Raw genomic sequence first — 51,525 nt, 5'->3', positions numbered from 1 at the left:
CCGGTCGCCGTTGGCGGCACATGGCAGCCGACTACCTGCATGACTACCCTGACTACCCAAACGCCCCCGGTTCGACCCTGCGATCGAATCCGGGGGCGTTTTCCCAGGTCATAGCCTTGAGCGGGCGACGAGAATCGAACTCGCGTCATTGGTTTGGAAGACCAAGGCTTTACCATTAAGCTACGCCCGCATGGTCCGGTGGTGACCGGGCCGGGAGTGATTCTAGCGCGGGGGATTCGCGCGTCGCAAGGCGGTGGGGGTTCAGGCGGTGGCCGCGAGGATGTCTCGGAGGATCTTCGGGGTGGCGTAGGTGTGGACCTGCCAGCCTCGGGCGGCGGCGGCCGCGGTGTTGCGGCGGTTGTCGTCGATGAACAGAAGCTGGTGGGGTCGGGCGTCGAGGGCCCGTTCGAGGTGTTCTTCGACGGCCTCGTATGCGGCCGGGTCGGGTTTGCGGGCCCGCAGGCGGCAGGCGAAGTAGCGGTGGAGAAACCAGGCGGCGGTCTCGGGGAAGCGCTGGTCGAAGTAGTCGGCGAAGAGCGGGCCGTTGTTGGAGAAGATCGCCAGGGGGATGTCGGGCTCGGTGAGGGCGTCGAGGACCGCCTGGTCGACGGTGAAGGCCGAGGTCCACAGGCGGCTGAGTTCTTCGGTGCCGCCGTCGAAGCCGGTCAGGTCGGCGACGCGGTCGCGGATCTGGTCGGGGGTGAATTCTCCGGCTTCGCAGCGGGTCTCGAATGCCTCGTCGGCCTCGGTCGGCGGAGTGAAGAGTAGGCGGTTGAGCTCGTCCCGGCCGAGGCCCGTTCGTTCCGACAGGAGTTCGAAACGATGCTCGGGGTCGAAGGTGAAGAGGACCGAGCCGATGTCGGCGATGATGACTCGGATGCCGTTCGGCAAGGTGACCACCCGCCTTGTTGGGGAGCGGACCTACTGGGGTCCGGTAAGTGCAGTGGTGTCAGAGCATAACGTGTGCGGGCTCACTCGGGTCGAAGGACGCTTTGGAGGCCGCCCTTGATGTGCGCCAGGAAGGCCGGGTCCGCGTAGGCGCTCTCGGAGTGGCCCAGGGCGGTGTAGAAGCAGCGGCCGGCCTCCAGGCGGCGGTGCCAGGCCAGCGGGTGCGGCGCGCCCATCGCCAGGTCGGCCGTGTCGTAGGAGTCCTCGTCGACCTCGAGCAGGACGTCGAAGCCCTCGGGCCGGCGGTCGAAGGAGTACCACTCGTCGTTCCAGCGCCACTCCTTCGGCAGGTGCGCGGTAGCAGGGTGATCGGCGTCCTTGACCTCGATGCGGCCGTCGGTGCACCCGGGCGGGTGGCCGATGAAGCGGGCGCCGATCAGTTCGCGGAAGTAGGGCCACGACACCTCGGCGTTGGAGGCGTTGTGGATGCCGCACCAGCCGCCTCCACCGGTGACGTAGTCGGCCAGCGCGGCGCGGCCCAGCTCGTCCAGGATGTCTCCGGAGGTCGAGAGCCACACCACGGCCCGGAAGTCGATCAGCTGGTCGGGGGAGTAGACGTCGGCGTCCTCGGTGTGCTCGGTGTGGAGCCCCAGCTCGGAGGCGATCGCCTCCACCGCTTCGACGCCCGCTGGAATGGAGGCGTGCCGGAATCCGGTGGTCTTGGTGAACACGAGGACGGCGGCGGGGTTCGACATGGCTCGCTCCGGCTCCTAGATAGCGGTTTCTCGGCGTAGTCTATGGGATCTCGGCTCGGTCCGCCTCCCCCTGCCCGACTCGTTCGCGCAACGTGACGGACGGCGATATCGGCCACACCCGCGCGGGCGCGTTGCCCGCGGCGGCCTAGACTCGGTGGCAGCGGGGGTGGAATCTGCGCTGTTTCCGCGCGCTGTGAGCCGCCGCGTCGACGTCGAAAGCAACCGAAGTAAGAAGTCTTTAGGAGTACGCCTGTGAAGAGCACTGTCGAGACCCTGAGCCCGACCAGGGTGCGGCTGTCGGTCGAGGTGCCGTTCGAGGAGCTGGCGCCGTTCATCAATGAGGCGTACAAGTCGGTCGGGCAGCAGATCCGTGTCCCCGGTTTCCGCCCCGGGAAGGCCCCGCGCCCGGTCATCGACCAGCGCGTCGGCCGCGACGCCGTCTACGCCCAGGCCATGGACCCTGCCGTGCAGTCGAAGCTGAACGAGGCGGTCCGGGAGAACGACGTGGACGTGCTCGGCCGCCCCGACCTGACCGACGTCAAGCCGATCGAGGAGGGCAAGCCCTTCGAGTTCACCGTCGAGACCGATGTGACTCCCGAATACGAGCTGCCCGACTTCGCGTCGCTGAAGGTCACCGTCGAGGCCGACGACGTGTCCGAAGAGGACGTCGATGCCGACCTGGAGTCCCAGCGGCTGCGCTTCTCCTCCCTCAAGGTCGTCGAGCGGCCCGCCGCCGAGGGCGACTTCGTGGTCCTCGACCTCAAGGCGACCCAGGACGGCGAGGAGGTCGAGGGCGGTTCGGTGACCGGCATGAGCCACGAGGTCGGCTCCGGCCAGTTGCTGGACGGCCTCGACGAGGCCCTGGTGGGCATGAGCGCCGGCGACGAGAAGCGGATCCAGTCGACCCTCGCCGGAGAGCAGGAGGGCCAGACCGCCGACGTCGAGGTCACCGTCTCCCAGGTCAAGGAGCGCGAGCTGCCCGAGCTGGACGACGAGTTCGCCGAGATGTCCAGCCCCTACGACACGATCGAGGAGCTGCGGAACTCCACCCGCGAGCGCCTGGCCCAGCAGGCATCGGAGGGCAAGGCCTCCGATGCCCGCGCCAAGACCCTCGAAGCGCTGCTCGAGGCCGTCGACTTGCCGCTGCCGGAGAAGACCGTCGAGGACGAGATCGCGCACACCCGCAGCCACCTCGAGGAGCAGGTCTCGCAGATGGCCGGGAGCTTCGACGAGTACCTGGCCGCGATCGAGAAGACCGCCGAGGAGTTCGACGCCGACCTCCGCAAGGACGTCGAGTCGAACCTGCGACAGTCGATCATCCTGGGCCGCATCGCCTCCGAGAAGGAACTCGAAGTCACCGGCGACCTGATGACCGGCGAGGTGGTCCGCCAGGCCCAGCAGCGCGGCGTCCCGCAGGACCAGTTCCAGCAGTTCGTCGACCAGCTGCGCCAGAACGGCGGCCTCCAGCAGATCGCCGGCCAGCTGCGTCAGCAGCTCGCTCTCGAAGAGGTCGTCAAGGAGGCCTCGATCGTCGACGGCAAGGGCCGTGAGCTGACCGAGGAAGAGCTCTTCCCCGGCCGCAAGCAGGCCGAGGCCGAAGCCGCCGAGCAGCCCGAGGGCGAAGAGGAGTAAGCCGCCCTCACCGACTCGAAGGGGCCCGTCGCGCATGCGCGACGGGCCCCTTCGCCATTGTGTCCGTTCGTCGCCGCGACCGCGGAGAGGAATGGGGAAAATCTTGCTACTGGCGGGTAGAGATCCAATTCACAATCGTCTATAGTCTGCGTCTAACCTCTTCAATGACGCAGATTGACCGCACGGGAGTGCCCCTATGATCCCCCGTTCCCGCCCCATTCGCAGAATGATCGCCGCCTCGAGCGCGCTCGCCGTCTCGATCGGCGCCGCAGTCCTGTCATGGCCGCCCGGCACAGCGGCGCAGGAAGACGACGAAGGCAGCGAGGAGCTGCAATTCGACTACGCGATCGACGGAGTCTCCTGGTACTGGAGCCGCCAGATCGACGAGACCCTCGAACTCGGCGAGGTGATCCAGCCGCTCGAACTGCCCAATCCCCAGTCGACGACCACCATGCCCGTGGCCGTCGAGTTCGGCGAGGCCTCGAAAGTCGCCGCGCTGCAGTTCAACCTGGCCGAACGCGGCGTTCCCGAAGGCTCGCAGATCACCGAGTTCACCCTCACCGTCTCCGAGGGCGACGACGCCGGTGACACGCCCGGATTCAACCCGCTCGAGCACCTCATTCAGGCCTGCCCCATCACCGAGGCGTGGAGCTCCGGCGAGGCCGAGATGTGGGACGTCCGACCGCCGGCCGGCGAGAATTGCGCCAAGGGAGAAAGAAGCGAACCCGACCCCGAGGAGATCGCCGCCGCGGAAGACGCCGAAGACGTCGAGGTCCCCCTTCCGGAATGGACATTCGATCTGTCCGAAATAGCCGCGGACTGGGCCGTGGACCATTTCGAGAATTACGGCGTCATGTTCATGCCCGTCATGGACGATGCCACTCCGGTCGATATCTGGCAGGTCAATTTGAAACTGCCGCTGCGCGACAACACCGAGACTCCCGTCGACGAGTACGAGGCCTCCATCGATCGACTCACCGGAAGCTTCTCCTACACCCCGCCGGACGAGGAGCCCCCGGCCGAGGACGGCGCCGACTCCGGCGGCGACAGCGGCTCGACCGGCGGATCCAGCGGCGGCTCCGGCGGCGGAGGCGGGGGAGGCTCCGACGGCGGAGGCGACCCCGCGTCCGAAGATCGGACCGAGGAGGTCGAACCGGCCGCCTTCGAGCCGATCGAGCCCCGCATGCCCTGGTACGTGTGGACCCTCATCCCCGCCGGCCTCGCCGGAGCCCTGGTCCTGCACCGCATGATGGGCGGCGCGCCCGCCGCGGCCTCCGGCGGCGGCGCGATCGACCGCATCCGGTCCCACAACCTGTCCGAACGCGGCTGGGCCCTGCCGGTCCCGGCCGGTCTCTGGCAGCGCCTGACCGGTCGCGCGAGCGGGACGGAGAGCGAGTGATGCGACTCCCGTCCAAACGCGTCCGCGCGATAGCGGCGATCGCGGCGGCCGCGGCCCTGATCCTGCCGGCCTGCGGCCAATACGAAGGCGTCCACGACGACTTCGTCGCCCAAGGGGGCTCCAACCCCGGCCTCGGCGACGACTCCACCGGCGGCTCCGGCGACGACGGAGGCACCGGTGACGGCGGCGGAGGCGGCGACGACTCCACCGGCGGCGGTGGCGGGGGAGGAGGCGACGACGGCTCCGGCGACGGCAACTCGACGGTCGGCAACGGCGACACCACCGGCGTCACCGACGAGGCCATCACCATCGGCATCCACGCGCCCCTGACCGGCGCGGCCCCGCTCCGCCAGGACTCCTTCCAGACCGGCAAGGACCTCTACTGGCAGTACGGCGACGACGGCGGCCCGGTCGAGATCCACGGCCGCACCGTCGAGACCGTCTTCGCCGACGACCAGTACCGGCCCTCCACGGCCCGCCAGGTCTGCCAGACCATGGCCGAGGAACAGGAGGCGTTCGCGCTCGTGGGCGCCGGCGGCACCGACCAGATCCAGGCCTGCGCCCAGTACGCGGCCGGCGAGGGCGTGCCCTACCTGTCGACCGGCGTCACCGAGAACGGCATGGGCAGCCTGGACACCTACTACGCGGCCACCATGACCTACCGGCAGCAGGGACCGCTGCTGGCCGACTACGTCAGCGACGAAATGGGCGTCACCGACACCTCCCGGGTCGCCGCGGTGGTCACGAACACCCCCAACTTCGACGACGCGCTCTCCTCCTTCACCGACGCCTACGGCGACATCGACGTCTTCCGGCCCGACAAGAACGACCGCGGCTCGTCCTCGGCCGGGAACCTGTGCGCGGGCACCGTCAAGAACTACGACGTCGTCTACGTCCTGACCAGCCCCACCTTCTACCTGGAGATGGCCGCGGCCGCGGCCTGCCGCCCCACCTACGTCGGCGTCGGTGTCAGCATGGGCCTGGACCAGGTCGCCTCGACCGGCTGCTCGACCGGCGGCACCGAGGGCGCCCGCTTCTTCAACCCCACGCCGGCCTTCGCCGACGCCGGCGACTACGACCCGGAGTTCCTGGCCGCGGCCGACGCCGCCGGAATCGAGGTCGACGACGTGGTGTGGATGATGTGGGGCCAGTCCAAGGTCCTCCACCAGATGCTCGAGCAGTCGGGGGAGAACCTCGACAGAGGGGCCTTCATCAACACCGTCGGCGGGTCCTCGTACTTGACCGGGGTCTTCCCCGACCTGAACTACGACGGCACCCGCTTCGGCGGCACACAGGTGTCGGTGCTGCGCAACGTCTGCGACGGCGGCGGGCGCTACGTGACCGACCACGCGTTCGTGAGCGGCTTCTGACATGGGCGCCTTCGTCGCACTGGGCCTGTTCCAAGGCGCGGTCTACGGACTCCTGGCCGTCGGCATCGTCATGGTCTACAAGGCCAAACGCGCATTCAACTTCGCACAGGGCGAATTCGGCGGCATCGCCGCCTTCTGCGCCTACCTCCTCATCGTCGCCCTCGGCCTGCCCTACTGGGTCGGGGCCGTCGGCGGCCTGGCCGCCGCGGTCGCCATGGGACTGCTGGTCGAACGGGCGATCGTCCGCCCCCTGGAGTCCTCCTCGCGTACGATCCTGCTGGTCGCGCTCGTCGGCGTCGCGCTGTTCGCGATCGCGGTCACCGTCCTGCTCGCCGAGCCGGTCCCGCGCGTCCTGCCCCCGCTGGTCGAAGGCGGGGGTGTCGACATCCTCGGCGCCGGCATCCAGCCCCAGCAGCTGATCCTGCTGGCCGTGCTGGCCGTCCTGGCCGGGGCCCTGGCCTGGTTCTTCCGCACCGACCTCGGCCTGGCCGTCCTCGCCTCCTCGCAGGACACCCTCGCCGCCCGAGTGGTCGGCATCAGCCCAGAGGCGGTCTCCCGCCTGGTGTGGGGCATGGCCGCCCTCGTCGGCGGCGTCGCCGGGCTCCTGTACGCGCCGGTGGGGATCTTCACCCCCGGGTTCATGACCGCCACGATGCTCGTCCCGGCCTTCGCCGCCGCCGTCCTGGGCGGGATGACCAGCGTCCCCGGGGCCTTCATCGGCGGGATCAGCATCGGCATCGTCCAGAACGCCGGGATCTACCTGCTCGGACAGCAGTGGCAGGTCCCCGGCGCCTCCCAGCTGTCGGTGTTCGCGCTGCTGATGCTGGTCCTGCTCATCCGCCCCCAGGGCCTGCTCGGCAAGGAGGCCTGACCGATGTCCGCCACCACCCTCGTGCTCACGCGCGTCCGCGTCCGCACCCACCTCGGCCTGGTCGTCCGCGTCGCGCTCATCCTGGCCGCCCTCGCGCTCGTGGCGCTGCCGCTGGTCTTCGGCGGCGACGTGTGGGCCCAGCGCGTCAGCCGCGCCGCCATCTACGCCGTCATCGGCCTGTCGATCAACACCCTCACCGGCCATGCCGGGCAGATCTCGCTGGGCCACCAGGCGTTCGTCGGCATCGGCGCGTTCTCGTCGGCGTTCATGGCCTCCCGGCTCGGGGCGCCGTTCGGCTTCGGCCTGGCCGGGGCCGCGCTGGCCGGGACCGTCACGGCCCTGATCGTGGGGATGGTCGCCCTGCGCGTCAAGGGCCTCTATCTCGCCTTGGTGACCCTCGCGTTCGGCCTGACCGCCGAGACCACGATCTTCAACTGGCGCGAGTTCACCGGCGGCGGCGCCGGGGCCTTCGCCCCGCGCTCGGCCCTGGTCGAATCCGACCTCGCCTACGCACTGCTGTGCCTGGCGGTGCTCGTCGTCGTCCTATACACCGACTGGCGCCTGGTCTCGACCAAGGCCGGGCGGGCGCTGACGGCCGTCCGCAACGACGAGCGGATCGCCTCGACCCTCGGGGTCGACGTCACCGGCTACAAACTGGGCGCGTTCTGCTTCTCCGGCCTTGTCGCCGGGCTGGCCGGGGGCCTGTTCGCCCACTGGAACCAGGTCGTCCAGGCCCTGGACTTCGAGTTCCAGGTGGCCCTGCTGTGGGTGCTGATGGCCGTCGTCGGCGGCCTGCGCTCGCGGCTGGGCATCGTCATCGCCTCCTCGTTCTTCGCGCTGCTGCCGCTGGTCCTGCCGAACTTCCTGGCCGGGCTGCCCTGGCAGCCGCCGTTCCTCAACGAGGCGGTCTACCACGTCCTGCCGCCGTTCCTGGTGGTCCTCATGCTCCTGGTCGTCCTGCGGTTCTTCCCCGGAGGCATCGGCCAGCTGCTGGCACCGGTCACCCGATTCGTGAAGGGGGCAAAGCGGTGAAACGCGGACGCCAGATGCTGAGAGCCGACGGCCTGTCACTGCGCTTCGGCGGCCTCCAGGTCCTCGACGACCTGTCCCTGACCGTCGGCGAGGGCCGGATCGTGGGCCTCATCGGCCCCAACGGGGCGGGCAAGACCTCCTGCTTCAACTGCCTGACCGGGATCTACCAGCCCCAGGCCGGCCGCGTCTCCTTCGACGGCCGCGACGTCTCGCGCCTGCCGACCCACCGCCGGGCCGCAGCCGGGATGGCCCGCACCTGGCAGAACCTCGGCGTCATCGACAGCCTGACCGTCACCGAGAACGTCATGCTCGCCCAGCACCAGCGCACCGGCTACTCGGCCGTGGCCGGACTGCTCGGGCTCGGCGGGACCTGGCTGCGTGAGCGGGAACTGCGCCGCGACGCCGCCGAGATCATCGACTACTTCGGACTCGGCGAGGTGGCCGGCGTGCGGGCCTCAGAACTGCCCTACGGCGTCCGCAAGACCTGCGACATGGCGATGGCCCTGGCCAGCGACCCGAAGATGCTCCTGCTGGACGAGCCGGCCTCCGGGCTCAGCCCCGAAGAGGCCCACGACCTGGCCGGGACCCTGCGGGAACTGCGCGACCGGCTCCGGCTGACCATCCTCATGATCGAACACCACGTCCCCCTGGTCGCCGAGGTCTGCGACTACGTGTACGTGCTCAACTTCGGCAGGCTGCTCACCGAGGGCCGCCCCGCCGAGATCCAGCGCCACCCCGAGGTGATCGCCGCCTACCTCGGCGGCGCGGCCGCGACGGCCGAAGGAGGAGAAGATGGGACTGCTTGACGTCTCGAACCTGCGCGCCGGATACGGCTCGGTCCCGGTCCTGCACGGGGTGAGCATGTCCATCGAGGAGGGCTCCAACGCCGTCCTGCTGGGACTCAACGGCGCCGGGAAGACCACGACGCTGCTGGCCCTCGCCGGGCTGCTGCCGGTGAGCGACGGCGACGTCTATTACGACGGCGAGCCGCTGACCGGCTCGCCGGGGGCCCGGGTCCGCTCGGGGATCGTCCTGGTCCCGGAGGGACGGCACGTGTTCCCGGCGCTGACGGTCAGGCAGAACCTGCGCCTGGGGGCCTGGACGGTCAGGGGCGATTCGCGCCGCTTCCGCCAGAACCTCGGCGAGGTCTACTCGATCTTCCCGCGGCTCGGGGAGCGCTCCGACCAGCTCGCCGGGACGCTCTCGGGCGGGGAGCAGCAGATGCTGGCCATCGGGCGCGGCCTGATGGCCTCCCCGCGCCTGCTGCTGATCGACGAGGCCTCGCTGGGACTGTCTCCGAAGCTGACCGAGCAGGTGTTCGAGGCCGTCAAGGTCATCAACCAGCGTGGCGTCACGGTGCTGATGGTCGAGCAGAACGCGGGCGTGCTGGAGCAGGCCGACACCGCGTTCGTGATGCAGCAGGGCCGCATCACGGTCGCGGGGAAGGGCTCGGCGATGCTCGACGACGAGGCGGTGCGCGAGGCCTACTTGGGCTCGTGACCGGCAGCGGCCATCTCGCGCTGCTCGTCGGCCTCGTCGGGGGAGGAGTCCCGGCCGTCCTCGGACCATTCGATCCGGTCGGACTCCTCCAGGTCCTCCAGGGCCGACTTGAACAGCTCGGCGGTGCGCCGGGCGCCCCGCTCGGCGCTGTCGAGGACGGCGGCGTAGAGGATCAGCGTGGAGCCGACCAGGACCAGGGCGAGGCCGGCGGCGGCGCCGGAGACGAGGTAGGGCATCTGGCCGTCGACGTAGGCGATCTCCGCCATGCCCATCCAGCCGAAGGTGAGGACGGTGCCTCCGGCGAGCCAGAACAGTAGGCCGACGAGCCGCAGGCGGGCGGTGGGGGAACCGGACACAATTCACTCCATTGTGGTTTATTGAGAATGTCTCTCGCTGGCTACCGCGAGGTAACCAAATCTACCAATTTCCCGGTGTTCTGTGACAGAGGCCATAGTCAAATCGTTGTGAAAGGGTGACCCCGCGCGCAGCGACCGCCGCCCCGGCCGGATCCCGCCCGTCCCCGCGAGTCGGACGCGGGCGCGGCGGACACGGAGTGCGAGCCGCCTCGCCGGTCAGAACGCAGGATGGACCAGGCGGACATTCCCGGCTCCGCTGGCAGCGAACACAGCGCCCGGCCGCGTCCGAACGTCGGCGCGACGGGCTAAGGTCTGGTTGGTAACGCAAAGCTGAGTGCATATCGCCGAGACAGAATGTAGGTGCAAAAGATGGAGCATTCGAATCCATTCTCCTCGGAGCGGGAGAGGAACGTCTTCCTTCCCTCCGCCGGCCGCGCCGGTCAGACTGACGGCTCGCAGGCTCGCCGAAGCGGGGGCGCGAGCTCTCCGGGCCTGGACGACATGGTCTTCGACCGCCTGCTCCAAGAGCGGGTGATCTTCCTGGGGTCCGAGGTGAACTCCGAGATCGCCAACCGGTTGTGCGCGCAGCTCATCCTCCTCGAGGCCGAGGACCCCGACCGCGACATCAAGCTCTACATCAACTCGCCGGGCGGCTCGGTCTACGACGGCATGGCCATCTACGACACCATGCAGTACATCAAGAACGACGTCGCCACCGTGGCCATGGGCATGGCGGCGTCGATGGGCCAGCTGCTGCTGTGCGCCGGGACGACCGGGAAGCGCTACGCGCTCCCGCACGCCCGGATCATGATGCACCAGCCCTCCGGCGGCATCGGCGGCACCGCCTCCGACGTGGCGATCCTGGCCGAGCAGATGCTCTACACCAAGCAGATGTTCCAGGACCGCGTCGCGCACCACACGGGCCGCTCGATCGAGGAGATCGAGTCCGACTCCGACCGCGACCGCTGGTTCACCGCCGAGGAGGCCAAGGACTACGGCTTCATCGACCACGTCGTCCAGCGCGTCACCGACGTCCCGGCCGAGGCCCAGTAGGAACGAGGGGTAACACAGCAATGGAATTCAACGCCCACGCCGGCGAGGCCTACCAGCAGCAGGCCAGGTACATCGTGCCGTCGTTCACCGAGAAGACCTCGTACGGGGTCAAGGAGATGAACCCGTACAACAAGATGTTCGAGGACCGGATCATCTTCCTCGGGTCCCCGGTCGACGACACCTCGGCGAACGACATCATGAGCCAGTTGATCGTGCTCGAGGGCAACGACCCGGACCGCGACATCGTCATGTACATCAACTCGCCCGGCGGATCGCTCACGGCGCTGATGGCCATCTACGACACGATGCAGTACGTGCGGCCCGACATCCAGACCGTGTGCATGGGCCAGGCCGCCTCGGCTGCCGCCGTCCTGCTCGCGGCCGGGACCCCGGGCAAGCGCACCGCGCTGCCGAACTCCCGGGTGATCATCCACCAGCCTGCCACCGAGGGCACCTTCGGCCAGGCCTCCGACATGGAGATCCAGGCCCGCGAGATCATGCGCATGCGCGAGCAGCTCGAGCGCGTGCTGGCCCGCCACACCGGCCAGACGATCGACAAGGTCCACAAGGACATCGAGCGCGACAAGATCCTCACCGCCGACGAGGCCGTCGAGTACGGCCTGGTCGACAACGTGCTGGCCTACCGCAAGAAGAACGCGCTGCCGGCCGAGGCGGCCGCCTGACGACAGTTCCATACAGGGGGCAGGCGCGGCGGGCCGAACGCGAACCCGCGGAGTGGTCGGTTCGCAGCGCCTCCCCTCTGGACCGGGCGCAGAGGGAACCTCGTCTCTGGACGATCGTCTTCCTTTTGTCGCCCCTGCGGGGTAACGTGGCGCTGGCGCTGAGGTCAAGGAGTCTGGCGCCGAGGCCGCAAATGCGAAATACTGGATTGACACACAGGTTCGTCCGAAAACCTCCGAGCACTACCGGACCTGCTTACGACTCGCAAGCCCGCCATGAAGGGAGACTGGGATGGCGCCACGCCTGGGAGACAGTGAGATCTTGAAGTGCTCCTTCTGCGCCAAGTCGCAGCGGCAGGTCCGCAAGCTCATCGCCGGGCCGGGCAACGTCTACATCTGCGACGAGTGCATCGACCTGTGCAACGAGATCATCGAAGAGGAGTTCGCCGAGGACGCCGAGCTGGCCTGGGAAGACCTGCCCAAGCCCATGGAGATCGTCGAGTTCCTCGACCAGTACGTGGTCGGCCAGGACGACGCCAAGCGCTCCCTGGCGGTGGCCGTCTACAACCACTACAAGCGCGTCCAGGTCGACAACCTGGGATCCCACCGCGCCGGAGTGGACCACATCGAGCTCCAGAAGTCGAACATCCTCCTGGTGGGGCCCACCGGCTCGGGCAAGACCCACCTGGCCCAGACGCTCGCCCGGATGCTGGACGTGCCGTTCGCGATCGCCGACGCCACGGCTCTGACCGAGGCCGGCTACGTCGGCGAGGACGTCGAGAACATCCTCCTCAAGCTCATCCAGGCCGCCGACTTCGACGTCAAGCGCGCCGAGACCGGCATCATCTACATCGACGAGATCGACAAGGCCGGGCGCAAGGCCGACAACCCCTCGATCACCCGCGACGTCTCCGGCGAGGGCGTGCAGCAGGCGCTGCTGAAGATCCTGGAGGGCACGACCGCCTCGGTCCCGCCCCAGGGCGGGCGCAAGCACCCCCACCAGGAGCACATCCAGATCGACACCACCAACATCCTCTTCGTCTGCGGCGGGGCCTTCGCCGGCATCGAGGACATCATCAAGCAGCGCGTCGGCAAACGCACGGTCGGCTTCACCGCGCCGCTGCACTCGGCCGAGGACGGCGCCGAGGACGAGCTCATCTCCCAGGTGATGCCCGACGACCTGCTCAAATACGGGATGATCCCGGAGATGGTCGGCCGCCTGCCGGTCCTGACCACCGTCACCCACCTCGACCAGGCATCTATGCTGCGCATCCTCACTGAGCCGAAGAACGCGCTGGTCAAGCAGTATCAGCGGCTGCTCGAACTCGACGGGGTCGAACTGGAGTTCGCCGACGACGCCCTGGAGCCGATCGTGGAGGCCGCCTCGCTGCGCGGCACCGGCGCGCGCGGGCTGCGGGCGATCCTCGAAGAGGTGCTGCAACCGGTCATGTTCGAGATCCCCTCGCGGGCCGACGAGGTCGCGAAGGTCTGCATCACCGCCGACGTGGTGCGCCGCAACGTCAACCCCACGCTCGTGCCCAGGACGAAGTCCACCCCCAGGAAGGCGCGGCCGCCCCGGCGCGAGAAATCGGCCTGAGGCTCAGTCCTCTTTGCGCTCGTCGTCCCGCAGCTGCCGGTCGAGGTCCCGCAGGAAGTCCGGGTCGTCGTCGGGCGCGGTCGGACCCTTGGGGCGCCTGGGACCGCCGCCCACGCCGCCTCCGCCGCCGGGCTTGCCCGGCCCGGTCGGGCCCTCCGGCCTGGACCTGCCGAGCCAGAACCACAGCAGCGCACCCGCGATCGGCAGGAACACGATGATGAGCACCCAGACGCCGCGCGAGAGCCGCCTGGGCGATCGTTCGCCGCCGAGGCAATCGGCCACGGCCGCGATCAGCAGCGCCAGGTGGATCAGGAATACGAAAACCAACGCGCGGACCATGTAACCATCATGCCTTGTCCGAGCCCGAAGGGCCAACAGCGGCTCGAGGTGTTACTGGGTGGTAACTTCATAGGATACGATTCGAGGCCGAGATTCGGTCCCAAGGAGGTTGTCGATGAACATCGTGGTTCTGGTCAAGCAGGTCCCGGACTCGGGACTCGCCAGACGGTTGGACGAGCAGCTGCGCGTCGACCGCAACGGCGCCAACAACGTCATGGGGGAGCTCGACGAGTACGCCGTCGAGGCCGCCCTCCAACTCAAGGAGGCCCACGGCGGCGAGGTCACCGTGGTGACCGTCGGCCCCGACCAGGCCAGCGATACCGTGCGCAAGACCCTGGCCATGGGCGCCGACAAGGCCGTCCACGTCGTCGACGACGCAATCGCCGGCTCCGACGCGCTCGCCACCTCGAAGATCCTCGCCGCCGCGCTCGGCCGCCTCGAGTACGACTTGATCGTGGCCGGAGCCGAGTCCACCGATTCCGGCATGGGCGTCATGCCCCACCTCCTGGCCGCCCGCCTGGGCGTGCCCGCCGCCACCGGCGTCCGCAAGATCGAGCTCGACGGCGACGGCATCAAAGTGGAGCATCAGCGCGACAACGGCTATGACGTGCTGACCGCGTCGCTGCCGGCGATCGTGTCGGTCTGGGACACCATCAACACCCCGCGCTACTCCTCGCTGAAGGGGATCATGGCCGCCAAGCGCAAGCCGGTCGAGACCCTCTCCCTGTCCGACCTCGGCATCGACCCGAGCGAGGTCGGCGCGGGCGCGGCCGCGACCGAGGTGCGGTCGGCCACCGACCGTCCCGAGCGCACCGCCGGGCAGATCGTCGCCGACGAAGGCGAGGGCGGCCGCGCGCTCGCCGAGTTCCTCGCCGTCGAGAAGTTCATCTAGGAGACTGACATGGCTGACATCCTCGTCTACGTACCGAACTCCGGCAAGAGCGCCGCCGAGACGCTGACCCTGGGCCGCTCGCTCGGGCAGGTCTCGGCGGTCGCCTTCGACGATTCCGCGGCGTCCCTCGCGGCCGAGTACGGCGCCGCAAAGGTCTACCGCGTGACCGCCGAAGGCGCCGACGACTACTTCGTCGATCCGAAGGCGAGCGTCCTGATCGACCTGGCCGGGCGCGTCGGACCCGACGCGTTCCTGCTGCCGGGCACCGACGAGGGCCGGGCCCTCGTCGCCCGGCTCGCGGTCGCGCTCGACTCGGGATTCCTGACCGACGTCTCCGGCCTGGACGCCGAGGGGACCGCCACTCAGGACATCTTCGCCGGAGCCACCGTCACGACCTCCAAGATCACCAAGGGCATCAACCTCGCCACCGTCAAGCCCGGCGCGGTGAATGCCGAACCGGCCCCGGCCGAGCCCGAGACCGAGGCCGTCGATGCCGCGGTGGCCGAGACCGACAAGCGCGTCAAGATCGCCGAGCGCGTCGACGAGCCTGCCGGGGACCGGCCCGGGCTGGCCGAGGCCGACGTGGTCGTCTCCGGCGGCCGCGGCGTGGGCTCGGCCGAGGACTTCGCGCTCATCGAGCGCGTGGCCGACGCCCTGGGCGGCGCGGTCGGCGCCTCCCGCGCGGCCACCGACGCCGGGTACTACCCGCACAAGTTCCAGGTCGGCCAGACCGGCACCACGGTCAGCCCGCAGCTGTACGTGGCCGCGGGCATCTCGGGCGCGATCCAGCACCGGGCCGGGATGCAGACCTCGCGGGTGATCGTGGCGGTCAACAAGGATGTTGACGCCCCGATCTTCGGCATGTCCGACTTCGGCGTCGTCGGCGATCTGTTCCAGGTGCTGCCGCAGGCGCTCGAGGAGATCGAGAAGCGCAAGTAGCGACGGAGCAACGAGTCGCCGGGGCTCGCGGGCACCGCCCGCGAGCCCCGACTGCGCGTATGCCGCCTTTCCGGCGCTCGCCTGCAAATCGGGCATCCCGATGGTCCCCCCCCCGTTTTCAACGCTGCCGGCGAGGCCCGACAAGGCGGGCGGGGCTTCACACGGTCGAAACAACGGTGCGTTACGCTTCGACGCAGCCTCTCGTTGCAGAAAACCTACAGACGATGTTGGAGGAATCCGCAATGGCCGCCCCAGCAGCCGCGCTCCCCGCGCCCCGCGTTCTCGCCGATCTCATCCCCGGCGCGGGTTCCCGCGCCGCCACCGTCGCACGCGAGGCCGTCCTCGTGCTCGGCGGCGCCGCCCTGACCGGCGCCTCGGCGCAGGTCGCGATCACCATCCCGCAGATCACCCCGGTCCCGTTCGTGCTGACGACGTTCACCGTGCTGCTGCTCGGCGCCGCCTACGGCCCGGCGCGCGCGGGGGCGACCATGGCCGTCTACCTGGTCGCCGGGATGGCCGGCGTCCCCTGGTTCACCGAAGGCGGCTCCGGCTACGGATTCCCCAGCTTCGGATACATCATCGGCTTCCTCGTCGCCGCGGTCCTGGTCGGCTGGCTCGCCAAGCGCGGCGCCGACCGGACCTTCCTGAACACCGTCGGGCTCATGGTCATGGCCAACCTGGTCATGTACGCCTTCGGCGCGCCGTACCTGGCCTGGTCGCTCGGGCTCGACACCGCGACCACGATCGAGCAGGGCATCAGCCCGTTCATGATCGGCGACTTCATCAAACTCTTCGCCGCCGCCGCGGTCCTGCCCGGCGCGTGGTGGGCGGTCAACAAGTTCCGCAGCCAGCACTAGAAGCGGCCACAGCGAAAACGGGCGCCGCCGGTCTTCCGGCGGCGCCCCCTTGCTCGCGTCTCAATGCTCCCAGCCGATCCCCAGCGCTCCCGGCCTCGGCACCGCCTCGGCCAGCGCCACGGTGCGGCCCGGGCCCATCTGGAGGTCGCCGGTCTCGCGCTTGTCCCGCGTCAGCGACGACTGCGCGAACCGGTACACCCGCCTGGGCACCGCATCGGGGGAGAAGCGGATCTGGAGCGAGTAGTGGTCCACCGGGTACCTGAAGGCATTGCCGTGCCCGTCCGAGGAGCCGCCGTTGCCCTGCACGACCGCCTCGAACAGGTGCGTCGCGCCCTGGGGGAGCGGATGGTCGAACACGATCTCGGCCAGGGCGACCGGCGCCTCGCCGTGGCGCAGCACGTTCGGAACCGTGCAGTCGCGCACCGGCTTGAACTCGATGTCGCCGATGTCGCAGCCCGGGTCTCCCCGATACAGCAGGATGTACCGGTCGACGTCGTCCCGCCGCGCCCGCACCAGCATCGACAGCTCCATCACCGTCTCCTGCCACTGCGAGTCGACGTGCACGATCACCTGCTGGCTGAGGATGTCCAGGGTGTGCTCGCGCGAGGCCGGGACCCGGTCGCACAGCTCGCGCACCGCGTCGCCGCCTAGCACCGCGTCCGGCCGCGGCAGTTGCCCGCGGATCGAGCGCGGACCCCGCGCCCGTTTGGGGCCCAGCAGCGCCCGCAGCGAGCCCGGAGGCAGGTCGAGCAGGTCCTCCAGGGCCGTCACCGCGGCCAGCGACTCGGCCCGCTCTGGCCGCGAGCGCCCCGACTGCCAGTAACTCAGACTGGTGGTCGATACCGTTATCCCCCGCATCGCCAGGCGGTGGCGGATCCGGTCGAGACCGAGCCCGCTCGACTGGATGGCGACGCGCAGGGCGGTGTGGAACGGCCCCGCGCGAAGTGCTTCGGCGAGTTCGGGCGTCATCGGCACACACTTCCTTTAAAAGGACCCTGCCAGTGGGGCGGCGGCAACGGTACGAAGATTCGTCAGATTCTATCGCGTTGACGCAGGGACGCGACCAGGCGCGTTCCAGGCCGGTGGCCATCGGCCGACAGCGCCGTAGACTGGAAGGGCCATGGCCTATCTCGATCACGCCGCCACCACACCGATGCTCCCCGCGGCACTTGACGCCTACGTGCGGACCGCCCGCGAACTGGGCAACGCATCCTCCCTCCACGCTTCCGGCCGCGCTGCCCGCCGCACCGTCGAGGAAGCGCGCGAACGCATCGCCGCCGCCCTCGGCGCGGGGCCCAGCGAGGTCGTCTTCACCGGCTCGGGGACCGAGGCCGACAACCTCGCGCTCAAGGGCACCCACTGGGCCCGGCGCTCCGAGGGCCGCAACCGGGTGGTGACCACCGCGATCGAGCACCACGCGGTCGCCGACCCCGTGGCCTGGCTCGGCGACCACGAGCGTGCCGATGTCAGCGAACTGGGCGTGGACAAGCTCGGCCGCGTGGAGGTCGACGGACTCGCCGAACTGCTCGAGTCGCACGCCTCGGAAGTAACCGTTATCACCTGCATGTGGGCGAACAACGAGGTCGGCACCCTCCAGCCGATCCGCGAGATCGTCGACCTCGCCGCGCCCCACGGCATCCCCGTCCACACCGACGCGGTCCAGGCCGTCGGCCACGCCCCCGTCGACTTCAGCGCCTCCGGCGCCACCTCCCTGGCCCTCTCGGGCCACAAGCTCGGCGGCCCGGCCGGAGTCGGCGTGCTCCTGCTCACCCGCGACGCCGAGTGCACCCCGCTGCTGCACGGCGGCGGCCAGGAGCGCGAGATCCGCTCCGGCACCCTCGACGTCCCCGGCATCGCCGCGCTCGCCGAGGCCGTCGTCCACGCGGTCGCCACCAGCCGAGCCGAGGCCGAGCGGCTCGCGGCGCTCCGCGACGACCTGGTCAAACGCGTGCGAGCGGCCGTGCCCGAGGCCATATACAACGGCGACCCCGACGACCGGCTGCCCGGCAACGCCCACTTCTCCTTCCCCGGCTGCGAAGGCGACGCCCTCCTCATGCTCCTGGACGCCACCGGTGTCGAATGCGCCACAGGCTCGGCGTGCTCGGCCGGGATCGCCCAGCCCTCCCACGTGCTGCTCGCGATGGGCACCGGCGAGGACAACGCCCGCTCCTCCCTGCGGTTCACCCTCGGCTGGTCCAGCGGCCAGGCCGACGTCGACGCGCTCGTGGACGCCCTCCCCGAAGCGGTCGAGCGGGCCAGGACCGCCGGACTCACCTAGATAGAGTTGATCCCGTGAAACTGCGAGTACTGGCCGCCATGAGCGGCGGAGTCGACTCGGCGGTCGCCGCCGCGCGGGCCGTCGAGGCCGGGCACGACGTCACCGGCGTGCACCTCGCGCTGTCCAAGAACCCCCAGACCTACCGGACCGGCGCCCGAGGCTGCTGCACGATCGAGGACTCCCGCGACGCCCGACGCGCCGCCGACGTCATCGGCATCCCCTTCTACGTCTGGGACATGGCCGAACGATTCCACCAGGACGTCGTCGAGGACTTCTACGCCGAGTACGCCTCCGGGCGCACCCCCAACCCGTGCCTGCGCTGCAACGAGAAGATCAAGTTCGCCGCCGTCCTCGACCGGGCCATGGCCCTCGGCTTCGACGCCGTCGCCACCGGCCACTACGCCCGGAAGGGCCCCGACGGGCTGCTGCGCCGCGCCGTAGACCCAGGCAAGGACCAGTCCTACGTCCTGGGTGTCCTCACGCCCGCCCAGCTCGCGCACTCGATGTTCCCGCTCGGCGACACCCCCAAGGACCTGGTGCGCGCCGAGGCTGAGGAGCGCGGCCTGGCCGTGGCCCGCAAGCCCGACAGCCACGACATCTGCTTCATCGCCGACGGCGACACCTCCGGGTTCCTCAAGAACCGGCTCGGTTCGGAGGAGGGCGACATCGTCGATTCCGGCACCGGCGAGGTCCTGGGCAGCCACGACGGCGCCCACCAGTTCACCGTCGGCCAGCGCCACGGCCTGGGACTGCGGCGTCCCGCCGCGGACGGCAAGCCCCGCTACGTCCTGTCGATCACCCCGGTGGACAACCGGGTCGAGGTCGGGCCCCGCGACGCGCTCCGGGTCGACCGCATCCGCACCGCGGCCCCCGTCTGGCTCGACGAGGAGCGGACCGGACCGTTCGAGGCCGAGGTGCAGCTGCGCGCCCACGGCCAGGTCCACCCGGCCACCGTCGCCGCCGACGCCGACGGGCTCACCGCCCGGCTCCACCGGCCCGCCTACGGCGTCGCCGCCGGACAGGCCCTGGTCGTCTACGACCCCGACGCCGAAGCCGGCGACGCGGTCCTGGCCTCCGGCACCATCGACTCGACCGAGCGGACCGAGGTCCCCGCGAGTTTCGGCGAGGCCGCCGGTGTCTGAGGACGCCCTGCCCTCCGGCGTGGCCACTGGCGTCGGCTCCCTGCCGGGAACCGACATCGCCGAGGCGGTCCGCGTCGTCTTCGGCGAGACGCCCGAGTGGCCCTACCTGCCCGAGCTGCCCGAGCGCGGCCTCGGCGCCGACATGATCGGGCGCGGCGCCCGGTTCCTCGAGGGCATCCCGGTGCAGCGGTGGGTCTCGGCCTGGCAGATCGCCGACCGGCCCGGCCGCGACGACCGCCGCGCCGCCGACTTCCTCGAACGCGACCTGGACGCCCTCTACGAAGTCGCCGACACCACCTCCGGGCCCGTCAGGCTGACCGCCGTCGGCCCGCTGACGCTCGCGGCCAATCTGTGGCGCCGCACCGGCGGGGCCATGATCGCCGACCACGGCGCGGTGGCCGACCTCACCGCCTCGCTGACCGAGGGGCTGCGCGGATTCGCGGCCGCCGCGCAGGCCCGGCTGCCGCGGGCGCGCCTGTCGCTCCAGCTGGACGAACCCTCGCTCCCGGCCGCGCTGGCGGCCCGGATCAAGACCGAGTCCGGGCTCCACTACTACCGCCGCGTCCGCGGCGAGGACGCCCGCGACCGGCTCCGCGAGGTCGTCGACGGCGTGGGAGTGCCGGTCGTCGTCCACTGCTGCGCCCCCGGCGTCCCGCTGCGGCTGCTGGCCGAGGCCGGGGCCGGGGCGGTCGGACTCGATCTGACCCTGATCGACCTCGACGACGCGGCCGCGCTCGACGAGATCGGGGAGTACCTCGACGGCGGCGGACGCCTCATCGCCGGGGCCGTCCCGTCCGTCGGCGAGCCCCGACCCGACCTGGCCGAGGAGGCGGCTGAGCGCATCACGGGCCTGTGGAGCCGGCTCGGATTCGATCCGCAGGCCCTGCCGCGGCAGGTGAGCGTCACGACCGCGTGCGGCATGGCCGGGGCGAGCCCGGACTACGCCCGCGCGGCGATGGAAGCCTGCCGCGAAGCCGCCAGGCGGCTCCACGGCTGACCGGCGATCCTACGGTTCGACGCCGTGCTCCCGCTTGGCCTCGTCGAGGGTCTTGGCGAAGTCCCGGCTGGAGTTCAGGTGCGGGAACGGCTCGTCGGGCACCGGGACGTCCAGCGCCGCGGCCAGCGGCTCCCAACCGGCGCCGGTGACGAACTCGACGAGGCGCCCGGCCGGGACCGTGGCGCGCACGCGCTCCAGATACCGGTCGTACTCGGCCTCGACGGCGGCCGGTTCGTCCTGCGCGGCGCCGTGGAAGGTCTTGTCCCAGATGCCCTGGATCATACGGCCCCACGCCTCGCCGCCGGGGACATTCGGATCCCGGAAGCGCGGGAGGACGGTGTTGTTCATGCTGGTCCACCAGGCATCGAAGCTCTCGCGGACCGACAGCACGACCACCGCGTCGGGGAACGCCTCGGCCAGTTCGGCGTAGAACGCCGAGCCGGGCCAGTCGACGACGGCCGCGTAGCCGTCGAAGTGCCGCCTCCAGTCGATGGAGTCGCCGTCGAGCGCGGCCTGGAAGGCGGGCACGTCGATGTCGGCGCGCCCGAACACCTCGGCCATATGGTGGCAGGGCGCTCCCAGGAGGGTCTCGAGCGCGTTCTTGAGGGTCATGGTCCCGGTGCGCGGCAATCCCGCGCCGATTACTCGCATCATTCACCGAACTTATTCGGCCGCAACGAAAAAGACAAACTGATCATGTAGGACCGTCCAGGCCGTCTGCTCGGAAGCGCCTCGTAGCGCCAGATTATCTCGAAAATCGAACGATCCGAGTGATCCTCGATTCCTCCGGGGGCAAGCCGCTTCCCTCCAACGACGGTCTCCGGGAGGCCGAATGTGGTTCACTTGGCCGGTGAGCAAGGACGAGGAACTCGGACCGGGGGAGCTGGGCAGCCGGCTCAACTGGCTGCGCGCCGGGGTGCTCGGCGCCAACGACGGCATCGTCTCCACCGCCGGGATCGTCATCGGCGTCGCCGGGGCGACCGCCGACCGCGCCACCATCGTCGTTTCGGGTCTGGCGGGCCTGACCGCCGGGGCCCTGTCGATGGCCGGCGGCGAGTACGCCTCGGTCTCGACCCAGCGCGACACCGAGTCCACACTGGTGGACGCCGAGCGACGGGAACTGCTCGACGACCCGGCCGCCGCGGAGGAGGAACTCAGAGGGAACCTCCGGTCGCGGGGACTGTCGGAGGAGACGGCCCGCCTGGTCGCCCGAGAGCTGTCCGAATCCGACCCGTTGCGGGCCCACTCCGAGATCGAGTTCGGGCTCGACCCGGGACGGCTGACCAGTCCTTGGCAGGCGGCCCTGTCGTCGTTCATCAGCTTCACCTGCGGGGCCCTGCTGCCGCTCCTGGCGATCGGGCTGCTCCCGATCGGAGTGCGCGTGTGGGGATGCGCCGCGGCGGTCTTGGCGGCGCTGGCGTTCACCGGTGTCACCTCGGCGAGGCTCGGGGGCGCGCCGGCCCTGCGGGCGGCGCTGAGGGTCATGGCCGTGGGTGCGGCGACCATGCTGGTGACCTACTCGGTCGGTACGGTCTTCGGCGTCGCGACCGGCTAGCGCTCGAGGTGCTCGACCGGCATCGTCAGGTACCGGTCGACGGTGGGGCCGATGGTCTCGGCCAGTTCGTCCACGGTCATCGAGGTGAGCGGCTCGAGTTCGAGGACGTAGCGCACCACGACCAGGCCGAAGATCTGCGTCGCGACGAAGTTCGCGCGCAGGTTCACGTGGTCGATCTGGTCGCCGAGGGTGCGCTCTATCGTGGTGACGATGCGGTGCTGGAAGATGTGCTTCATCCCGAGTGTCATGCCCGGCTTGGAGAGCATCGTGCGCACCGCGGCGATCATCTTGTCGTGGTGGGGGCCGTCCCAGATGGCGGCGAAGGCGCGCATCAGCCGTGCTCCGGCGCCCTCGATGTCATTGCCCTTCAGGGCCGCCTCGATCTCGACGCCGGGGTCGACCGGCAGCTCGATCGACGCCATGAACAGGTCGTCCTTCGAACCGAAGTAGTGGTGGATCAGCGAGGGGTCGACTCCGGCCTCCGAAGCGATGCGCCGCATGCTGACCGATTCGAAGCCCTCGGCCGCGAACAGGGTCCGGGCGGCGGACAGGATCTCCGATCTGGTGTCGGGCTTGCCTGACCGCCGTCCGCTTCGCTTTGCTCTGGCCACGAGCGAAACCCTAACCGGTCCGCCGCCGCAGCGTGGCGGCCCCGAGCGCGGCTGCGATGAGCAGCGCACCGGCGACGATGCCGAGATCGGTCCACATGGCCCCGGTGATATCGGAGCTGACCCGGACCTCGCCGAGGGCCTCGACGGCGTACGTGAGCGGCAGGACGTCCGAGACCCCCTGCAGCCACCCCGCCATCTGCTCCCTCGGCCAGATCAGCCCGCACAGCAGCAGCTGCGGGACCACGATGACCGGCATGAACTGGACGGCCTGGAACTCGGTGGTCGCGAACGCGGACACGAGCAGGCCCAACGCCATGCCGAGCAGCGAGGTGACGATCGCGATGAGGAACACCGCCCAGACCGGCCCGGCGGTCTCCAGGCCCAGGAACAGGAACGCGACGGCTCCGGCGATGGTCGTCTGGGCGGCGGCCGCCAGCCCGAAGGCGATCGCGTAGCCGCCGACGAGGTCGAGCTTGGCGGTCGGGGTGGTCATGAGCCGTTCCAGGGTCCCGCCGGTGCGCTCGCGCAGCAGCGTGATGGAGGTGACCATGAACATCAGCATGAACGGGAAGAACGCCAGCAGGATCAGCCCGATCGAATTGAAGATCCGCTCATCGTCGAAGATCGCGCTCATCAGCGCGATGATCAGGCTCGGCACGGCCAGGATCAGGACTACGGTGCGCCTGTCGTTGAGCAGTTGCCGCAGGATGCGCCCGGCGGTGATGAAGGTTATTCGCAGGGACATCTCAGCCTGCCTTCTGCAGTTCGCGGATCAGGTGCAGGAAGGCCGCTTCCAGGTTGTCGGTTCCGGTGGCCGCCCGCAGGTCGCCGGGGGTGTCGTCGGCGATGAAGACGCCCTCGCGCAGCAGCAGGAGCCGGTCGCAGCGCTCGGCCTCGTCCATGACGTGGCTGGAGACCAGCAGGGTCTTCCCGGCGCTCGCGAGGTCCCGGAACCGGCCCCAGAGCTCGTCGCGGATGACCGGGTCGAGACCCACGGTCGGCTCGTCGAGGACCAGCACCTCCGGCTCGCACACCAGCGCGCACGCCAGGGAGGTGCGGGTCTTCTGGCCGCCGGAGAGGTTCCCGGCCAGGCGCCCGGCGAACTCGCCCATGCCGACGCTCTCGATCGCGGCCATGGCGGCGGCGCGGTTCCGACCGTAGAGGGCGGCGAAGTATGAGACGTTCGACCTGACGCTGAGGTCGGGATAGATCGATGCGTCCTGGGTGACGTAGGCGACGCTGCGGCGCAGCCGCTTCGAGCCGGCCGGCTCGCCCAGCACCGTCACGGTCCCGGACTTGATCTTCTGGGTGCCGACGATGGAGCGGATGAGCGTGGTCTTGCCCGAGCCCGAGGGGCCCAGGATGCCGGTGACGGTTCCGGCGGGGACGGTGGTGGACAGCCCGCTGAGCACCGGTCTGCCTCCGCGGTCGACCTCCAGGCGGTCGACGGCGACGGCGGGCGGGCTCGGTGAGCGATCGGGGTCGGTTGGTGGCATGGAAGCCTCCGTTAATTCATTGAGTGATGAATTCAATGTACCACGCGAATTCATCACCCGGTGAAATAGCGGCGCCGAACAAACCGGGCCGCGCGACCGTGCCATTCTCCGCTCGGATGCGTCGCGGAGGGGGACGGTCGGCCGCGCGGCCCGGCCTCGGGAGGTGAAGTTCCTAGAGCAGGCCCTTCTCCCAGGGGCCCCAGATCGCGATCGTCCGGCCCGGCTCGTCGGGGTCGGCCACGTCACCGCGGGTCGAGCCCTGGAGGTTGACGAACAGGACCTTCCCGTCGGGGGAGAAGGTCGCGCCGCACCACTCGGTCCAGCCCTCGTGGTAGGCGAACGGGAAGATCTCTCCCTTCCGCGTCAGCCCGCGCAGCGCCGGGAGGTCGCGGCTGGTGTCCTCGCACAGCACCAGGTTCCCCGCCGGGGAGACCACGATGTTGTCCGGGAAGGACAGCACCTCGGGGTCGGGGGACTCGAACACGAGCTTGAGGTGGCCGCCGCTACGTCCGGCGGGGACGTACTCCCAGATCTGGCCCTCGCCCTCGTCGCCGCCGGAGGTCGAGGCGATGTAGACCCCGCCGTTGCCCCACCAGCAGCCCTCGAGGCGGCCCCATACCGCCGCGCCCCGGTCCCAGCCCTGGTTGAACACGGCCAGCGGGTTCTCCTCGGCGTCGGACGGGTCCGGGTCGTCGATGTCGACCCACTCCACCGGTAGGGCCCGGCGCAGCCTCTGGCCGACGCGGGTGTCGAAGTTCCACTCGTCCTTGACCTTGAGCATCTGGAGCCGCCCGCCCTCGGCCAGTTCGCCGGGGGTGTTCGGCAGGAACCGGTAGAACCCGGCGGTGTGCTGGTCCTCTGTCTCGTACACGATACCGGTCGCCGGGTCGACGGCCACCGCCTCGTGCACGAAGCGGCCCATGTCCTTCAGCGGAACCGGGGCGACCTCCTGGGGCGCGTCCGATGGCACCTCGAAGACGTAGCCGTGCTCTTGGGCCCAGCCCGCCCCGGTCCCGGCGGTGGTCTCCTCGCACGACAGCCACGAGCCCCACGGGGTCGGGCCGCCGGCGCAGTTCACGATCGTCCCCGACAGGGACTGCCAGGCCTTCTCGAAGCGCGGCGCCTCCTGCTCCCAGCGCACCCAGACGGTGGTGGTCCCGCCGCCGCCGAGCACGTCGTAGCGGTTCTCGACCCGGCCGGTCGGGGTGCCGTCGCCGGGGCCGTTGCGCTCCTCGTGGTTGCGAACGAGCCGCCACACGTTCGGGTCGCCGGTGGCGAAGCAGGCCATCCCGTCGTGGGCCAGGGGCGTGAGGTGGCCGTCGGGCATCGGCGTCCCGGCCACCGAGAAGACGCCGAAGTCGAAGCCCTCGGGCAGCATGAGGGTCTGCTCGAAGCCGCTCTCGGGGTCGACGCGGGTCAGTTCGCGCAGCTCGCCGTAGCCGCCGTTGTTCTCGAGCACCCGGTCGCGCCGGCCGTCCTGGGCCGAGGCCGCGCGGATGGTCATGCCCTCCATGGCCGCCACGGCGAACAGGCCGCCGCCGGCCACGGTGGCGCCGCGGCGCAGGAAGCTGCGGCGGCTGGAGCCCTCGGTGCCGATGGCGCCGGAAGTCTGCGTGGACAAGTCGATGCTCCTTCGTCGAGCCCGGATATGTCACTGTCAGCACAGATGTTTCCGACCCGAGTGGAGGAACAGGAGGCCAGAAGATGAACGGAAGGTGACGTACGGCATAAGCCTTCTCCGGGCCCGGAATGTCGGAGCGAGCTGCAACAATGGGTCCGTGAGCACCGAGGACACCGATTTCGACACCGCCCGTGAGCGCCACGAACAGCTGGCCGCCGAGATCACCGAGCACCGCCGCCGCTACTACCTCGACGCGGCGCCGACCGTCTCCGACGCCGAATTCGACCGGCTCATGCACGAGCTGATCGACATCGAGACGGCCCACCCGGAGCTGAAGAGCGCCGACTCTCCCACCGAGCAGGTCGGCACGTTCTCCGAGGTGTTCACCCCCGTGCGGCACCTGGAGAAGATGCTCAGCCTCCAGGACGTCTTCAGCGAGGAGGAGGTGCGCACCTGGGCAGAGCGGGTCACCCCCGAAGCCGGGGGCTGCGCCTACCTCTGCGAGCTCAAGATCGACGGCCTGGCCGTCGACCTGGTCTACGAGGGCGGCCGCCTGGTCCGCGCCGCCACCCGCGGCGACGGCGTCACCGGCGAGGACGTCTCGGCCAACGTCGCCACCATCGCCGTCGTGCCCCAGCGCCTCGAACCGGCCGACGGCTTCCCGGTGCCGTCCCTGCTCGAGGTGCGCGGCGAGGTCTACTTCCCGGTCGCCGACTTCACCAAGCTCAACGAGTCCCAGGTCGCCGCGGGCAAGGCCCCCTTCGCCAACCCTCGCAACGCCGCGGCCGGATCGCTGCGCCAGAAGGATCCGGCGGGGACCGCCGAGCGGCCCCTGAGCTTCATCGCCCACGGGCTGGGCGCCCTGGAGGGATTCGTCCCGGACTCCCAGTCGCACTCCTACGCCGCGCTGGAAGCCTGGGGCCTGCCGGTCAGCCCCTACTACAAGCTCGTCGAGTCCGTCGACGACGTGTTCGACTACATCCACGAATACGGCGGCCGCCGCCACGACCTGGTCCACCAGATCGACGGCATCGTCGTCAAGCTCGACGACATCGTCATCCAGCGCCGGCTGGGCGCCACCTCCCGCACCCCCCGCTGGGCGGTCGCCTACAAGTTCCCGCCCGAGGAGGTCAACACCCGGCTGCTCGACATCAAGGTCTCCATCGGCCGCACCGGCCGCGCCACCCCTTACGCGGTGCTCGAACCGGTGACGGTGGCCGGGTCCGAAGTCGAGTTCGCGACCCTCCACAACGCCGACCAGGTCGCGGCCAAGGGCGTCAAGATCGGCGACACCGTCGTCGTCCGCAAGGCCGGGGACGTCATCCCCGAGATCGTCGCCCCGGTCGCGGCCGCCAGGGACGGCTCGGAGCGCGACTTCGCCATGCCCGAGACCTGCCCCGAGTGCGGCCGCGCTCTCGCCCCGGCCGCCGAGGGCGACGTGGACCTGCGTTGCCCGAACGCGCGCTCGTGCCCCGGGCAGCTCCGCGAGCGCCTGGCCTACCTGTCGGGCCGCTCCTGCTTCGACGTGGACCGCATGGGCTACATCGCCTGCACCGCACTGGTCCAGCCGCTGGAGCCGTCCGAGCCGGTGCTGCGCGACGAGGCCGGGGTCTTCGACCTGAGGATGGAGGACCTCCTGTCGATCAAGGTCGTCGTCCGCGACCCCGACTCGGGTCTGCCGAAGATCGACCCCAAGACCGAGCGCGAGAAGGTCGTCACCTACTTCGCCAAGCAGCCCGACAAGAAGACCGGCGAGATCGAGCCGAAGAAGAACGCCGTCGAGATGCTCGAGAACCTCGAGAAGGTCAAGTCCCAGCCGCTGTGGCGGGTCGTCAACGCCCTGTCCATCCGCCACGTCGGGCCCGTGGCCGCCCAGGCCCTGGCCGGCCACTTCGCCGACATGGACCGCATCATCGAGGCCACCGAGGAGGAGCTGGCCGCGATCGACGGGGTCGGCCCCACGATCGCGGCGGCCGTCAAGGACTGGTTCACCGTCGACTGGCACCGGGCGATCGTCGAGCGCTGGCGCGAGGCGGGCGTGCGCATGCGCGACGAGGCCCCCGAACCGGGCGAGGAGCTGCCGCAGACCCTGGAGGGCGCGACCGTGGTCATCACCGGGGCGATTCCCGGCTACACCCGCGAGACCGCCGCCGCCGCGGTCAAGGCCCGCGGGGCCAAGGTGGCCTCATCGGTCTCGAAGAAGACCAGCGCCCTGGTGGCGGGGGAGAGCGCCGGGTCGAAGTACGACAAGGCCGAGCGGTTCGGCGTCCCCATCGTCGCCGGCGAGGACTTCGAGCGATTTCTGGAGGATGGCCTGCCCGAAGGTGACGAGTCCGATCCTGAATGATCACAAATGCATAACGATCCGTATTCGGCGAGGGGGTTCGGTTCGTTAGTACCGGGCAGAGTCGATCCGTGGAACCGCCTCAATCCGTCACGCCCGGTCGATTCCGCTCACTGGAAGGGGTCTGGAACTATGCGGTCTTCGCGTGCGACTCGGCCGCGGCGGCCTGGAGAACGGTTTCTGTCACGGGCATGTCGCACCTGGTGACAACTGTGCCGCTTGTGCCGCCAGCGTTGTCTGGGAGCGCAAATCGCGATATGACAGAGGAGTCGGCCACAGCCGATCAACGGTGATTCTGGCGCGTCGCCTTGGACGGTGTGGCAGTGGGAGGAGCGATATGGCCACGACGCTCATGCGCAACACTGCGCCTCGAGAGCATCCGGGCCGGTACTACGGCTTCATGGCGGGCGTCGCCGTGGGCACGGTCGCGGCATCGGTCGCGATCACGGCCTCAGCGGGCTCACCCGCCGGAGGCTGGTTCAACGTGCCCTTCGCCTTCTGGCTCACCGCTGGGCTCGCGCTGATCGCCGAGCTGCGCCCCACCCGCTGGGGCGGGCTGTGGATGTCCCCGGCCGCCTCCATCTACCTCGTCTACTCCCTCGCCACGATGGTCACCTGGGGCTTCCTGCCGGCGCTGATCGTCCAATCCGCGGCGCTCTTCTTGCTGATGGCCCAGCTCAGCGCCTCGATCTGGCGGTCGATCTTCAACGTCTCCCAGCAGGGCGCGGCCCTGTGCGTCGCCTGGGTGGTCTGGAACGCCATCGCAGGCGGCGCGGCGTGGGGCGGCACCCTGACCGAGCTCCTCGGCCTCCTGGCCGCCGGCACGGCCTGGACGGTCACCAGCTGGAGCCTCGTTGCCATCAGGGCCGGCCTCCGCTCGGGCGATTCGTGGCTCGATCTGGCCTGGCAGTGGGGCAAGAGCGAGTGGACGCTGCGCGCGACCCAGGTCGCGATCGCCCCGATCATGGCGACCGCCGCCATGTCCTCCTGGTGGCTGGTCGCGGTCTCGGCGATCCCCATATTCAGCGTCTACCGCATCCTCCAGACCGCCGCCGACCGCGAGCGGGAGGCCGAGCTCGACCCGGTGACCGGCCTGCTCAACCGCAAGGGCTTCGAGCAGGTCGTCGACGACAAGATCCTCGACGGCACCGAGACCGGCACCTCCGTGGCCGTCCTGGTCCTCGACCTCGACCGATTCGCCGACGTCAACTCGGCGCTCGGCCACGACGTCGGCGACAAGCTGCTGGTCGAACTGGCCCGCCGCTTCTCCGCCGACAAGCCGCCTGGCAAGGAGATCGCCCGGCTCGGCGGCGACGAGTTCGGCTTCGTCTGGAGCGAGCTGGAGGGCATGGACGACCCGATGGCGTGCGCCCGCGAGATCCGCGCCCGGCTCGACCGGCCGATCGTCGTCGACGACGTGAGCATCGAGGTCGACGGCTCGGTGGGCATCGCCGTCTTCCCCGAGGACGGCGAGGACTTCCGCACCCTCTTCCGCCACGCCGACATCGCCATGGACGAGTCGAAGAAGCGCGCGGCCAGCTTCGCCCGCTACGCCCCCGAGTTCGACCACCACTCGCCGGAGCGGCTGATGCTCCTGGGCGACCTGCGCCGCGCCCTCGACGCCCCCGACTCGCCGGGCATCAACCTCTTCTACCAGCCGCAGGTCTGCCTCCGGACCGAGAAGGTCCTGGGCGCCGAGGCGCTCCTGCGCTACCACCACCCCGTCCGCGGGATGGTCAACCCCTCCGAGATCATCGCGACCGCCGAGCACTCGTCGGTGATGCGGATGCTCACCGAACGCGTCGTCGACATCGCCCTGCTCCAGCTCCGCAAGTGGCACGAGTCCGGCTACGACCTGCGGATGGCCGTCAACGTCAGCGTCCGCGACCTCCAGTCCCCGGACTTCACCGAATACGTGACCGAGCGGATGCGCGAATACGGGGTGGACGCGACCAGGCTCCAGCTCGAGATCACCGAGAGCGCGCTCATGGCCGACCCCCGCCGGGTGGTCGACAACGTCGAGCGCCTGGCCGACCTGGGGCTGGGCATCAGCCTCGACGACTTCGGGACCGGATTCTCGTCCATGCAGCATCTGCGGCGCCTGCCGGTCACCGAGATCAAGATCGACCGGATGTTCGTGACCACCCTGGTCGAGGACTCCGACAACGCCGCGATCGTCTCCTCCACCATCGACCTGGGCCGCGCCCTGGACATCGACGTCGTCGCCGAGGGCGTCGAGGACGAAAAGGTGCGCAAGCAGCTCGAGGTCTGGGGCTGCGATGCAGCCCAGGGCTGGCACTTCGCCAAGCCGATGAGCGCCGAGGACTTCGACCGCTGGCTGGCGGCCCGCCGCGGCGGCCGTTGAACGTCTACGGCCCCGCGGTGTCGTATCGCCGTGCGATGGTATTGGTATGAACGATGTGCTCCGATCCCTCGAGCCGCACCGCCGAGAGCTGTGCGCCTACGCCTACCGGATGCTCGGATCCTCCTTCGAGGCCGAGGACGCCGTGCAGGAGACATTCACGCGCGCCTGGAAGTCCTTCGACCGGTTCGAGGGCCGCTCCTCGCTGCGCTCCTGGCTCTACAAGATCGCCACCAACGTGTGCCTGGACATGCTCAAGGGCCCGCAGCGCCGCGCCCGACCCATGGACCTGGCCCCGTCCTCCGAGGCGGGCACGCCCCTGGCCGCCCCCGAACCGGACTACGTGTGGATCGAGCCGATCCCCGACGGCATGGCCTTCGGCGCCGACCCGGCCGAAGCGGCCGCGGCCAGGGACACCCTCCGACTGGCGTTCGTGGCCGCCGTCCAGCACCTGCCGGCCAAGCAGCGGGCCGTGATGCTGCTGCGGGAGGTCCTGCGGTTCTCGGCGGCCGAGACCGCCGAGACCCTCCAGATCAGCCCGGCCTCGGTCAACAGCGCGCTCCAGCGCGCCAAGGCCACCATGGCGAAGGTGGGCGCCGCCGAGGAGGCGCCCGAGGTCACCGACGAGGAGCTGCGCCGCCTGATCGACGGCTACATGAGCGCCTTCCAGGCCTACGACATTGACGCGCTGAAGGCCATGTGCAGCGAGGACGTGTCGCTGTCGATGCCGCCGATCCCGATGTGGTTCTCCGGCCCAGATTCGGTCGCCGAGTTCATGCTCGGCCCCGGCCACGAATGCCGCGACTCCAGACTGGTCCCGACCGGCGCCAACGGGCTCCCGGCCTTCGGGCACTACAAGCCCGGTCGGGTCGAGGGGGTGTGGGAGCCGTGGTCGATCACCGTCCTCGAGATCGAGGGCGGCCGCATCAAGGGCCTGAACTACTTCCTCGACTCCGCCCGCCTGTTCCCGCTGTTCGGCCTCCCGCCCGAGTACCGCGAACGACCGGCGGGCGACGGAGCTGAAAAGCCGCTGTAGACACGGCGATCGGCCGCCCTGCGGGGCGGCCGATCGGTGTCCTGGGTTTCCCGTCCTCAAGCGTCAAGCGGCGGCGGGGTAGTCCATGTAGAACGGTTCCCACTGGTGCCCGTCCGGGTCCGCGAAGGCGCGGCCGTGCATGCCGGCCTCGGCCTCCTGGCTGCGCCGGCCCTCGGGACTGGCCTCCTCGGTGCCGCCGGCCTTGACGGCGGCCTCGGTCAACTCGTCGACGGCCTCCCGGCTGTCGAGCGACAGCGCGTACATGGCGTTGGAGTGGTTCGCGCTGTCGCCGATCGGGCGCTTGGTGAAGGACCCGTAGAACTCCTTGGTCAGGAGCATCAGGCAGATGTTGTCGTCCACGACCACGCACGCGGCGTTGTCGTCGGTGAAATCGGGGTTGATCGTCCACCCCAGGCCCTCGTAGAAGGACTTCGACCGGTCCAGGTCCTCGACGGGCAGGTTCAGAAAGATCATCTTGTCGGCCATGAGCGGCTTCCCTTCGCTTCGTTCGCTCTCACCAGTACAGACGAAACCGCTTCTCGGGAATCATCGTTCGCCGCGAACAAACCCGTCCGACCGCCCGCCGACCGTTCGTCGACCGCTCGTCGCGGGCCCGCCGCAGGAATCGCACGCCCAGCGACGCAGGTCACATCGACCCTTCTCAAGCGTCGTCAGAGGACCTAATTTCCTTGGTAATACACGTCACCGTGTCGACATGCGCCAGACATTCGGTCGACACGGCACCTGCCCTTCAAGGAGGAAGGACCGATGGCCACAACCCCTATGCGCGACGGCCCCCCGCCCGAGGTAACCGACGAACAGCTCGCCGCCATGCACGACGACCCCCGCTTCGCCGACCTCAAGCGCCGCCTGTTCCGCTTCATCGTGCCCGCGACGATCGCGTTCATGGCCTGGTATCTGCTCTACGTGCTCCTCTCCGCCTACGCCCGCGACTTCATGGACCAAGTCCTGTTCGGCAACATCAACGTCGCGCTCGTGTTCGGCCTGCTCCAGTTCGTCTCGACCTTCGCTTTCGCCTGGGCTTACTCCCGCTACACCTCCCGGTCGTACGACCCGCAGGCCCAGGAGCTCCACGACGAGATCCATTACGGCGCCGACAAGGAGGACGCCCGATGACGCTCCTAGCCCAAAGCGGCGACGGCGGCCGCACTCTGACGTTCACGCTGTTCCTGCTGATGGTGGCGGCCACGATCGCCATCACCGTATGGGCCCGCCGCCACACCCGCGACGCCACCGACTTCCACTCGGGCGGGCGCGGCTTCAAGCCCTGGCAGAACGGCTTCGCGATCGCCTCGGACTACATGTCCGCCGCTTCCTTCCTCGGCATCGCCGGGGCCATCGCCCTCAACGGATACGACGGCTTCCTGTACTCGATCGGATTCCTGGTCGCCTGGCTGATCGCCCTGATGCTGGTCGCCGAGCTGCTGCGCAACTCGGGCCGGTTCACCATGGCCGACGTGCTGTCGTTCCGGATGCGCCAGCGGCCGGTCCGCACCGCCGCCGCCGTGTCCACCATGAGCGTGTCGATCTTCTACCTGATCGCCCAGATGGTCGGCGCCGGCGCGCTCATCGCGCTGCTGCTGGGCATCCGCGAAGGCGAGACGTTCCTGGGCATGAACGCCGAGGCCGCCTCCAACATGGGCATCGTCCTGGTGGGCCTGCTGATGATCTTCTACGTCGCCATGGGCGGCATGAAGGGCACCACGTGGGTCCAGATCGTCCAGGCGTGCGTGCTGCTCGGCGGCGCCGCGATCCTGGCGCTGATGGTCATGATCGAGTTCAACTTCAACCTCTCCGGGCTCCTCGGCGCGGCCGCCGAACGCTCCGGGGCCGGGCAGAGCTTCCTCGAACCGGGGCTGCAACGCGGCGTCGAAGTAGCGGGCGACCCGGTCCAGACGATGTGGAACAAGCTCGACTTCATCAGCCTGGCCATGGCGCTCGTGCTCGGCACCGCGGGCCTGCCGCACATCCTGATCCGCTTCTACACCGTCCCCGACTCCAAGTCGGCCCGCAAGTCGGTCAACTGGGGCATCGGCCTGATCGGCTCGTTCTACCTGCTGACCCTCATGCTGGGCTTCGGCGCCGCCGCACTGGTCGGGGCCGACGCGATCACCGAGCAGAACGCGGCCGGCAACACCGCCGCGCCGCAGCTGGCCGAGGTCGTCGGCGAGAGCATAGGCGGTTCGGCGATCGGGTCGATCATGCTGGCGCTCATCGCCTCGGCGGCGTTCGCCGCGATCCTGTCGACCGTGGCCGGGCTCGTGATCGCCTCGTCGTCGTCCTTGGCGCACGACCTCTACAACAGCGTCATCAGGGGCGGCAAGGCGACCGACCGCGAAGAGGTCGTGTTCGCCAGGTTCGCCGCGATCGGCGTCGGCGTAGTCGCGATCATCCTGGCGATCTTCGCCCAGGACCTGAACGTCGCCTTCTTGGTGGCGCTGGCCTTCGCCGTCGCGGCCTCGGCCAACCTCCCCACGCTGCTGCTGAGCCTGTTCTGGAAGAGGTTCAACACGGCCGGGGCGGTCGCCGGGATCTACGGCGGACTCATCTCCTGCATCGGACTGGTGGTCTTCTCACCGGTCTTCTCCGGATCTGAAACCTCGCTGCTCGGCGAAGGGGTGGACATCGCCTGGTTCCCGATGTCCAACCCGGGCTTGGTGTCGATTCCGCTCGGACTCGTCTGTGCCGTGGTCGGCACGCTGGCGAGCTCCGAATCGCGGCCGGACCGTTTCGCCACTCTCCAAGTAAGGGCCCTGACCGGGGCCGGCTCGGAGCGGACCGCGCGACACTGAGTCACCTCCCGCGGGGAGGGCCTACCCTCGGCCCTCCCCGCACCATTTTTTATGTGCCCCACGTTACAGTTGGCAGGTGATAGCGCGCTCCCCTCAACAGCAGCTGCGGCGCCGCTCCTCCGGAGCGGCCGCTCTCGCGGCGCTGCGCCTGTCGCGCCAAGTCGGTGAGGCCCTCTCCGACGGGCTCGCCGGCAAACGCGCCGCCGAAGCCGCCCGCCGCCTCGGGCGCCTGCTCGGGGCCGAGGCGGTCGCCCTGGCCGACTGCGACCGCGTGATCGCCACCTGGGGCCGCCTCGACCAGGACGCCTGCACCCAGATCCTCGCCGAGACCCTCGAAGAACTCGAGCCGGTCACCGACCCGCCCCTCAAGGCCGCGCCGCTGGTCGTCTCCGGAGACCTCGCCGGGTGCCTGATCCTCTCCGGAGAGGTCGGGCACGCCGAGCTCGCCGAGGCCGCCCACCTGGTTGCGACCGCGCTGGACCACGCCGAGCTCGACCGGGCCCGCGAGCGCATCGCCGCCGCCGACCTCCGCACCCTCCGCGCCCAGATCTCCCCGCACTTCATGCACAACGCCCTGGCCGCCATCAGCGCCCACACCCGCACCGACCCCGAGCGCGCCCGCGACCTGCTCTCGGACTTCTCGGACTACCTGCGCTACTCCTTCGCCGTCACCGGCGACTACGCCACCGTGGCCGACGAGCTCCAGGCCGTCCAGACCTATCTCGAACTCCAGCGGGCCCGCTTCGACGACCGACTCGACATCACCGTCCAGATCGCGCCCGAGGTCCTGCCGGTGTCGATCCCGTTCCTGGTCGTCCAGCCGATCGTCGAGAACGCCGTCCGCCACGGCTTCGAGTCCAGGCCCGGACTGGGCCACATCGCCGTCCGCGGCTACTCCGAGGGGCCGCTGTGCGTCATCGAGGTCGAGGACGATGGCGCCGGCATGGACCCTGACCTGGCCAAGGCGGTCCTGACCGGCGGCCAGAGCACCGGGAAGGAGGGACGCGGCGGCATCGGCCTGGCCAACGTCGACCATCGCCTGCGGGCCGTCTACGGTGCCGAATACGGACTGTGGCTCGAGACGGCGACCGGCGCCGGGACCAAGGCCACCATCCGCATACCCAGATACGCTCGAGGAGTCCTCGCCCAATGAAGCCCCTTCGCGTTCTCGTCGTCGAAGACGAACCCTCGACCCGCGTCGAACTGGCGGGACTGCTCGCCGAGCTTCGCGCGGTCGGGGACGTCGTGTGCGCCGACGGCGGCGACGAAGCGGTCAGACTGCTCGGCGGCGGCACCTTCGACGCCGCCTTCCTCGACATCGCCATGCCCGGCCTCGACGGCATGGACGTCGCCCGCATCCTCACCCGCCTCTCGAGCCCGCCGGCGATCGTGTTCGTCACCGCCTACGACAACCACGCCGTCGAGGCGTTCGGCCTCGGCGCGGTCGACTACCTGCTCAAGCCCGTCCGCCGCGAACGGCTGGCCGAGGCGGTCGCCCGCATCGAGCACCACCGCCACGGCGCGGTCCCCGCCGCCGAGAAGGCCGACGACCTCGCTGTCATCCAGGTCGAGCTGGCCGGGCGCACCGTGTTCATCCGCCGCGACGACGTCGCCTTCGTGGAAGCCCACGGCGACTACGTGCGCCTGCACATCGGCACCGACTCGCACCTGCTGCGGCAGTCCCTGACCTATCTTGAACAGGCGTGGGAGCCGGCCGGGTTCGTGCGCGCCCACCGCTCCTACCTGGTCAACCTCGCGGCCGTCACCGAACTGCGGGTCACCTCCAGCTCCGGGCTGGTCGCCGTGACCGACGCCGGGGAGGTCCCGGTCAGCCGCCGCCATGCCCGGCTGCTGCGCGAGCGCCTCCTCCAGGCGGCGAGGAGCCGGGACCGGAGCCGTCCATGAACCAACGGGTCCGCATCACCAGCCCCCAGACCCGCCTGGCGCTGCGCCGCAGGAGCGACGCGATGCGGCGGGTCGACCGCGCCGGGCGCCCCCCGATGTCCTCGACCGCGATCGACATGGAGGCCGCCGAGCGCGCCCTCAAACGCCAGCGCCGCCTCGCCCTGCGCACCGGCCTCCTGCTCGCCGCCCTCCTGGCGGTCCTGCTGGTCGCGGCGGGGCTGAGCTCCGGCCGCTGGGGCTGGGCGGTGCTGTTCCTCGCCCCCTACCCGCTGCTGCTGGCCCTGGCCGCGGCGCACGTCCGCCGAGCCGAACGCATCGAGGCCGACTCCTGATGCTGGGCCTGGCCTCGATCAGCCTGGTCCTCGTCGCCAGCGTCGTCATCGGAGTGTGGGGGGTGCGCGCGGCGCGCTCGACCCCCGACTTCCTCGTCGCCTCCAGGCGCATCGTCCCCGGCTGGAACGCCATGGCGATCGCCGGGGAGTATGTCTCGGCCGCCTCCGTGCTCGGCCTGGCCGGGCTGCTGGTCAAGAACGGCGTGGGCGCGATGTGGTACGGCGTCGGCTTCACCGCCGGGTACGTGCTGGTCGCGGCGCTCGTGGCCGGGCCGATGCGCCGCAGCGGGGCCTACACCGTCCCCGACTTCGCCGAGTACCGGCTCGGCTCGCGGCGGATCAGGCGCATGTGCGGCCTGGTCGTCCTGGTCATCATGCTGCTGTACCTCATCCCGCAGTTCAAGGCCGCCGGCGTGGTCCTCGAACTGGTCTCGGGCGTCCCGTACTGGGTCGGCGTGGTCGGCGCCGGCCTGGTCGTCTCCTCGACCATCGCCGTCGGCGGGATGCGCTCGGCCACCTACGTCCAGGCGTTCCACTACTTGCTCAAGCTCGCCTTCATCGCCGTCCCGGCGCTGTTCCTGATCTTCCTGGCCGGGCCCGAGCGGCGTGAGCAGGCATTCGCCCCGACCGGCCTGGACCCCGACTGGGCGCGCCCGCTGCTCGACCTCGACGGCGCGGGTCAGCCGGTCCTGTCGACCGTGTCGATCCTGATCGCCACCACGCTCGGCGCGATGGGCCTGCCGCACGTGGTGATGCGTTTCCACACCGTCGCCGGGGCCCGCGCCGCCCGCCGCGTCGCGGTCGGGGTGATCGTGCTGCTCGGGGTCTTCTACCTGTTCCCGGTCGTCTACGGGCTGCTGGGCCGCGTGGTCGCGCCCAATCCCTCCGAGACCGACGTGGTCACCGTCCTGGTGCCGGGGGAGATCGCCCCGGGCATGGTCGGGGCGGTCCTGACCGCGCTGGTGGCCGCCGGGGCGTTCGCGGCCTTCCTGTCGACCTCCTCGGGGCTGCTGCTGGCGCTGGCCGGGGGCCTCTCGCACGACCTGTTCGGCGGTTCGCTCTCGCGGCTGCGCGCCGGGGTCGCCGCGGGCACCGGTCTGGCCGTGGCGCTGGCGCTGCCCGCCGCCGAGGTCGACATCAACGTCCTGGTCGGCTGGGCGTTCGCCGTGGCCGCGTCCACGTTCTGCCCCCTGCTGACCCTCGGGATCTGGTGGCGCGGCCTGACCGCGGGCGGCGCGACCGCGGGCCTGCTGGTGGGCGTCGGGACCTCCACCGGCGCGGCGATGGTCACCGTCCTCACCGACCTGGAGCCGGGCGCGGTCTCAGTCCTGCTGGCCCAGCCCGCGATCTGGACCGTGCCGCTCGCGTTCGCGACGATGATCCTGGCCTCGCGCCCCGCGGCGATCCCCGAATGGGCCGATGAGTCGGTCCTGCGCCTCCACCTTCCGGGCCGCCTCAGCCGCTCGGGCGAGCTGCTCTCGCCCGAGCAACTGCGCTAGCGCTCGGTCCCGACCCAGTCGGGGAGCGGCTCGCGCGCGGCGATCCACGCCTGAGGGACCGTATTGAATCCCGCGCCCGAAGCGACGATGCCCCCGACGATCGCGCAGTTGGTGTCGATGTCGCCGCCGACCGATACGGTGGTGCGGATCGCGAGCTGATAGTCGTCCAGGTGCCGGAACGCCGCCCACACGCAGAAAGGGACGGTGTCGGTGACCAGGGTCCGGTGACCGTTGCCCACCTCGGAGGCGACCCCGGTGGCCGCGGCCTCCCAGCCGATCCCGGCCACGGCCCGCAGACCGGCCCTGACCTCGCCCTCGGGCGTGCGGGCGATGACGGTCTCCAGCAGCTCGTCGCGGCTGGCGGTGCCGCGCCGCGCGGACACGGCCGCCGCGACCGCCACCGCTATGCCCCCGGCGATGCCGTCGGGACTGGCGTGGGTGACCTCGCTCGCCAGCCGGGCCTGGGCCACGGCGTGGGTGAGGTCGTCGCTGAACCAGGCCCCGAGCGGCGCGATCCGCATGGCCGAGCCGTTGCCGAGCGACCCGGCGCCGTCGAAGGCCGCCGCCGCCACGGGCCGCCACGGCCGCGCCTGGCGCACCGCGTCGAGGATCGCCAGCACCGACGGGCCGTAGTCGCGCTTGAGCTCGACTCGCTCCGCCCAGGCCCCGGCGAGCCGGTCGGGGTCGATGCCGCCGCCGAAGCGGAGCTGCTCGACGACCGTGCAGGCCATCTGCGTGTCGTCGGTCCAGGGCCACGGGCCCTTTGGAGTGAGGTCGGCCGCCAGGAACCGCTCGGTCAGGTCGCCCGAGGAGTAGTCCGGCTCTTCCCATTGGCGCCCGGGGAACGGGACCGAACCCCAGTTGGCGGTGTCGAAGAACTGCTCGCCGAACGCGTCCCCGACGCTCAGACCGGTGAGCGAGGCCGAGGCGAGCGCGTTGGGGTCCTTGGGATTCCACATGCCCGGCAGCCTACTGCGTCCCGGCTCGAAAACCGATCGACGCCCTCGCCGAGCGGACGCTAGAGTGGGACCCATGGGAACCACGTTGATGAGCGGGGCCTGCTTCGCGCCCGCCTTCTTCATCAGGCTGCGCGCGGAAGCCTAGGCTCCGCCAGCGCCGCTTCTTGACCCCGACTCGACTCGGGGCTCTTCTCACCGACGGCCGTCGGCCGTTCGTCGAACCCGCACTTGGCATGGGGCCTGGGCGAATCAACAGTCCTGATTCGACTACTCCGTTCGGAGCTCTCCCATGCCGCGAAACCGTTCCAATCCGCATGCCCAGAACCCGCGCCGCGCCTCCAACCGCAAGCGCCTGTCGCAGAACTTCCTGATCGACCCGGGCGTGGCCCGGATGATCGCGCACTCGTCCCGAGTCGGGCCCGACGACCTGGTGGTCGAGATCGGCCCCGGCGACGGCATGCTCACCCGCCAACTGCTGGGCCGGGCCCGGAGGGTCCTCGCCTTCGAGAAGGACGGCCGCTTCGCCGATCGCCTTCGCCGCCGCAACGCCGGCGACGACCGGCTCCGCTGCGTCCACGCCGACTTCCGCGACGCCCGTCTCCCCGACGAACCGTTCGCGGTCGTCGCCAACATCCCGTACGGACTCACCACCGAGTGCGTCCGCTGGTGCCTGGAGACCCGCCACCTGACCTCGGCGACGCTGGTCACCCAGCTCGAGTTCGCCCGCAAGCACACCGGCGACTTCGGCCGGTGGACCAAGCTGACCGTCGCCCACTGGCCGGCCTGGGAGTTCACCCTCGGGCGGCGCATCGGCAAGCGCAACTTCCGGCCGGTGCCGAGCGTCGACTCCGCCGTGCTCCACGTCCGGCGGCGTCAGCGACCACTCCTGCCGCACCGCGCGCTGGGGGAGTACCGGCGGCTGGTCGAGCTCGGCTTCACCGGCGTCGGCGGATCGCTCCACGCCTCGCTGCGCCGGTCGGTCGGGCCGAGGCGGGCCGACCGGGCCTGCGAGGCCGCCGGCGTCGCCCGCGACCTGCCGGTCGGCCTGGTCCCGCCCCAGTCGTGGCTCCGGCTGTTCGAATCGCTCACCCGGTCTTGACCTCGACGCGTTCCGCCACTGGGACGCGAGGCTCGTTCCAGTGGCGGCCCGCCAGCAGCCGCAGGCCGTTGAGGCCGACGATCACCGTCGACGTCTCGTGTCCGGCCACGCCCAGTACCAGCGGCAGGTGCCCGAACAGGTCCCAGGCCGACAGGACCACGATGACGCTCGCGGCGAAGATCAGATTGGCCCTGGCCACGCGGCTGGCCTTGCGGGCCATGTCGACCGCCGCGGGCAGCGCGGTCAGGCGGCGGCCGACCAGGACCACGTCGGCCGACTGGAGCGCCAGGTCGGAGCTGGTGCCGCCCATGGCCGCGCCGACATGCGAGGCGGCCAGCGCCGGGGCGTCGTTGACGCCGTCGCCGCAGTAGAGCGTCCTGGTCCCGGCCAGTCTGGCGGCCTTGTCGCCCGGCAGCAGCGCGGCCTCGACTTCGCCGATGCCGACCTGGTCGGCCACGCGGCGGGACGCCGCCGGGTTGTCGCCGGTCAGCAGCCGGGGCGGCGCGTCGAGCCGGTCGGACAGCCGCCGGATCGCCTCGGCCGCCTCGGGGCGGATCCGGTCGGTCAGACCGACCACGCCGATCGGGCGCCGGTCGGCCACGACCACCGAGACGGTCAGGCCCTCGGCCTCCATCGCCGCCGCGGCCCGTAGCGCCTCGCCCGGATCATCGGCCTCCTCCAACAGGACCGGATGGCCTATCGCGACCTTGACGCCGCCGACGACCGCGCGCACGCCGCGCCCGGGCACGGCCTGGAACTCCTCGGCGCCGCCCCCGGGACCGAGGCGGGCCAGCGCCCTGCCGATCGGGTGCTCGCTGCCGGACTCGGCCGCGGCGACGAGCCGCCGCAGGCGTGTCTCGTCCCCGTCGAGCGCCACGACGCGCTCGACCTCGGGCCGGCCGGTGGTGAGGGTCCCGGTCTTGTCGAAGGCGGCACGGTCGACTCCGGCCAGTCGCTCCATCATCAACGCGCTCTTGACCAGCACGCCATGGCGACCGGCCAATGCGACCGCCGCCAGCAGCGGCGGCATCGTCGCCAGCACGATCGCGCAGGGGCTGGCCACGATCATGAACGTCATCGCCCGCAGCAGCGTCGGCTCGAACGCCGCGCCGAACGCCAGAGGGAACCCGATGAGCGCCAAGGTGACCGCCACGACCGACAGCGAATAGGGCTGCTCGACCCGCTCGATCGTGAGCTGGGTCTTCGACTTCGCCTCGGAGGCCTCCTCGACCTGCCGCGCCACGCGGGCCAGCACCGAGTCGGACGGGTCGCGGGTGACCGCGACCGTCAGCGCACCGGTGCCGTTGACGGTGCCGGCCAGGACGTGCGCACCCGGGGCCTTGCGGTGGGGCAGGGGCTCGCCGGTCAGGCTCGACTCGTCCACTTCGGATTCTCCGGCGAGGACCTCGCCGTCCGCCGGAACCCGGTCGCCGGGTCGGACCAGGATCGTGTCGCCCGAGGCCAGTTCGGCGGCGTCGACGACTTGCTCCCCGTCCGGGGCGAGGCGGACCGCGCGCTCGGGCGCGAGGTTGAGCAGTGAGCGCACCGAGTCGGCCGTGCGCTCGGTCAGGACCGCCTCCAAGGCGCCGGAGGTCGCGAAGATGACGATGAGGAGCGCCCCGTCGAACCACTGGCCGATGGCCGCCGCGGCGACCGCGGCGATGACCATCAGCAGGTCGACCTCGAAGCGCGGCTTGGCGAGCGCGGTGATGCCCGACCAGGCCGGGCCCCAGCCGCCGGTGGCGTAGCAGGCCGCGTACAGCCCGAGCCACAGCCACGAGGGCGCCCCGAGGAACTGGGCGAGCCCGCCGGCGGCGAAACAGGCCAGCGAGGCGACCGCCCACCGGACGTCCGGAACCCTGAACATTCTCTCGAACATACGCATCATCGTATCTTCGCAACTACGAAGATAGCAAGACGGGATAAGCTTGCCTCCATGCACGACGGGATCCCGGACTTCGACATGCCGGACGAGGAGCAGGTCCAGATCGCCAGCGAGGCGCTGCGCATGCTCTCCGACCCGACGCGCCTGAAGCTGATGTGGGCCCTGCTCCAAGGCGAGGAGAACGTCGCCTGCCTGGCCGACCTGGTGGGCGCCAAGCCGACCGCGGTGAGCCAGCATCTGGCCAAGCTGCGCATGACCGGGCTCGTGACCACCCGCCGCGAAGGCACCTTCGTCTACTACTCCGCCGCCGACCACCACGTGCGGCCCCTGCTCGAACAGGCCCTCTCCCACGCCTCCCACGTGAGCGGAAGCCCCCACCGCGCCGTCGGTTGATCGGTCGCCGCGGAATTTCGGCCCGCGCCGCCCGCCCGCGACACCGGGCGGGCGCTGGCGGCCGTCCCGCACGGCGCCGGGGCTTAATGGTTTGCCGACTGTCGGACGCTTACCGTACGGTCGGCAAGTGAGCTTTCTCCGTGCTCCCGAACTCCCGCTCGAAGACCCTGTCGCCCCCGACGGCTCGAGGGGCGTGCACGCGTCCCCTCCCACCCGGCCCTGGCGCTACCTGCTCTGGCTCGCCACCCGCCGCAAGGGACTGGCCGCCGCCGCGCTCCTGACCTCCGCGGTCGCGCTCGGCGGGCTGCCGCTCCTGCCGTACTTCCTGACCGGCGCGGTGGACTACGGCCTGCGCCAAGGCGACTGGGGAGCACTCACGGCCTGGTCGCTGGCGCTCGTCGCCGCCGGCTTCGTCAGCGCCGGCGCCATCGTGCTCTCGCACCGGCTCACGGTCTGGTGGCGCATGGACGCCGCCTACCGCACCCTGCAACTGGCCACCCGGAAGGTCAGCCGCCTCGGCCACGAGCTGCGCCGCCAGGTCACCACCGGCGAAGTCGTCAGCATCGGAGCGACCGACATCCGCCGCATCGCCGACGCCATCGACGGCCTCTCGCCGCTGGTCGGCTGCACCGCCGGCCTCATCGCCGTCGGCGTCCTGCTGTTCAACACCTCCACGGCCCTCGGACTGACCATCTTCATCGGCGTCGGCCTCGTCGGCGTCATCACCGGGCCGGTCCTCACCCGCCTCCAAGCCCGCCAGCAGACCTACCGCGACCGGATCGGCGACATCACCGACCGCGCCTCGGACATCGTCTCCGGCCTGCGCGTCCTGCGCGGCATCGGCGGCGAGGAGCGCTTCAGCGCCTCCTACCGGGGCGACTCCCAGGAGCTGCGGAAGGCCGGCTACAAGGTCGCGGCCCCCAGGGCCTGGCTCAACGCCCTCGGCGAAGGCACGCCCGCGATCCTGCTCGGCGTCGTCGTGTGGATATCCGGGCGCCTCGTCGCCGCCGGGGACATCACTCCGGGCCAGATGGTCGCCGCCTTCGGCTACACCGGGGCGCTCCTGCTGCCGGTCCACTGGCTCATCGGCACCACCTACCGCGTCATCGAGGGCCGCATCGCCTCCGGCAAGGTCTGCAACCTCCTGACCGTGCCCGAACCGGTCGCCGCCGAGCGACCGCGGCCGGGCCCGCGCACCGGCGCCGACCTCCACGACCCCGACTCCGGGCTCACCGTCGCGGCCGGAGGACTGCTCGCGATCGCCTCCTCCGACTCCGACCACGTGTCCGAGATCTTCGACCGCCTCGGCGGATACGACCACACCGGCGCGCGCTTCGGAGACGTTCCCGTCGACCGGATGGAGCGCGGCGAACTGCGGAGGCGCGTGCTCGTGGCCGAGCACGACTCGTACCTGTTCGCCGGGACGGTCACCCAGATCATCGCCGGACGCGACGGCGCCGACCGCGTCCAGAAGTGCGTCGAGGCCGCCTCGGCCGCCGACGTCGTCGACGCGCTGCCCGAGGGACTCGACACCGAGGTGGACAACCAGGTGCGGACACTCTCGGGCGGGCAGCGCCAGCGGCTGCGGCTGGCCCGCGCCCTGGCCGCCGACCCCGAGATCCTGCTGCTGCACGAGCCGACCTCCGCGGTCGACTCGCACACCGAGGCCCGCATCGTCGAGCGCATCGCCGCGATCCGCGACGGGAGGGCCACCGCCGTGGCCACGACCTCGCCGCTGTGGCTCGGCCGCGCCGACGCCGTGGTCTTCCTCCGCGAAGGCAAGGTCGTCGCCACCGGCACCCATCGCGAGCTTTCCGAGGCCCGCCCCGACTACCACGCCCTGGTCACCCGGGAGGAACAGTGAGCACTCAGGCACGAAACCAGCTCCCGGTCGCCGAGCGCGCCGAGGTGCGCCGCGCCTTCGCCCGGCTGCTGCTGACCGAGAGGCGGCGCGCCCTGGTGGCCGTCGGCCTCCACCTGATCGCGGCCGTGGCCGCCGCGGTCGCGCCGCTCCTGCTCGGCGAGATCATCGACGGCATAGCCGCGGGCGGCACGGCCGAGGGTGTCGACCGGCTCGCCATCGGCCTGGCCTCCGCCGTCGTCGCCGTCATCGCCTTCACCTGGTTGGGCACCTTCGTCTCCCACCGGCTCGGCGAGCTGCTTTCGGCGAAGATGCGCGAGGAGTTCGTCGACCGGTCGCTGCGGCTGCCCATGCCGGTGATCGAGCGGGCCGGCTCCGGCGACCTGATGACCCGCTCCTCGGCCGACGTGCCCGAGGCCGGGGGCCTGTTCCGAGACGGCCTGCCCGAGGTGACGGTCTCGATCCTGAAGGTCCTGGTGTACTTCGCGGCGATGCTGTGGGTCAGCCCGCTGCTGGGCCTGTGCATGCTCGTGGCCGTCCCGCCGATCACGATCGGCACCCGCTGGTACCTCAAGCGCGCCCGCGACGGGTACCTGCGCGAGCGCGAGGCCGAATCGAGCATCGGCGACACGATCGGCGCCTCGGCCGACGGCGCGCGGACCACCGAGGCCCACCGGCTCGAAGACCAGCGCCGCCGAGCCGGAGACGACACCGTCGCCGAGCACTGGGGCGCGGCCCGCTACACGCTGTTCCTGCGCAGCGTCTTCTTCCCGTTCCTCGACGGCACCTACGCGCTGCCGACGGCCGCCGTCCTGCTCATCGGCGGCGCCATGTACTTCCAGGACGGCGTCACCCTCGGCATGGTCGCCTCCTGCGCGGTCCTGACCCGCCAGATCATGTTCCCACTCGACCACATCCTGATGTGGGTCGAGCGCGTCCAGCGCGGCTTCGCGGCCCTGGCCCGCATCGAGGGCGTGGCCCTGGCCGAGGACAACGAGGCGGACGCGACCTCTGAACGACCGCAGGACGGAACGGTCGAGCTGCGCGAGGTCCGCTTCGCCTACCCGGGCGGCGGCGACGTCCTCCACGGGGTGAGCCTGTCAGTCCCGGCCGGGCAGCGCCTGGCCGTGGTCGGGCCCTCCGGGGCCGGCAAGTCGACCCTCGCCCGGCTCATCTCCGGCTCCGACCTGCCCCGCGCGGGCGCGGTGACGATCGGCGGCGTCGAGGTGGCCGCGCTGCCGCTCGACGAGCGGCGCAGGCGCGTCACCCTCGTCACCCAAGAGCACCACGTCTTCAGCGCCACGTTGCGCGACAACCTCATATTGGCCAGAGCTGGGGCCTCCGACGAGGAGCTGGAGTCGGCGCTCGCCGCGGTCGGCGCCGACTGGGCCTTCGACCTGCCCGAGCGGCTCGACACGCGGCTCGGCGGCACCTCCCGCGAGCTGGACGCGGCCTCGGCCCAGCAGATCGCCCTGGCACGCATCATCCTGGCCGATCCGGACGTGGTCATCCTCGACGAGGCCACCGCGATGCTCGACCCGCGCGCCGCCCGCGACACCGAGCGCGCCCTCGGCGCGGTCCTGGAGGGCCGCACGGTCATCGCGATCGCCCACCGCCTCCACACCGCCCACGACGCCGACCGCATCGCCGTCGTCGAGGAAGGGAAGGTCGCCGAGCTCGGCGACCACGAGGAGCTGATCGCCCTCGACGGTCACTACGCGGGACTCTGGCGGGCCTGGCACGGGGAGCCGTCGGTGAACCCGGAGGAGTCCCGAGTCGGAACCCGGGCAAAAGAATCGGGCCCCGGGCTTTCGCCCGGGGCCCGCACTGGCTCGAGAACACCACCACAAGTCGGAACACCCACCGACTCGTTCTTAGCAAGGAAACAGAAAGGAAACCAGGAAACCCGTTCCGAACCAGTGACACCAATCATAGACCACGATCGAGGCATTTTGAAGGGGCCTCTGGTCCCAGTTCCTCAGGGCCGGTCCGTTCCCTGGTCGCGGCCCCTGGCCGGCGGGGGAGCGGAGCTGCCGCGCGAAAGCCGTGAACCCTTGGCGTGCAGGAGGAACCGCAGGACACGCGGGACGCCCCCGGGTCGCCGGAGGTTGCCTACCATCCGGTAACGATTCTGTATCAACGGTTGCCTCCGCCACGTTTTCACGCCCGATGGAGGTGAGCTGCAAACCACAATTCCTCCCATAAAGGAGGAATCGACCCTCGCCGGGGTGCCAGAGAAGGCCATCCCCGCCACTGACGTCCCACCCGCAACGCACCGGTCGGCGCTCGGCCATCGCGCCGAAACGGCCCGGCCGCCATCCGGCGTGCGCCGCGACGCTCCCGGGCTCGGGAGGCTCGAACCGCGCCCACGGTTTTCTTGCTGTGTCGCTTGTCACAGGGTCGCGTTTGCGGGATAGTGCAGGTATCACCCGTCCAGTCCGCGAAAACCGCATTGTCCTCATACGCGAAAGGCTCGGCAGTCAATGACGACTACCACCTCGATACCCAGCGAGGCCCCTCCAACCGCCGGTCTGCGGCTGCGCCGCCGCATCGGACTGGCCGCCGGCCCCGTCCTCGGCCTCATCGTCTACCTCGCGCTCCTGTCCAGCGAACTGTCCGCCTCGGCCCGATTCGTCGCGGCCGTCGCCGTCCTCATGGCGGTCTGGTGGATGACCGAGGCGCTGCCCCTGGCCGTCACCGCCCTGATCCCGATGGTCGCCTTCCCCTTCGTCGTCGGCGCCGACACCGGCGAACCCATCGGCATGGCCACGGCCGTCGCCCCCTACGCCAACCCGATAATCTGGCTGTTCATGGGCGGGTTCGTCATCGGCCTCGCCATGCAGCGCTGGAACCTGCACCGGCGCTTCGCCCTCGGCGTCGTCTCCCGCGTCGGCACCAACCCGGTCATGCTCATCGCCGGATTCATGATCGCCACCGCGTTCATCTCCATGTGGGTCTCGAACACCGCGACCACCGTGATGATGTACCCCGTCGGCCTGGCCGTGCTCAGCCTGCTCGGCGACGGCGAGAACCGCGACCGCAACTTCTCCACCGCGCTGCTGCTCGGCATCGCCTACGCCGCCTCCATCGGCTCGGTCGCCACCCTCATCGGCACCCCGCCCAACGCGCTCCTGAAGGGCTTCGCCGAGCAGGAGTACGGCATCGTCATCGGTTTCGCCGAATGGATGGTCGTCGGCATCCCCCTCGCCGTGGTGTTCCTGGTCCTCGCCTGGCTGGTCCTCACCCGGGTCGTCTTCCCTCCCCGCATCCGCGAGATCGCCGGAAGCCGCGAGCTCATCCGTGGCCAGCTGTCCGAACTGGGGCGCATGAGTCGTCCCGAGTGGACCGTGGCGGCGGTGTTCTTCCTCGCCGCCGCGAGCTGGATCGGCTTCGGACTGCTCGGGCAGAACGAGACGTTCGTCGAGAACAACACCTGGTTCGGCAGTTACAACGACGCCATGGTGGCCATGGCCGCGGCGATCGCCCTGTTCCTCATCCCGGTCAAGTCCGACGGGACCCGCGTCCTCGACTGGGTCGCGATGAAGGAGCTGCCGTGGGGCATCCTGCTGCTCTTCGGCGGCGGCCTGGCGCTGTCGGCGCAGGTCAGCGGCACGGGCCTGTCGGTCTGGATCGGCGAGCAGGTCTCCGCCCTCGAAGGCATACCCACCTGGGTGGTCGTCCTGGTCGTCGCCGCCTCCGTGCTCCTGCTGACCGAGCTGACGTCCAACACCGCCACCACCAACACGTTCCTGCCGGTCATGGCCGGGGTCGCCGCCGGGCTCGGCATCGCGCCGCTCACGCTGCTCATCCCGACCGCCCTGGCCGCGACGATGGCGTTCATGCTGCCGGTCGCCACGCCGCCGAACGCGATCGTATTCGGCTCCGGCCAGATCAGGATCGGCCAGATGGTCCGGGGCGGCGCGCTGCTCAACGTCATCTCGCTGGTCCTCATCATGGCCGCGATGTACACCGTCGTCATGTGGGTGTTCCTCTAGCCCGACACGCCTCGAAACGCGGTGCCGCCGAGCGCGGTGCCGCGTTTCGCGCCGCGCCAGGGCCCCGTGGCCGACAGGTCGCGGGGCATCTAGACTCGATAGGTCTTCCCGCAGCTAAGAACCGTTAGGAAACGCCTGTCGTGAGTACGATTTCACGCGAGGAAGTCGCGCATCTGGCGCGACTGGCCCGCCTCGAAGTCACCGATGACGAGCTCGACGCCTTCGCGGGCCAGCTCGACGTCATCCTCGAATCGATGAAGACCCTCGGCGAGGTCGACACCGAAGGGGTCGAGCCGACCTCGCACGCGGTGCCGCTGGTGAACGTGTTCCGGGAAGACCAGCACCAGCCCTCCCTGCCGCGCGAGGACGTCCTGGCCGGAGCACCCGACACCGCCGAGGACCGCTTCCGCGTACCGCGCATCCTGGACGAGGAGGCCTAGTCATGACCGGACACCGCGCCATAGACCAGACCGCCGTGCACATGGCCGAGGCCATACGCACCGGCCGCGCCACCTCGTACGAGATCACCGAGGCCCACCTCGACCGCATCGACGCCGTCGACGGAGAGATCAAGGCGTTCCTGCATGTCGACCGCGAGGGCGCCCTGGCCACCGCGGCCGAGGTCGACGCGGCCATCGCCCGAGGCGAGGAGCTCGGCCCGCTCGCCGGCGTCCCCATCGCGATCAAGGACGTCGTGGTCACCAAGGGCATGCCGACCACCGCCGCCTCCAAGATCCTCGAAGGCTGGATCCCGCCCTACGACGCGACCATCGTCGAGCGGATCAAGACCGCGCGGATGCCGATACTCGGCAAGACCAACATGGACGAGTTCGCCATGGGGTCCTCCACCGAGTACTCGGCCTTCGGCAAGACCCTGAACCCCTGGGACACCGGGCGCATCCCCGGCGGCTCCGGCGGCGGTTCGGCCGCGGCGGTGGCCGCGAAGATGGCCCCGCTCGCAATCGGCACCGACACCGGCGGGTCCATCCGCCAGCCCGGCGCCGTCACCGGCACCTTCGGCGGCAAGCCGACCTACGGCTCCAACTCCCGCTACGGGCTCATCGCCTTCTCGTCCTCGCTGGACACCCCGGGCCCGGTCTCGCGCAACGCCCTCGACGCCGCTCTGCTCCACGAGGTCATCTCCGGGCACGACCCGCGCGACTCGACCTCGATCGACGCGCCCGTCCCGCAGGTGGCCACGGCCGCCAGACACGGCGCGAGCGGCGACCTCAGCGGCGTCCGGCTCGGCGTCGTCAAGGAGTTCGCCGAGGGCGCGGACGCGGCCGAGTCCGGCGTCGTCGACGCCTACCAGTCCGGGGTCGACCGGCTGGTCAAACTCGGCGCCGAGATCGTCGAGGTCTCCTGCCCGTCCTTCAAGTACGCGCTGCCGACCTACTACCTCATCGCCCCCTCCGAGGCCAGCTCGAACCTGGCCCGCTACGACGGGGTCCGCTACGGCCTGCGCAGCGGCGACGACGGTCAGCGCGGCCTCGAGGAGGTCATGAGCCTGACCCGCGAGGCCGGTTTCGGCCCCGAGGTCAAGCGCCGCATCATCCTGGGCACCTACGCGCTGTCCGCCGGCTACGTCGACGCCTTCTACGGCCAGGCCCAGAAGGTCCGCACGCTCATCAAGCGCGACTTCGAGGCCGCCTTCGATCAGGTCGACGCCCTGGTCAGCCCGACCACGCCGTTCATCGCCTTCAAGTTCGGCGAGCGCACCGGCGACCCGTACCAGATGTACCTCGCCGACCTCTACACGATTCCGTCGAACCTCTACGGCGGACCGGGCGTCTCGGTCCCGGTCGGTCTCTCCGAAGGCATGCCCGTCGGCCTCCAGGTCATGGGCCCGGTCCTGGGCGACGACATCGCCTACCGCGTCGCCGCGGCCCTGGAGTCCACCCAGGAGACCCCGCTGGCCGACACCGCGCCCGAGATTGGGAAGTAGGAGTCATGACGAAACTCAACACCTACGAGGCCGCGATGGCCGCCTACGAGCCCGTCCTCGGGCTCGAGACCCACATCGAGCTCGACACGAACACCAAGATGTTCTGCGGCTGCTCGACCGAGTTCGGCGCCGAGCCCAACACCCAGGTCTGCCCGGTGTGCCTGGCGCTGCCCGGGGCCCTGCCGGTGGCCAACCGGGCCGCGATCGAGGCCACCATCAAGATCGGCCTGGCCCTGAACTGCCGCATCGCCGAATGGACCCGCTTCGCCCGGAAGAACTACTTCTACCCGGACATGCCGAAGAACTTCCAGACCTCCCAGTACGAGGAGCCGCTCTGCGAGGACGGCTACGTCGACGTGGCCGTCGACGGCCGGACCTACCGGGTCGAGATCGAGCGCGTCCACCTCGAAGAGGACACCGGCAAGACCCTCCACGTCGGAGGCGCCACCGGCCGCATCCACGGCGCGACCGAGTCCCTGGTCGACTACAACCGCGCCGGCATCCCGCTGGTCGAGATCGTCACCAAGCCGGTCGCCGGCACCGCCGAGCTCGCTCCCGAGGTCGCGCGCGCCTACGCCACCGAGCTGCGCGACATCGTCCGCTCCCTGGGCGTCTCCGATGTCCGCATGGAGCAGGGCTCGATGCGCTGCGACGTCAACCTCTCGCTGAACAAACCCGGCGACGCCTGGGGGACCCGCACCGAGACCAAGAACGTCAACTCGCTGCGCAGCGTAGAGCGGGCCGTCCGCTACGAGGTCCGGCGCCAGTCCGCGCTGCTGGACGGCGGCGAGAAGATCGTCCAGGAGACCCGCCACTTCCAGGAGGCCAGCGGCGAGACCAGCCCCGGACGCTCCAAAGAGGAGGCGACGGACTACCGGTACTTCCCCGAGCCCGACCTGGCCGTGATGGAGCCCTCCCGCGAATGGGTCGAGGAGCTGCGCGCCTCGCTGCCCGAGCCGCCGCGCAAGCGCCGCGAGCGGCTCCAGGCCGAATGGGGCCTGGCCGACAAGGAGATGCAGTCGGTGGTCAACGCCGACGCGGTCGAACTGATCGAATCGACCATCGCCGCCGGGACCAGCGCCTCCGGCGCGGTCAAGTGGTGGTTGGGCGAGCTTTCGCGCCGCGCCAACGAGACCGGCGCCGAGCTCGGCGCCCTGGCCGTCACCCCGGCCCAGGTGGCCGAGCTCCAGGGCATGGTCGAGGACGGCAAGCTCAACGACAAGCTGGCCCGCCAGGT

47 protein-coding genes and 1 tRNA gene (1 of these 48 only partly in view) are annotated in these 51,525 nt (G+C 70.4%); 34 read left to right on the top strand and 14 right to left on the bottom strand.

Annotated elements, in window-relative coordinates:
- Window positions 1–119: 119 nt before the first annotated feature.
- From JFB92_RS00985 to JFB92_RS00975, 3 genes are all read right to left on the bottom strand, one after another.
- Window positions 120–190 (bottom strand) — tRNA-Gly (locus tag JFB92_RS00985).
- A 71-nt stretch (window positions 191–261) separates the two neighbouring features.
- Window positions 262–891 carry an HAD-IA family hydrolase gene (locus JFB92_RS00980; protein ID WP_199033976.1) on the bottom strand — a complete coding sequence of 210 codons (630 nt, stop codon included), beginning with the start codon at window positions 889–891 and terminating at the stop codon, window positions 262–264.
- Between the two features lie 80 nt (window positions 892–971).
- Window positions 972–1,643, bottom strand: a complete 672-nt coding sequence (locus JFB92_RS00975; protein ID WP_199033974.1) for a ThuA domain-containing protein — start codon at window positions 1,641–1,643, stop codon at window positions 972–974.
- 252 nt (window positions 1,644–1,895) lie between these two features.
- Between JFB92_RS00975 and tig the strand changes: the two genes are divergently transcribed.
- The 7 genes from tig (at window position 1,896) to JFB92_RS00940 (ending at window position 9,447) form a co-directional block, all read left to right on the top strand.
- Window positions 1,896–3,275 (top strand): trigger factor, encoded by a 1,380-nt coding sequence (gene tig / locus JFB92_RS00970; protein WP_199033971.1) that lies wholly within the window; start codon window positions 1,896–1,898, stop codon window positions 3,273–3,275.
- A 226-nt stretch (window positions 3,276–3,501) separates the two neighbouring features.
- A complete protein-coding gene (locus JFB92_RS00965) occupies window positions 3,502–4,674 on the top strand; it encodes a hypothetical protein (RefSeq protein WP_199033963.1) in 1,173 nt (390 codons plus the stop codon).
- The gene (locus JFB92_RS00960) at window positions 4,674–6,044 is read left to right on the top strand and encodes an ABC transporter substrate-binding protein (protein ID WP_199033961.1); all 1,371 of its coding nucleotides are present in this window, start codon (window positions 4,674–4,676) and stop codon (window positions 6,042–6,044) included. Before JFB92_RS00965 ends, JFB92_RS00960 begins: the two co-directional genes overlap by 1 nt.
- A 1-nt stretch (window position 6,045) precedes the next feature.
- A complete protein-coding gene (locus JFB92_RS00955; protein WP_199033959.1) occupies window positions 6,046–6,915 on the top strand; it encodes a branched-chain amino acid ABC transporter permease in 870 nt (289 codons plus the stop codon).
- Window positions 6,916–6,918: 3 nt separating this feature from the next.
- A complete protein-coding gene (locus JFB92_RS00950; protein ID WP_199033957.1) occupies window positions 6,919–7,947 on the top strand; it encodes a branched-chain amino acid ABC transporter permease in 1,029 nt (342 codons plus the stop codon).
- Window positions 7,944–8,753: an ABC transporter ATP-binding protein gene (locus JFB92_RS00945; protein WP_199033955.1), complete on the top strand. Its 810-nt coding sequence runs from the start codon at window positions 7,944–7,946 to the stop codon at window positions 8,751–8,753. Before JFB92_RS00950 ends, JFB92_RS00945 begins: the two co-directional genes overlap by 4 nt.
- Window positions 8,740–9,447 carry an ABC transporter ATP-binding protein gene (locus JFB92_RS00940; RefSeq protein ID WP_199033953.1) on the top strand — a complete coding sequence of 236 codons (708 nt, stop codon included), beginning with the start codon at window positions 8,740–8,742 and terminating at the stop codon, window positions 9,445–9,447. Before JFB92_RS00945 ends, JFB92_RS00940 begins: the two co-directional genes overlap by 14 nt.
- Here the strand turns inward: JFB92_RS00940 and JFB92_RS00935 are convergent.
- Window positions 9,432–9,803, bottom strand: coding sequence for a hypothetical protein (locus JFB92_RS00935; protein ID WP_199033952.1), 372 nt, complete (start codon window positions 9,801–9,803; stop codon window positions 9,432–9,434). The genes JFB92_RS00940 and JFB92_RS00935 overlap by 16 nt on opposite strands.
- 369 nt (window positions 9,804–10,172) lie before the next feature.
- On the opposite strand from JFB92_RS00935, the gene JFB92_RS00930 reads away from it, so the two are divergent.
- From JFB92_RS00930 to clpX, 3 genes are all read left to right on the top strand, one after another.
- Window positions 10,173–10,856 (top strand): ATP-dependent Clp protease proteolytic subunit, encoded by a 684-nt coding sequence (locus tag JFB92_RS00930; RefSeq protein ID WP_372451547.1) that lies wholly within the window; start codon window positions 10,173–10,175, stop codon window positions 10,854–10,856.
- A 20-nt stretch (window positions 10,857–10,876) separates the two neighbouring features.
- On the top strand, window positions 10,877–11,539 hold the full coding sequence (locus tag JFB92_RS00925) for an ATP-dependent Clp protease proteolytic subunit (protein ID WP_199033951.1): 663 nt from the start codon (window positions 10,877–10,879) through the stop codon (window positions 11,537–11,539).
- Between the two features lie 289 nt (window positions 11,540–11,828).
- Entirely contained in the window at window positions 11,829–13,133 is a 1,305-nt protein-coding gene (gene clpX, locus JFB92_RS00920; protein WP_199033950.1) for an ATP-dependent Clp protease ATP-binding subunit ClpX, read from the top strand.
- A gap of 3 nt (window positions 13,134–13,136) precedes the next feature.
- Here clpX and JFB92_RS00915 read toward each other — a convergent pair whose 3' ends face one another.
- Window positions 13,137–13,472, bottom strand: coding sequence for a PLD nuclease N-terminal domain-containing protein (locus JFB92_RS00915; RefSeq protein WP_199033949.1), 336 nt, complete (start codon window positions 13,470–13,472; stop codon window positions 13,137–13,139).
- Window positions 13,473–13,587: 115 nt separating this feature from the next.
- Between JFB92_RS00915 and JFB92_RS00910 the strand changes: the two genes are divergently transcribed.
- From JFB92_RS00910 to JFB92_RS00900, 3 genes are all read left to right on the top strand, one after another.
- Window positions 13,588–14,364, top strand: coding sequence for an electron transfer flavoprotein subunit beta/FixA family protein (locus JFB92_RS00910; protein ID WP_233162091.1), 777 nt, complete (start codon window positions 13,588–13,590; stop codon window positions 14,362–14,364).
- A 9-nt stretch (window positions 14,365–14,373) separates the two neighbouring features.
- Window positions 14,374–15,303, top strand: coding sequence for an electron transfer flavoprotein subunit alpha/FixB family protein (locus JFB92_RS00905; RefSeq protein WP_199033947.1), 930 nt, complete (start codon window positions 14,374–14,376; stop codon window positions 15,301–15,303).
- A 242-nt stretch (window positions 15,304–15,545) separates the two neighbouring features.
- The gene (locus JFB92_RS00900; protein WP_199033946.1) at window positions 15,546–16,160 is read left to right on the top strand and encodes a biotin transporter BioY; all 615 of its coding nucleotides are present in this window, start codon (window positions 15,546–15,548) and stop codon (window positions 16,158–16,160) included.
- A gap of 60 nt (window positions 16,161–16,220) precedes the next feature.
- Here JFB92_RS00900 and JFB92_RS00895 read toward each other — a convergent pair whose 3' ends face one another.
- Window positions 16,221–17,129 (bottom strand): hypothetical protein, encoded by a 909-nt coding sequence (locus JFB92_RS00895; protein ID WP_199033945.1) that lies wholly within the window; start codon window positions 17,127–17,129, stop codon window positions 16,221–16,223.
- Between the two features lie 151 nt (window positions 17,130–17,280).
- Here JFB92_RS00895 and JFB92_RS00890 point away from each other — a divergent pair, with 151 nt between their 5' ends.
- From JFB92_RS00890 to JFB92_RS00880, 3 genes are read left to right on the top strand one after another with little or no spacing between them, the layout of a single operon-like run.
- Window positions 17,281–18,438, top strand: a complete 1,158-nt coding sequence (locus JFB92_RS00890; RefSeq protein WP_199033943.1) for a cysteine desulfurase family protein — start codon at window positions 17,281–17,283, stop codon at window positions 18,436–18,438.
- 20 nt (window positions 18,439–18,458) lie between these two features.
- Complete coding sequence (mnmA, locus tag JFB92_RS00885) at window positions 18,459–19,580, top strand: tRNA 2-thiouridine(34) synthase MnmA (RefSeq protein ID WP_233162128.1); 1,122 nt, start codon at window positions 18,459–18,461, stop codon at window positions 19,578–19,580.
- A complete protein-coding gene (locus JFB92_RS00880; RefSeq protein ID WP_199033935.1) occupies window positions 19,573–20,577 on the top strand; it encodes a uroporphyrinogen decarboxylase/cobalamine-independent methonine synthase family protein in 1,005 nt (334 codons plus the stop codon). Before mnmA ends, JFB92_RS00880 begins: the two co-directional genes overlap by 8 nt.
- 9 nt (window positions 20,578–20,586) lie before the next feature.
- Here JFB92_RS00880 and JFB92_RS00875 read toward each other — a convergent pair whose 3' ends face one another.
- Entirely contained in the window at window positions 20,587–21,231 is a 645-nt protein-coding gene (locus JFB92_RS00875; protein WP_199033934.1) for a sulfotransferase family protein, read from the bottom strand.
- 178 nt (window positions 21,232–21,409) lie between these two features.
- On the opposite strand from JFB92_RS00875, the gene JFB92_RS00870 reads away from it, so the two are divergent.
- Entirely contained in the window at window positions 21,410–22,132 is a 723-nt protein-coding gene (locus tag JFB92_RS00870; RefSeq protein ID WP_199033933.1) for a VIT1/CCC1 transporter family protein, read from the top strand.
- On the opposite strand, the gene JFB92_RS00865 is transcribed toward JFB92_RS00870, so the two are convergent.
- The 4 genes from JFB92_RS00865 to JFB92_RS00850 all read right to left on the bottom strand — a co-directional run bounded on the left by JFB92_RS00865 (window position 22,129) and on the right by JFB92_RS00850 (window position 25,860).
- The gene (locus JFB92_RS00865; protein WP_199033932.1) at window positions 22,129–22,743 is read right to left on the bottom strand and encodes a TetR/AcrR family transcriptional regulator; all 615 of its coding nucleotides are present in this window, start codon (window positions 22,741–22,743) and stop codon (window positions 22,129–22,131) included. The genes JFB92_RS00870 and JFB92_RS00865 overlap by 4 nt on opposite strands.
- A gap of 10 nt (window positions 22,744–22,753) precedes the next feature.
- Window positions 22,754–23,488 carry an ABC transporter permease gene (locus JFB92_RS00860; protein WP_199033931.1) on the bottom strand — a complete coding sequence of 245 codons (735 nt, stop codon included), beginning with the start codon at window positions 23,486–23,488 and terminating at the stop codon, window positions 22,754–22,756.
- Window position 23,489: 1 nt separating this feature from the next.
- On the bottom strand, window positions 23,490–24,239 hold the full coding sequence (locus JFB92_RS00855) for an ABC transporter ATP-binding protein (protein WP_199033930.1): 750 nt from the start codon (window positions 24,237–24,239) through the stop codon (window positions 23,490–23,492).
- A gap of 172 nt (window positions 24,240–24,411) precedes the next feature.
- Complete coding sequence (locus JFB92_RS00850; RefSeq protein WP_199033928.1) at window positions 24,412–25,860, bottom strand: alkaline phosphatase PhoX; 1,449 nt, start codon at window positions 25,858–25,860, stop codon at window positions 24,412–24,414.
- A 157-nt stretch (window positions 25,861–26,017) separates the two neighbouring features.
- Here JFB92_RS00850 and ligA point away from each other — a divergent pair, with 157 nt between their 5' ends.
- The 3 genes from ligA (at window position 26,018) to JFB92_RS00835 (ending at window position 31,602) form a co-directional block, all read left to right on the top strand.
- Window positions 26,018–28,207 carry an NAD-dependent DNA ligase LigA gene (ligA, locus tag JFB92_RS00845; RefSeq protein ID WP_307788979.1) on the top strand — a complete coding sequence of 730 codons (2,190 nt, stop codon included), beginning with the start codon at window positions 26,018–26,020 and terminating at the stop codon, window positions 28,205–28,207.
- 334 nt (window positions 28,208–28,541) lie between these two features.
- The gene (locus tag JFB92_RS00840) at window positions 28,542–30,569 is read left to right on the top strand and encodes a putative bifunctional diguanylate cyclase/phosphodiesterase (RefSeq protein ID WP_199033924.1); all 2,028 of its coding nucleotides are present in this window, start codon (window positions 28,542–28,544) and stop codon (window positions 30,567–30,569) included.
- Between the two features lie 46 nt (window positions 30,570–30,615).
- Window positions 30,616–31,602, top strand: a complete 987-nt coding sequence (locus JFB92_RS00835) for a sigma-70 family RNA polymerase sigma factor (protein WP_199033921.1) — start codon at window positions 30,616–30,618, stop codon at window positions 31,600–31,602.
- Between the two features lie 63 nt (window positions 31,603–31,665).
- Here JFB92_RS00835 and JFB92_RS00830 read toward each other — a convergent pair whose 3' ends face one another.
- A complete protein-coding gene (locus JFB92_RS00830) occupies window positions 31,666–32,088 on the bottom strand; it encodes a VOC family protein (protein ID WP_233162090.1) in 423 nt (140 codons plus the stop codon).
- A 282-nt stretch (window positions 32,089–32,370) separates the two neighbouring features.
- Between JFB92_RS00830 and JFB92_RS00825 the strand changes: the two genes are divergently transcribed.
- From JFB92_RS00825 to JFB92_RS00800, 6 genes are all read left to right on the top strand, one after another.
- A complete protein-coding gene (locus tag JFB92_RS00825; protein ID WP_199033919.1) occupies window positions 32,371–32,739 on the top strand; it encodes a DUF485 domain-containing protein in 369 nt (122 codons plus the stop codon).
- Window positions 32,736–34,415: a monocarboxylic acid transporter gene (locus JFB92_RS00820; RefSeq protein WP_199033917.1), complete on the top strand. Its 1,680-nt coding sequence runs from the start codon at window positions 32,736–32,738 to the stop codon at window positions 34,413–34,415. The genes JFB92_RS00825 and JFB92_RS00820 overlap by 4 nt, the downstream gene beginning before the upstream one ends.
- A gap of 142 nt (window positions 34,416–34,557) precedes the next feature.
- A complete protein-coding gene (locus JFB92_RS26410; protein ID WP_372451551.1) occupies window positions 34,558–35,568 on the top strand; it encodes a sensor histidine kinase in 1,011 nt (336 codons plus the stop codon).
- Entirely contained in the window at window positions 35,565–36,320 is a 756-nt protein-coding gene (locus JFB92_RS00810) for a LytR/AlgR family response regulator transcription factor (RefSeq protein ID WP_199033913.1), read from the top strand. Before JFB92_RS26410 ends, JFB92_RS00810 begins: the two co-directional genes overlap by 4 nt.
- On the top strand, window positions 36,317–36,652 hold the full coding sequence (locus JFB92_RS00805) for a hypothetical protein (RefSeq protein ID WP_199033912.1): 336 nt from the start codon (window positions 36,317–36,319) through the stop codon (window positions 36,650–36,652). Before JFB92_RS00810 ends, JFB92_RS00805 begins: the two co-directional genes overlap by 4 nt.
- Window positions 36,652–38,151 (top strand): sodium/solute symporter, encoded by a 1,500-nt coding sequence (locus tag JFB92_RS00800; protein WP_199033911.1) that lies wholly within the window; start codon window positions 36,652–36,654, stop codon window positions 38,149–38,151. Before JFB92_RS00805 ends, JFB92_RS00800 begins: the two co-directional genes overlap by 1 nt.
- Here JFB92_RS00800 and JFB92_RS00795 read toward each other — a convergent pair.
- Window positions 38,148–39,110, bottom strand: coding sequence for an ADP-ribosylglycohydrolase family protein (locus tag JFB92_RS00795; RefSeq protein WP_199033910.1), 963 nt, complete (start codon window positions 39,108–39,110; stop codon window positions 38,148–38,150). The two genes, JFB92_RS00800 and JFB92_RS00795, sit on opposite strands and share 4 nt — an antisense overlap.
- Window positions 39,111–39,399: 289 nt before the next feature.
- Between JFB92_RS00795 and erm the strand changes: the two genes are divergently transcribed.
- The gene (gene erm / locus JFB92_RS00790) at window positions 39,400–40,209 is read left to right on the top strand and encodes a 23S ribosomal RNA methyltransferase Erm (RefSeq protein ID WP_199033909.1); all 810 of its coding nucleotides are present in this window, start codon (window positions 39,400–39,402) and stop codon (window positions 40,207–40,209) included.
- Here the strand turns inward: erm and JFB92_RS00785 are convergent.
- Window positions 40,196–42,088 carry a heavy metal translocating P-type ATPase gene (locus JFB92_RS00785; RefSeq protein WP_199033908.1) on the bottom strand — a complete coding sequence of 631 codons (1,893 nt, stop codon included), beginning with the start codon at window positions 42,086–42,088 and terminating at the stop codon, window positions 40,196–40,198. The two genes, erm and JFB92_RS00785, sit on opposite strands and share 14 nt — an antisense overlap.
- 57 nt (window positions 42,089–42,145) lie before the next feature.
- On the opposite strand from JFB92_RS00785, the gene JFB92_RS00780 reads away from it, so the two are divergent.
- The 7 genes from JFB92_RS00780 to gatB all read left to right on the top strand — a co-directional run.
- Window positions 42,146–42,487 (top strand): ArsR/SmtB family transcription factor, encoded by a 342-nt coding sequence (locus JFB92_RS00780; protein ID WP_199033907.1) that lies wholly within the window; start codon window positions 42,146–42,148, stop codon window positions 42,485–42,487.
- Between the two features lie 127 nt (window positions 42,488–42,614).
- Window positions 42,615–44,351 (top strand): ABC transporter transmembrane domain-containing protein, encoded by a 1,737-nt coding sequence (locus tag JFB92_RS00775; RefSeq protein WP_199033906.1) that lies wholly within the window; start codon window positions 42,615–42,617, stop codon window positions 44,349–44,351.
- Window positions 44,348–46,474 carry an ABC transporter ATP-binding protein gene (locus tag JFB92_RS00770; protein WP_199033905.1) on the top strand — a complete coding sequence of 709 codons (2,127 nt, stop codon included), beginning with the start codon at window positions 44,348–44,350 and terminating at the stop codon, window positions 46,472–46,474. The genes JFB92_RS00775 and JFB92_RS00770 overlap by 4 nt, the downstream gene beginning before the upstream one ends.
- 357 nt (window positions 46,475–46,831) lie before the next feature.
- A complete protein-coding gene (locus JFB92_RS00765; protein WP_199033903.1) occupies window positions 46,832–48,343 on the top strand; it encodes an SLC13 family permease in 1,512 nt (503 codons plus the stop codon).
- 140 nt (window positions 48,344–48,483) lie between these two features.
- Window positions 48,484–48,783, top strand: coding sequence for an Asp-tRNA(Asn)/Glu-tRNA(Gln) amidotransferase subunit GatC (gatC, locus tag JFB92_RS00760; RefSeq protein WP_199033900.1), 300 nt, complete (start codon window positions 48,484–48,486; stop codon window positions 48,781–48,783).
- 41 nt (window positions 48,784–48,824) lie between these two features.
- On the top strand, window positions 48,825–50,288 hold the full coding sequence (gatA, locus tag JFB92_RS00755; RefSeq protein WP_372451550.1) for an Asp-tRNA(Asn)/Glu-tRNA(Gln) amidotransferase subunit GatA: 1,464 nt from the start codon (window positions 48,825–48,827) through the stop codon (window positions 50,286–50,288).
- Between the two features lie 5 nt (window positions 50,289–50,293).
- Window positions 50,294–51,525 carry the 5' portion of an Asp-tRNA(Asn)/Glu-tRNA(Gln) amidotransferase subunit GatB gene (gene gatB, locus JFB92_RS00750; RefSeq protein WP_199033898.1) on the top strand. The gene runs 256 nt beyond the window's last position, so 1,232 of the gene's 1,488 nt are visible here — the first part of the coding sequence; the start codon lies at window positions 50,294–50,296; its stop codon lies off the right edge, out of view.

It is taken from the genome of Glycomyces salinus, assembly GCF_016428645.1.
GTDB classification, from domain to species: Bacteria; Actinomycetota; Actinomycetes; order Mycobacteriales; family Micromonosporaceae; genus Glycomyces; species Glycomyces salinus.
This window is presented reverse-complemented; position numbering and strand designations above follow the sequence as displayed.

Bases quoted from the DNA above. Each gene is read 5' to 3' on its own strand.
- JFB92_RS00925 (WP_199033951.1), top strand. From the start codon at position 10,877: ATGGAATTCAACGCCCACGCCGGCGAGGCCTACCAGCAGCAGGCCAGG.
- clpX (WP_199033950.1), top strand. From the start codon at position 11,829: ATGGCGCCACGCCTGGGAGACAGTGAGATCTTGAAGTGCTCCTTCTGC.
- JFB92_RS00940 (WP_199033953.1), top strand. From the start codon at position 8,740: ATGGGACTGCTTGACGTCTCGAACCTGCGCGCCGGATACGGCTCGGTC.
- JFB92_RS00855 (WP_199033930.1), bottom strand. From the start codon at position 24,239: ATGCCACCAACCGACCCCGATCGCTCACCGAGCCCGCCCGCCGTCGCC.
- JFB92_RS00835 (WP_199033921.1), top strand. From the start codon at position 30,616: ATGAACGATGTGCTCCGATCCCTCGAGCCGCACCGCCGAGAGCTGTGC.
- JFB92_RS00820 (WP_199033917.1), top strand. From the start codon at position 32,736: ATGACGCTCCTAGCCCAAAGCGGCGACGGCGGCCGCACTCTGACGTTC.
- JFB92_RS00930 (WP_372451547.1), top strand. From the start codon at position 10,173: ATGGAGCATTCGAATCCATTCTCCTCGGAGCGGGAGAGGAACGTCTTC.
- JFB92_RS00830 (WP_233162090.1), bottom strand. From the start codon at position 32,088: ATGGCCGACAAGATGATCTTTCTGAACCTGCCCGTCGAGGACCTGGAC.
- JFB92_RS00900 (WP_199033946.1), top strand. From the start codon at position 15,546: ATGGCCGCCCCAGCAGCCGCGCTCCCCGCGCCCCGCGTTCTCGCCGAT.
- JFB92_RS00825 (WP_199033919.1), top strand. From the start codon at position 32,371: ATGGCCACAACCCCTATGCGCGACGGCCCCCCGCCCGAGGTAACCGAC.
- JFB92_RS00870 (WP_199033933.1), top strand. From the start codon at position 21,410: ATGTGGTTCACTTGGCCGGTGAGCAAGGACGAGGAACTCGGACCGGGG.
- JFB92_RS00785 (WP_199033908.1), bottom strand. From the start codon at position 42,088: ATGTTCGAGAGAATGTTCAGGGTTCCGGACGTCCGGTGGGCGGTCGCC.
- JFB92_RS00780 (WP_199033907.1), top strand. From the start codon at position 42,146: ATGCACGACGGGATCCCGGACTTCGACATGCCGGACGAGGAGCAGGTC.
- JFB92_RS00905 (WP_199033947.1), top strand. From the start codon at position 14,374: ATGGCTGACATCCTCGTCTACGTACCGAACTCCGGCAAGAGCGCCGCC.
- JFB92_RS00800 (WP_199033911.1), top strand. From the start codon at position 36,652: ATGCTGGGCCTGGCCTCGATCAGCCTGGTCCTCGTCGCCAGCGTCGTC.
- JFB92_RS00950 (WP_199033957.1), top strand. From the start codon at position 6,919: ATGTCCGCCACCACCCTCGTGCTCACGCGCGTCCGCGTCCGCACCCAC.
- JFB92_RS00975 (WP_199033974.1), bottom strand. From the start codon at position 1,643: ATGTCGAACCCCGCCGCCGTCCTCGTGTTCACCAAGACCACCGGATTC.
- JFB92_RS00965 (WP_199033963.1), top strand. From the start codon at position 3,502: ATGATCGCCGCCTCGAGCGCGCTCGCCGTCTCGATCGGCGCCGCAGTC.
- JFB92_RS00915 (WP_199033949.1), bottom strand. From the start codon at position 13,472: ATGGTCCGCGCGTTGGTTTTCGTATTCCTGATCCACCTGGCGCTGCTG.
- JFB92_RS00840 (WP_199033924.1), top strand. From the start codon at position 28,542: ATGGCCACGACGCTCATGCGCAACACTGCGCCTCGAGAGCATCCGGGC.
- erm (WP_199033909.1), top strand. From the start codon at position 39,400: ATGCCGCGAAACCGTTCCAATCCGCATGCCCAGAACCCGCGCCGCGCC.
- gatA (WP_372451550.1), top strand. From the start codon at position 48,825: ATGGCCGAGGCCATACGCACCGGCCGCGCCACCTCGTACGAGATCACC.
- JFB92_RS00810 (WP_199033913.1), top strand. From the start codon at position 35,565: ATGAAGCCCCTTCGCGTTCTCGTCGTCGAAGACGAACCCTCGACCCGC.
- JFB92_RS00895 (WP_199033945.1), bottom strand. From the start codon at position 17,129: ATGACGCCCGAACTCGCCGAAGCACTTCGCGCGGGGCCGTTCCACACC.
- JFB92_RS00765 (WP_199033903.1), top strand. From the start codon at position 46,832: ATGACGACTACCACCTCGATACCCAGCGAGGCCCCTCCAACCGCCGGT.
- JFB92_RS00890 (WP_199033943.1), top strand. From the start codon at position 17,281: ATGGCCTATCTCGATCACGCCGCCACCACACCGATGCTCCCCGCGGCA.
- JFB92_RS00860 (WP_199033931.1), bottom strand. From the start codon at position 23,488: ATGTCCCTGCGAATAACCTTCATCACCGCCGGGCGCATCCTGCGGCAA.
- JFB92_RS00805 (WP_199033912.1), top strand. From the start codon at position 36,317: ATGAACCAACGGGTCCGCATCACCAGCCCCCAGACCCGCCTGGCGCTG.
- JFB92_RS00875 (WP_199033934.1), bottom strand. From the start codon at position 21,231: ATGATGCGAGTAATCGGCGCGGGATTGCCGCGCACCGGGACCATGACC.
- JFB92_RS00910 (WP_233162091.1), top strand. From the start codon at position 13,588: ATGAACATCGTGGTTCTGGTCAAGCAGGTCCCGGACTCGGGACTCGCC.
- JFB92_RS00960 (WP_199033961.1), top strand. From the start codon at position 4,674: ATGCGACTCCCGTCCAAACGCGTCCGCGCGATAGCGGCGATCGCGGCG.
- JFB92_RS00795 (WP_199033910.1), bottom strand. From the start codon at position 39,110: ATGTGGAATCCCAAGGACCCCAACGCGCTCGCCTCGGCCTCGCTCACC.
- JFB92_RS00955 (WP_199033959.1), top strand. From the start codon at position 6,046: ATGGGCGCCTTCGTCGCACTGGGCCTGTTCCAAGGCGCGGTCTACGGA.